Origin of the sequence: Kineococcus gurbantunggutensis (assembly GCF_050871925.1) — a bacterium.
Taxonomy (GTDB): domain Bacteria; phylum Actinomycetota; class Actinomycetes; order Actinomycetales; family Kineococcaceae; genus Kineococcus.
Genome location: NZ_JBJLSG010000012.1, coordinates 1 through 57,114, shown reverse-complemented (window position 1 = coordinate 57,114; position 57,114 = coordinate 1). Strand labels below are relative to the sequence as shown.

Here is a 57,114-nt window from a genome sequence, read left to right as displayed (position 1 = left end):
CGCGCTGGCCGGCTACGCCGCCTCCCCCGAGGACCCCAGAGAGGTGTCGACGCACCGACCGCACCGGCGGCGCCGGGCGTGCGGCAACCGTCAGCCGGTCCGGCACAGCGCTCCCAGCGCTCCCAGCGCGCCGAACCGTCCAGGTACCCGCAGCGGTCACGGTCCCACCCGTCAGCCGTGAGCGCGGCAGCCCGCTCGAACCCGCTCTCGATGCGCCGGTGACCGGCTCCCCCTGCCCCGTCGACCAGAGGACGTGCCGTGGACCCTGCAGCGACCGCCGACCCACCCGGCGCCGCGCAGCCGTCGCCGTGGGCTCCACTGCGCGCGCGGGCCTTCCGCACCTTGTGGATCGCCTCTGGTGGCGCAGCAGCGCCTGGGGATGGGCGCGGCCGGCTACGGCGTCCTGCTGGGGGCTGCGGGGACGGGGTGGTCGCCGGCGCGGTGCTCATGCCCCGTCTGGCTCGCGCGCTCTCGCCCACCGCACGCCTGACGTGGGCGGGTGCGGTCTTCGGTGCCGGCATGCTGGCACTGGCCGGCGCGCGTTCTCCCGCGCCGGCGGCCATCTCCCTGCTGCCCGTGGGGGCAGCGTGGATCGTCGTCATCGCAGGGCTCAACGCCGCGGTGCAGTCCTTCCTGCCGCCGTGGGTGCGTGCCCGGGCCCTGTCGGTCTACCAGGTGGTGTTCTTCAGCGCCACGGCCGTCAGCGCCGCCGCGCGGGGGCTCATCGCTGACCACCTGGGTCTGTCGCGGGCCTTCGTCCTCGCCGGTGCGCTGCTGGTGGCCGGTGCCTTCAGCGGGCGCTGGTGGAGCCTGCGCGAGGTCGCGGCGGCCTCGCGGCAACCGGTGGACTTCTGGCCGGATCCGGCTGAGGGGGCTGCGGCGGGGCAGGGGGGTGAGCTGTCCGCTCCGGTGCCCCCGGGAGCGGTCCTGGTGCAGGTCCGCTACGAGGTGCCCGAGCAGGCTCTCGAGGAGTTCGTGCGCGTGGCGGCGCGCGTCGAGCGCTCGCGGCGGCGCACCGGTGCCTCGCGGTGGAACCTGTACCGCTCGCTGGAGGAGCCGGGTTCCCTGGTCGAGCAGTTCACCGTGGCCGATCGGGCCGATCACCTGGCCCAGCACCACGAGCGCTTGACCAGCGCCGACCAGAGCGCTCAGGAGCGGCTGCGGTCCCTGGCCACGCAGGTGCACGCCGCCAGGCACCTGGTGCGGGTTCCCGCGGTGCGCGCGCTGGGCGTTGCGGAGTGATCGACGCAGCAGCTCCACGGGTGCGCTCCGCCGGGCGCGCACCCGCGGTGCCACCTCCCCCACCGGACGACACCCGCGCGGCACGCGCGAGCTGACCCTGGCTTACCGCGCCGCTGACGTGCGGGGGCGGCCGGGAGGCAGCGTTCGGCTGGTGCGGCTCAGGCGGCCGGCGTGCTGATCGGACTCTCAGCGCCGCAGCGGCCCGGGTCGCCGTCGAGGCCCGGGCGTGCACGCCGCTCCACGGTGACGACGACGGCGATCACCGCCAACGCCGTGGTGATCAGCGGTCGGGGCAGCGCGGCGGAAGCGGCGGCGATCAGCGCGCAGACCACGACGAGCAGGTTGCGGGCACCGCTCAGCTCGTGCCGCAGCACCAGCCACCACGTCGCGAGCAGGAACAGCGCCACGGGGACGGTGACCGTGGCCGCTGCGGCCCGGGCGGACACGGCGCCGTGGCCGCTCTCGTGGTCGATGAGGACCTCGACGCCGGCGGAGAAGGCGCCCGCGGCGGCGAAGACGAGGTAGTGCGCGTAGCCGTACACCAGCCCCTCGCGGCGGCTGCCCAGCCGACGGTGGTGCTCACCGGAGAAGTACACCCACCACATGCCCGCAGCCAGCGCCAGGGCGCAGCCGGCCAGCAGCAGCAGCTGCGCCAGGTGCCCGCTCTGCTCGAGCGCGTCGATGAGGGCGTTGGCGGAGGCGAGGACGGACTCACCCAGCAGGATGAGGGTGAACAACCCGTAGCGCTCGGCGACGTGGTGCGGGTGCCACGGGGTGGCCCGGGCGCGCTCGGCCCACACGGGGACGGCCAGCTCGGCCAGCGCCAGCAGCACGAAGCTCCACGTACCACCCTGCTCGGGCAGGGCCAGCCGCGCCAGCCACGCCAGCTGCACGAGCGTGATGCCGACGGCGTAGCGCCGTGTCGTGCGGCGCAGCGAGGCATCGCTGCGCGAGGCGCGCAGCCACTGCACCACCAGGGCCAGGCGCATCACGACGTACCCGGCGGTGACGACCGTCAGGTCCTCCTCCACGACGGCGTCGTGCACGCCGGCGGCCAGGACGAGGACCCCGGCCATCTGCACCAGGGTCAGCACCCGGTACAGCCAGTCGTCGGTGTCGAAGGCGGAGGCGAACCAGGTGAAGTTCATCCACGCCCACCACACGGCGAAGAAGATGGTGCAGTACCCCACCAGCCCGTCCGCGAAGTGCCCCTCGCTCAGAGCGTGGTGCAGCTCCACCGAGGCCAGGGAGACCGCCACGACGAAGACCAGGTCGAAGAAGAGCTCCAGCGGGCTGGCCGCGCGGTGGGGTTCGCTCCGGTCGCGCGGACGCATCGGGCGCAGGCCCGTGCGCCGCGCTGCCCCCGGTGGATCGCCGGCCGAGCCGTGTGCCCGGTGCTGCACGCTCATCGTCGTCCTCCTCCATCCTGTGCTCGTGGTCCTCCGCCTGCACGGTTCGCGCCCCACCGCCTGCAGCACCAGCGCGGTGCTCGCTCACCCGCCGAACAGCAGGTGCGGGCTCGGGTCGGGTCGTTCGAGGAGGTGCCGGCACCAGCGACGGCCCGCGAGTTCTGCGGGCGTCATCGAGGGCGGAGCCGTCGAGCGCTTGCGGGCGCGCGGTGGCTGACCGGCGGAAGTGCTCGGCGGCGCCGGCGACGGCTCGTGCGCGCTGGCGATCTGCGGCGCGCGATCGCCGGTGACCCTCGCACGCCCCTCCTTCCCGGCGGGGGCAGTTCCGCCGTGGTGGGCATCGGGAGGACCCTAGTCCGGCGAGCGGCACCGCATCCTGGCCCTGCCGAGGTCAGGGTCGGCCCACGAGCCTGCCAGGGCCTGGACGGGGCGAGCGGGCCGACTCAGCGTGCGCCGGGTGAACGCCGGTCCGCGGGAACCGTGGGGTCGTGGACCAGCGCCGTCTCGGCGGTGGTGGGCGTCGTGCTGCTGATCGCCCGGCTCCTCGTGAGCGCACCGGCTCGAGCGATCGTGGGCGGGAAGGTCAGCACCACCGGCTCGTGGAGCGTGCGGGTCTACGAGGACGGCGAGCCGAACCGCCGCCTACGCCGACGTCCACCTGCTGCGCACGTGGATCAGCTCCACGATCCGCAACCGCCCACCCCCGCGTTGAGCGGGTGGCCGCGCAGTGCGCAGCGCCGGTCTCCGGACCGCGGGGCCCGACGCCGCGGCGCAGCCGCCCAGGGGCGTGCCGCTCCCGCACCACCGCACGGATCGCCCCTCACAGACCTCCGGTCGCAGGCCGCTCGTCACACAGCGGGCGCGAAGGCGACGTCCACGCCGAGGGCGGCGAGCACGGAGGTGGCCACGGCGTCGGGGTGGGAGACGCCGACGGCGTGGGAGGCGCCGGGCACGACGGTGACCTGGCGCGCACCGGCGCGCTCGGCCATGAACGCCTGCGCGGCGGCGGGGATGTTGAGGTCGCCGTCGCCGTACACCGACCACGAGGGCAGCCGCCTCCACGCCGGCTCCACCGCCAGCTCCTCGGCGAGGGCGGCCTCGGTGATCGGGCGCTGGGTGGTGGCCATGGTGCGGGCCAGCGCCGGGTCGACGTCGGCGGCGAACTGGGCGGTGAAGCGGGCGGGGTCGATGCGGAACTCCTGGCCGCCGCTGGAGACGGGGTAGGCCAGCAGGGTCTCGCCGAGGGTGCTGCCCGGGTAGCGCCCGGACAGCTCCAGCGCGCTCTCCCCGCGCTCGGGAACGAAGGCGGCCACGTAGACCAGCGCCTTGACCTGCTCGCCGAGCGCGTCGGCGGCTGCGGTGATGACCATCCCGCCGTAGGAGTGCCCCACGAGCACGACGGGACGGCCCAGGGCGCGCACGACGTCGGTGAGGTAGGCGGCGTCGGCGGCCACCGAGCGCAGCGGGTTCGCGGCCGCGACGACGTCGACACCGCGCTCGCGCAGGGTCTCGGCGACCTCGGCCCAGCTGGCCGACTCGGCGAAGGCACCGTGGACCAGGACGACGGTGGGGTGGGTGGGGATGCTCTCAGACACGGGATGCTCCTTGCCGTGGGTGATCGGTGGACGACGAGGTCGGGTGGAGCACCGGCACGGGGTGCTGTCGGCCGCCGGCGGAGCCGCTGCGGCAGAGGGGTCTCGAGCGGGTTCGGGGGCCGCGCTCCGAGAGGTGGCTAGGTGAGGGTCGTCGAGCCGACGGTGCGCAGGCGTTCCAGGCGGGCCGCGGACACGGCGTCCACGGCCCGCCACAGCACCAGCACCGAGCCGTCCGTCTCACCGCAGGCCTGCAGCTCCTGGTACGCCATGGCCATCTGGCCGACCACGGGGTGCTCCCAGCCCAGGCCGCCGGAGCCGGGCCGCTCCGGGCGCGGTCCCGCCCACGCCCGGTTGAAGTCCTGGCTCTGGGCGGCCAGCTCCCCCACCAGAGCGCGGAACCCGGAGTCCTCGAGGTTCGTCTCCAGCGAGGTCCGCAGGGATGCCGCGACCAGGTGGGCCACTCGGCTCCAGTCGGTGGTGAGGGTCGGCACGACGGGGTTGAGGAAGGTGTAGCGCGCCAGGTTCACCCCTGGCTCGAACGCGGCGCTGAGCCGCCGTGCCAGCTCGTTGGAGGCCAGCACGTCCAGGTGGCGGTTGCGCAGGACCGCCGGGACCTCCTGCAGCGAGTCGACCACCTGCCGCAGGTGCTCCGGAGCTGCACCGGCTTCTGCCACGTCGTCCCCTCCCCCCGGCACGAGGCCGACCCTAAGCGGCCGCCGGCGCCGCAGCCAGGTCCTGGCAGGGACACCGTTGGAGGCGCCCGGAGGGCCCGACGCCCAGCACAATGGTCGCCGAGACCGAGCTGCCGGGCGGGCGGAACGTGCCACCCAGCGCAGCGGTTCAGGCGGCACCAGCCACCGGCTGCACGCGGTGCGTGAGCTTCCGTGGCGCAGCCGCATCCGGCACGTCACCCACCGAAGAGGAGTCCTTGATGTCTGGCAACCCCCAGGGGATTTCGCTGGAACCGGCCGCCCAGGCGTTCGTGGACGCCACCAGCGAGCCGCCGTTCCTGTACCAGCTGGACCCCGAGGAGGGCCGCAAGGCCGTCGACGGCGTCCAGGACGAGCCGATCGACAAGCCCGAGGTCGACGAGGAGTGGGTCACCGTGAGCGGCGGGCCCACCGGCAGCGTCCCGGTGCGCATCGTCAAGCCCCTGGGCGCCACCGGGCCGCTGCCCGTCGTGCTCTACACCCACGGCGCCGGCTGGGTGTTCGGCGACGCGCACACCCACGACCGCCTCGTGCGCGACCTGGCCGTGGGCACCGGCGCGGCGGTGGTGTTCCCCGAGTACTCCCGCTCGCCCGAGGTGCGCTACCCGGTGGCCAACGAGCAGTCCTGGGCGGCGCTGCAGTGGGTGGTGCGCGAGGGGGCCGCGCACGGGCTGGACGCCGGGCGCGTGGCGCTGGCCGGGGACTCCGTGGGGGGGAACATGGCCATCGCCCTGACCCTGATGGCCAAGGAGCGCGGCGGGGTGGACCTGCGCGCCCAGGTGCTCTTCTACCCCGTCACCGACGCGGCCTTCGACACCCCCTCGTACCACGAGTTCGCCACGGGGTACTTCCTGGCCCGCGAGGGCATGCAGTGGTTCTGGGACCAGTACACGACCAGCGAGGACGATCGCGCGCAGATCACCGCCTCGCCGCTGCGGGCGAGCACCGAGCAGCTGGCCGGCCTGCCGCCGGCACTGGTGATCACCGCGCAGGCCGACGTGCTGCGCGACGAGGGCGAGGCGTACGCGGTCAAGCTGCGCGAGGCGGGGGTGCCGGTCACCCAGGTGCGCTACCAGGGCATCGTGCACGACTTCGTCATGGTGAACTCCCTGCACGGCACGAACGCCGCCACGGCGGCGGTGGCGCAGGCGGTGGACTTCCTGCGCGGGGCGCTGCAGGGCTGAACCACCCGCCCCGCCGGCCCCGTGAGGGGCCGGTGGCCGGCGGGGCGGTCGGCGAGAGCGCTCGAGCGCAGTGGGACGTGCCGGAGGGGAACGCCCGACTGCGCGAGGACCGCTGCCGGGCAGCGAGGGGGAGGCGCCGGACCGAGCGAGCACCGCGTCCACGGCATCCCCCCGGAAGGCGGCCACCAGCGCTGCCCGACGCGCACGAGCCGTGCTGCGGTGCGCCGCAGCACGGCACGACGGGGAGCACGCGGGAACCGCGACGCGAGAGCACGGTGCACCGCCGCGCTCGTCACGCACGGCACTGCTGCTCAGCGCCTGCGTGCCGGCAGTCCGCACGCGAGCTCGGACGCCACGGCGACGGCGGTACCGCCGATCACGCTCGCCGTGACCGCAGACGTGCACTTCGAGGGCGCAGCGCGGCAGCTCAGGGGCCGGCCAGGAGCCGGGAACAGGTGGCGAGGGGGGTGCGTTAGAGTGGCCGCCAGTTGATTGAAGGTTCAACCACATGGATCGGGAGCACACCATGCAGTTCGGGGTCTTCAGCGTCGGGGACGTCACCCTCGACCCCACCACGGGGCGCACGCCCACCGAGAACGAGCGCATCAAGGCGCAGGTGGCCATCGCCCGCAAGGTCGAGGAGGTCGGCCTGGACGTCTACGCCACCGGCGAGCACCACAACCCGCCGTTCATGCCGTCCTCGCCGACGACCCTGCTCGGCCACATCGCCGCCCTCACCGAGCGCATCGTCCTGTCCACCGCCACCACGCTGATCACGACCAACGACCCGGTCAAGATCGCCGAGGACTACGCCGTGCTGCAGCACCTGGCCGACGGGCGCGTGGACCTGATGATGGGCCGCGGCAACACCGGCCCGGTCTACCCCTGGTTCGGCAAGGACATCCGCGACGGCATCGCCCTGGCGGTGGAGAACTACGACCTGCTGCGCCGGCTGTGGCGCGAGGACACCGTGGACTGGCAGGGCAAGTTCCGCACCCCCCTGCAGTCCTTCACCGCCACCCCCCGCCCCCTGGACGGCGTCGCACCGTTCGTGTGGCACGGCTCCATCCGCACCCCCGAGATCGCCGAGCAGGCCGCCTACTACGGCGACGGCTTCTTCCACAACAACATCTTCTGGCCCCTCAGCCACACCGAGCAGATGGTGCAGCTGTACCGCCGGCGCTTCGAGCACTACGGCCACGGCCCCGCCGACACCGCCGTCGTCGGACTGGGCGGCCAGTTCTTCGCCCGCAAGAACTCCCAGGACGCCGTCGCCGAGTTCCGCCCCTACTTCGACGTCGCCCCCGTCTACGGCCACGGCCCCTCGCTGGAGGAGTTCACCGCAGCCACCCCGCTGACCGTGGGCAGCCCGCAGCAGGTCATCGAGCGCTACGCCGCCATGCGCGAGCACGTCGGGGACTACCAGCGCCAGCTGTTCCTGATCGACCACGCCGGGCTTCCGCTGAGCACGGTGCTGGAGCAGATCGAGATCCTCGGTGGCGAGATCGTCCCCGCCTTGCGCGAGGAGCTGGCGCTCGGGCGTCCCGCCCACGTGCCCGACGCCCCCACCCACGCCTCCCTGGTCGCCGCCGCCGGCGGTGGGCACGACGGCACCGTCCACGCCGTGGACGACGTGACCGGCCGGCGCGCCGAGGAGGTGCACGCGTGAGCGCTGCGGCACGCCCGAGCGCCGCGTCACGCGGGAGCACCGCGATGGAGGGCAGGACCCCGACCGGGAAGGACACCCCCACCGGGGACGACGAGCACGAGCGCCGACGCCTGACGGTCGTCTCCGCCGGCCTGCGCGAACCCTCCAGCACCCGCCTGCTGGCCGACCGCCTCAGCGAGGCGACCGTGGCGGCGCTGGCGCAGCGGGGCGTCAGCGCCGAGGTCACCGTCGTGGAGGTGCGCGAGCACGCCCACGACCTCACCAACGCCCTGAGCACCGGATTCGCCTCCCCCGCCCTGCAGGCGGCCCTGGACGCGGTCATCGGCGCCGACGGCCTCATCGCCGTCACACCGATCTTCTCCGGGTCCTACAGCGGGCTGTTCAAGACCTTCTTCGACGTGATCGAGGACGGAGCGCTGGCGGGCATGCCGGTGCTGCTCGGAGCCACCGCCGGCACGGCACGGCACTCGCTGGCCCTCGAGCACGCGATCCGCCCGCTGTTCGCCTACCTGCGCACCCTGACCGCGCCGACCGGTGTCTTCGGCGCGACCGAGGACTTCGGGGCCGCACAGCCGGCCGCGCCAGCACCCGAGCCTGGATCGACGGTGCGAGCCGCCGCCACCGGTTCCGCCCTGGCGGCGCGGGTGCACCGGGCCGCGGGGGAACTGGCGCCGCTGGTGCTCACCCGTCCCGCGCGCGTCGGCCTGCAGCCCCCGACGGCGCTGGCCGCTCCCACGTCCTTCGAGCAGCTGCTCACCGGCCGCCGGTAGACCCCGGCCACCGGCACGTCCCGCACCTCGAGCGCAACGGCGAACCAGCTGCGCGCCCCACCCCGCCACGGGTCTGCGGGCGGCGGATCCGGGTTCTCTGGTGGGTGCTGGTGGTGAGCAGCGCGGCCGCGGACCGAGCTGGCTCAGGAGCGCACCCCGAGGGCGCACGAGGGTTCCCGGGAACCGGTGCGGGTACCGCCGCGCGACTCCCGCACCACGCTGCGCGCAACAGGTGCCCGCTTCTCGCTCGACGGGCTTCAGCGCGTCGTGAACCCGCTGGTTCGAGGCCCCGTCATCGACCCGCATCGACGCGGGTTCCACGTCCTGCACCTCCTCCAGCGGCGGCGCTGTGCCCGGCGTTTCCGGGAGCCTTCTCGCAGCGGCCGGCCCGGGCATGAACTGGATCACCACCCTGTTACGAGCAAGCGACGGAGCCGGGTGCGCAGACAGCGCAGTTCGAACCTCCGCCCTGTTCCCGAAGGGGCACGCACCACCATGAACACCAAGCGCCTCGCCGCCACCCTGCTCGCCACCGCCGCCCTCGTCGGCGGCAGCGTCAGCGCGGCCACCGCCTCCAACCCGGTCACCGGCACCGGCACCGGGTCCGGAGCGAACGGCATCCCCGCCCAGAGCGTCATCCACTTCGCCAAGGGCGCCACCTCCGCCAGCGTGTCGGGCGAGGTCGGCCCCGGCGAGGACGACCGCTACGTCTTCGACGCCAAGGCCGGGCAGAGGGCCACCTTCCACCTCGCGCGCTCCACCAGCGCCCAGACCTGGACCCTGGTGGGCCCCTCCGGTCCGGCCGTGCACGACGCCCGGAGCCCGCGCCAGAGCGACTTCAGCTACCGCCTGCCCGAGTCGGGGCGCTACTACATCGACATCGTCTCCACCCGCCCCTCCAGCTACCGCATGAGCGTGTCCATCCCGGCCACCAACGCCGGCGGCACCGGCAAGCCGGGCAGCACCACGGGCAGCAACGGCGGCGGCGTGCACGGAGACCTGCCGGTGGTCGCCGAGGCCACGAAGATCACCTTCCCCGCCGGGCGCACCAGCGCCAGCGTCGACGCCCACGTCGGCCCGCAGCAGCGCGCCGCCTACACCTTCGACGCCAAGGCCGGCCAGCGCGCCCGCGTCCAGCTGGAGGGTTCCTCCACCGGGGCGTTCACGCTCACCGCCCCCGACGGCACCCCGCTGCACACCACCAGGACCCGCAACCAGTCCGACGTCACGCTCACCCTGCCGGCCACGGGTCTGTACCGCATCGCCCTCAGCGACGACGTCCACGACGGCTCCCAGCAGCTCACCCTCACCGTCCGACGCTGAAACCCTGCACCGGCTGAGCTCTCGCACCGCTGGGCAGCGCCGCCGCCGAGCCACCGGTCCGGCGGCGGCGCTGGTGCGAGCGACAGCCGACCGCGCTGGACACCACCGGGCCCGGACGTGCAGAACGTCCGGGCCGGGTGAGGGCGCGGGCCAGTCGTTGCAGCACGGGTGCGCGCACCACGAGGCCGAGCGCCCGGGCGGTGCTGGTGACGCCGAGAGCGATCGATCGCACGGGAGCACTCGTCTCGGGCACCGGTGGATCGGCGAGCAGGCGCCGGAGGCGGAGCGAGCGGCGAAGGCAACCCGCGGCCGGCGCCTCAGCGCACCGCTGAGCCCAGCGGTCCCTCGCGACGGCCCGGGCACCGCCTCAGGAGCCGGTGCTGGTGACGCCTGGGACGGCGGCGACCGATCGCGCCCACTGCGCGAAGCTCGTCCAGCGCGGGAGGACACCCTCGGCGTGCAACGCCGCCACGTCGACGGCGTACCCGTGCCCGCGCAGGAAGCGCCACATCGCCGGCATGTCCCCGGTGGCGTCCTCGTCGAACGGGAGTTCGCCGGCGACGACGCGCCGCCCCAGCGCCTCGCTGAAGGCGTCGGCCATCTGCGCCGGCGTGGGCGCGTCCGAAGCCAGCTCGATGCGTCGGCCGGTGAAGCGGGAGGGCTCGGCCAGCACGGCGGTCACGAACCGTCCCAGATCGGCGCGGGCCAGCTGCTGCAGCGGCTGATCGACGGGCATCGGCAGGAGCAGGCGTCCTCGCGCCAGGTCCTGCACTGCGCCGAGGGCGTTGTCCATGAAGTAGGTGGGCGCGACGATGGTGTGCGCCACGCCGGACTGCCCCAGCGCCGCCTCGATGACGGCCTTGGTCTCGAAGTGCGGCACCCCCGTGCCCGCAGTCGCCGAGGCCACCGAGGAGAAGACGAGGTGGGGCACACCGGCCCGCTGCGCTGCCGCCACGATGGCCGTGCCCTGCTCGATCTCGGCCGCGGGGCCGCTCTCGAACGGTGTGGTGAGCGCGAAGACGCTCTCCACACCGCGCATCGCCGACGCCAACGCGTCCACGTCCCGCAGGTCCCCCGCTACCGTCTGCACACCGCGCGCCGCCAGGAGCGTCGCGCGCCGCGATCGCGGGTCGCGGAGCATCGCGCGCACCGACCGCCCGGCCGCCAAGAGCTCGTCGGTGACCGCGCTCCCCTGTCCTCCGGTGGCCCCCAGGACCAGGACGCTCATCGTCGCACCGGGGCGCACGCCTGCAGCGGTGCCCGACCCCGCGGTGTCGGCGCGGCTCCAGCGGCGCGCGCGCTGGCCGTGCGCCGGGCGCGGGCCACCGCGTCACCCCTCGGCACGGGCCGCAGAGCTACCGAGCGGGCGCGCACACGATCGCCACGGCGGGGTGCGACCGATCGGCACCCGCTCGTGGTCGGGATCTCGGCTCTCACGCTTCAGGACCCTAGCCAGGCACCGCTCGACCCGTCCTGTCCCTGGCAGGGTCGGGGTCGGCGCACGACGGTGCGACCGCACGAGCCGATCCGCCGTGCTCGGCGCGCTACGTTGCTGCCGGTGCCGGATCGGCGGCGCCGCTCCCTCGGGCCTTCCTCGGGCCGGCGGCTCGCGCACCGGGTCCGACAGCACGCCCCGGGTGGCCACCGGTGGTGCCGCGAATGCCGATCGGGCAGGTCCCGCTCGCCCGCGGTGCACGTCGACCACCAGCCGGAAGGAGGAGCGATCAGCGTGCGACGGCGCGCAGCACGTGAGGTGCCCGCCATCGCCGCGCCCTCGTCCGAGCCGCCGACCCTCGTCTCGTGTGCGGTGGAGGGCGAGGATCCCGACCTCCACGGTGGTGCGCCGCGTCGTGCGCTCCCTGCTGCACGTGCTCCAGCGCAGCGCGTTCGTGCTCAGCACGTGCACCTGCTGCAGCTCGGCTCCGGTGCGCAGCCCCACCGGGTGTCGTGGCCGTGGCCACGCCCACAGCCGACGCCGGCGCTGCACGGGTGGTGGAGAGGCGACGCCACGACGGCGGCGGGCATGAGAGCGGGCAGTGAGGACTTCACCACCGAGGGACCGGCTCCACACCAGCGCATGCCCACTCGAGGACCACGGCGACCGTAGGGACGCACCATGGACACCACACCACCCGCCACACCACCCAGCGCACCACCGAACACGTCGCCGGCGGCACCGCAGACGACACCACCGGCAGGGGCGAGCTCCACACGCCTCGCCGCCTCGGGTGAGCAGCCGACGCCCTCGCGCTCCCACGCGCGCGGGTTCTGGCTCATCGCCCTCGTCTTCGCCGTGGGCATGGCGTTCTCCACCGTCCCCACGCCGCTGTGGCCGCTGTACCGCACCCGAGACGGGCTCTCGACGACCGCCGTGACCATCGCCTTCGCCGCCTACGCGGTCGGTGTGGCCGTCAGCCTGTACCTGGTCGGGCACGTCTCCGACCGCATCGGCCGACGTCGGGTGCTGATGCCGGCCATCGTGCTGGAGCTGCTGGCCGCCTCGGTGCTGCTGCTCGCCCACGACCTGGCGGTCCTCGTCCTCGCACGCCTGCTCACCGGCCTGGGGGTGGGGGTGCTGACCGCCACCGCCACCGCGCACCTGACCGAACTCCACGCCGCCGCTCGCCCGGGCGCCAGCACCACGCGCGCCTCCGTCGTCGCCACCGCCGCCAACCTCGGCGGGCTGGCCCTCGGACCGCTCGTCGCGGGAGTGCTGGCCAGCGCGGCACCGGCACCGCTGACGACGTCCTACGCGCTCTTCCTCGTCCTGCTGGCCGCGGCGGGTGTCGCGGTGGCGCTCGTCCCCGAGACGGTCCCGCGCACGGACGAGCGCTACCGCTGGCGCCCGCAGCGGGTCGTGGTGCCCGCCGCGGCTCGAGGGCGCTACGCAGCGCTGGGGGCGGTGACGTTCGCCCTGTTCGCGGTGTTCGGGCTCTTCACCTCGCTGGCCCCGGCGTTCTTGGCCACCACCGGAGTCACCGCACCCGTGCTGGCCGGGCTGGCGTCCACGGGCGTGTTCGCAGCTGCCGCCACCAGCCAGGTCCTGCTGGGTCGCCTGCCGGTGCAGCAGCAGCTGACGGCGGGTTTCACGACGCTGGCCGCGGGGGTGCTGGTGCTGGCCGGCGGCGAGCTCCTGGGCTCTGCGGTGGCGTTCGTCGTCGGCGGCCTGGTCGCCGGATCCGGCGCCGGCGTGCTGCTGAAGGGCGTGCTGGCCAGCGCCGCCGCCATGGCTCCCGCTGGGGCGCACGGTGAGGCGGTCGCCGGCGTCTTCCTCATCGCCTACCTGGGGCTCGCCCTTCCGGTGCTGGGCATCGGCGCCGCCAGCGCCGCAGGGATCTCGTTGAGCGTTTCGCTGCTGACCCTGGCGTGCGGGGTGCTGCTGCTGGTGGGGATCGGGTGGCTGGCGCTGCGGCGGACCACCCCGCGATGACCGGGCCCCTCGGTGCCGAGCCTGCGACCTCCACGCTGGAAGGTGCCGCTGCGACGAGGCAGGTGACCAGCGGCCGGTCCTGGCTCCGGACCGGCCGAAGTTGACGGTCCGCTACGTCATCCGGCCCGCCACCGCCGGTAAGCGCTGCCGGGCGGGGAGCACGTCGAGCACCGGGGACCTTCCTGGACCCGCAGGAGGTGCTGTGGTCGGCCAAGGGCGAGGCCTGCACGGCAACAGCCGAGGCGCCCGTCGCGTTCCTCACCTCGATCATCGAGACCGTGCTGGGCACCTCCTCGGGCCGATCAGGCATCGACCTGCTCGCCCGGCCCACCGCGCCGACACGCCTTCACCGACAGGACGCAGGCGGTGGTAGCCGACATACTGAGCGACCTGGTCACGGCCAGCCCACCGCACGACGCCGGCACAGCACCCCCTGACCCGCGGAGGCACCGATGGACCTGATCCAGCAGAACGTGATCGACCCGGTCTCCAACCTGCTGTGGACGTACGTGCTGGTCTACGTGCTGATCGGGGTGGGCCTGTACTTCGGCATCCGCACCCGCTTCGTCCAGGTCCGCCTCTTCGGGCGCATGCTGCGCCAGGTCACCTCCTCGCGCAGCGGCGCAGGAGACGGCATCTCCTCCTTCCAGGCGTTCGCCATCGGCCTGGCCTCGCGGGTGGGCACGGGCAACATCGCCGGCGTGGCGATCGCGCTCACCCTGGGCGGGCCCGGAGCCGTCTTCTGGATGTGGGTGGTCGCCCTGGTCGGCATGGCCACCGCCCTGATCGAGTCCACCCTGGCCCAGGTGTTCAAGGTCCCCGCCCCCGACGGCACCTTCCGCGGTGGTCCCGCCTTCTACATCGAGCGGGGCCTGAAGTCGCGCGCCGGCGGGGTCCTCTTCGCCGTCCTGCTGATCTTCACCTTCGGTTTCTCGTTCAACATGGTGCAGGCCAACACCATCAGCGCCGTGCTCTCCGAGGGCCACGGCGTCTCCACCGGCTGGACCGCGCTGCTGCTGATGGCGCTGACCGCGATCGCCATCTTCGGCGGCGTCCGTCGCATCGCGCGCATCGCCGAGGTCATGGTGCCCTTCATGGCCGCCGCCTACGTCCTGCTGGCCCTGGTGATCGTCGCCATGAACATCACCTCGCTCGGCGGCGTGCTCGGCCAGATCGTCTCCTCCGCCTTCGGCGTCGGTGAGGCCGCGGCCGGCATCACCGGCGGGGTCGCCGCCGCGCTGCTCAACGGCGCCAAGCGCGGTCTGTTCTCCAACGAGGCGGGCATGGGCAGCGCCCCCAACGCCGCCGCGACGGCCACCACCAGCCACCCCGTCAAGCAGGGCCTGGTGCAGTCCCTGGGCGTCTTCGTCGACACCATCGTCATCTGCTCCGCGACCGCCTTCATCATCCTCTCCGCCGGCCCGGGGGTGTACCGGCCCGGCGCCGACGTGGAAGGCGCCTCCCTGACCCAGAGCGCCGTCGCGGACCAGCTCGGCAGCGCCCTGACGCCGGTGATGACCGTGCTGGTCTTCGTCTTCGCCTTCTCCTCGGTGCTGGGCAACTACGCCTACGCCGAGGTGAACATGTCCTTCCTGCGGGCCCGGCCCGCGGTCCTGCTCCTCTTCCGCGCGCTGGTGGTGGCGCTCGTCGGCGCCGGGGCGGTGCTGGAGCTGGCGGCGGTGTGGGCGCTGGCCGACGTCGCGATGGGCACGATGGCGCTGGTGAACCTGGTGGCGATCGTGCTGCTGGGCAAGTGGGCGCTGGGGGCGCTGCGCGACTACGAGCGGCAGGTGCGCGCGGGCCAGGACCCGGTGTTCCGCGCCGTCGGCAACCCGGACCTGCCCGGTGACCTGCGGCAGAGCGTGTGGAGCGGTGAGAGCGCCCAGCGCGAAGTGTCCGCGGAACGCTGAGGCGCCGTCGCGGACCCGGTCGCCACCGCTCGACCACCAGCCGGCACGGTGATCGCCACGACCACCGGCCCGACGCTGGACCGGCCAGGGTCAGCGGGGAGCCGGCCGCTCACCGCCGTGCCGGGAGCGCCACCGGCGGTTGTGCCGAGCGACCAGGAGGACCGAGGGCGCCAGGACACCCGCGCCCAGCAGCGCCGTCCACCACCAGGCCACCCCGTTGCCAGCCGCCGTGGAAGCGGCCAGGTGCGAGCAGGAGAAGCAGGCGGTCATCCACCACCACGCCCGCCCCCGCACTACCACCTCGGGTGCTCGACCGACCAGCACCAGCTGCTCGAGGTCGGCGAGCGTCGGCTCAGCAAGGCGCGATCGCCCCCACGCTCGCCCCGCAACCCGCCGAGCACTCAGGGCACGCGCCGCCCGGCGCGCTCGGCGAAGCCCTCCATCGCCACCAGCACCTCCGGCGCCTGCCACACCCGGTCCCGCCGGCCGTTGCCGATCTGCTCCAGCACACCGGCGTCCACCAGCCGGTCGATGGCCACCTGCGCGTTCACCGGCGAAACCTCCAACCGCTCAGCGACCAGCTTGGCGTCCACCACCGGACGCGTCGTCAGCAGATCCGCCAGCCGCAGCGCCGCCGCGTCCCGGCGCGCGCGCACCACCCCGGCCCAGCGCGCCCGCGCGGCGCGCACCCAGGCGATCAGGGCCCGGGCGTTGCCCAGCGCCGGGAAGACCGCGTCGCACACCCGCTGCACGACGGGCTCGACGTCACCGGCGCGGTAGGCACCCAGCGCCTGGAAGTAGCGCTCGGTGTCGGCCAGCAACCCCGCCGAGATCGGCACCAGCGCGTGCCGCGCCAGCCCGCCGATGCGCAGCGGCGCGCCGCCGTGACGCCGGCGCGCGGGCGAAGGCGCCACCGCCGTGGTCCGCGGCACGGTCCCTTGTGCGCACGCGCGACGCTGCGCTGCCATCGCCGCCGGTGAACGCACCTGCGTGGCTGACCCCCCTCGCCCCGTGCCTGCACCCTCTGCGCCCCCGGCAACCCCTGCAGCCCCGCTCACGGGCAGCTCGCGAACTGCCCGTGAGGAGCGTTCGAGCGCTGATGTCGCCGCCTGGTGCGATGTTCCCGATCCGGAGGACCTGCTCCTCGCACGCTCATGCGTCATCGACATGGGACTCACCACCGCTGTCTTGGCCGGCATCGCCGGACGACGTGAAGCTGTCCCCATGAGACGTCACCTCAGCGCCGCCGCCCTCGCTCTCGCCCTCACCCTCGCCGGCTGCGGCTCCGCCGCAGAGAGCAGCACCGAGGCCGACACCACCGCCTCCTCCTCCACCAACAGCACCGCCTCCACCACGGGCACCCCACCCGCCACGAGCAGCACAGGCGCCGACGTCTCCGGCGCCGCGAGCGGTGAGTTCGCGCAGCTGGAGCAGCGCTTCGACGCCCGGCTGGGCCTGTTCGCCCTCGACACCGGATCCGGGCGGACCATCACCCACCGCGCCGACGAACGCTTCGCCTTCGCCTCCACCTACAAGGCCCTCGCGGCCGCCGCCGTGCTGGAGCGCACCACCGACGCCGAACTGGACGCCGTGGTGAGGTGGGACGCCGGTGACCTCGTCGACCACTCCCCCGTCACCGAGGACCACGTGGACGGCGGCCTGCCGCTGCGCGCGCTGGCCGGTGCAGCGATCACCGTCAGCGACAACACCGCCGCCAACCTGCTGCTGGAGCGCCTCGGCGGCCCGCAGGCCCTGGAGCAGGACCTGCGCGCCCTCGGCGACAGCGCCACCGAGGTCGACAGCGACGAGCCGGAGGTCAACGACCACACCCCCGGCGAGGTGAAGGACACCAGCACCCCGCGAGCCATGGCCACCGCGTTGCAGGCGTACGCCGTCGGTGATGCCCTCGAAGGCGGTGACCGCGAGCAGCTGGTGCAGTGGTTGCAGGCCAACACCACGGGCGACGAGCAGATCCGCGCCGGCGTGCCGGTCGACTGGACCGTCGGCGACAAGACCGGGCACGCCGGCGTCTACGGCAACCAGAACGACATCGCGGTCATCTGGCCCGCCGGCGACCGCGCACCGTGGGTGCTGGCCATCCTCACCGACCGCGCCGGCGTGGACGACGAGTCCGACAACGCCCTGCTGGCAGAGGCGACGAAGGTCGTCGTTCAGCACCTCGGCTGAGCCACGGCGTCGGGGCTCCTGAGCCCGGCCGCGGTGCCGGGCCCGCGCCGGCGATCACCGCCTCCAGCGCCCGGCGCTGCTCGTCCCTCCGCTGCTGGTGGCGGCGTTCCTCCAGCACCACCAGGTCGGGCTCCTGCAGCGGCGCCAGGGTCAGCGGCGCGATCTGCCGGCTCACCGCCTGGACCTCCCCCGGCTCCAGGCGGGCGCTGATCGCGCTGCCGGCGTCGCGGAAGAGCACGATGCGCTCACCGGCGGCGTCGAAGGCCTCCAGGTGCCGGCACCAGCCGGCGTAGACCAGCAGCGCCAGCCACTGCGCCTGCGGATCCGCCAGCAGCTTCAGGGTGTCGTTGCTGTGCCGCACCCCGCGCCCCGGCGCCAGGCGCAGCTGCACCAGCGCCTCCACCACCACCGCACCCAGCTCCTCGCGGCGATCGGGGCGCAGGTCGAGGTGGACCCGTTCGATCCGGAAGCGGACCTGCTGCAGCAGCACCGCGCACACCTGCTGCGCGATCACCGGATCGCTCAGCTCCTGCACCAGCACGCACGACACCTGCAGCACCCTGGTCACCAGCCCATGCTGCCCCGCCTCACCCGCACCTTCGAGGCAGCACCCGCCCCCTGCACCTGGCCCGCTCCCGCTCCGCCGGGCTGGACGCGCTCAGCGGTGCTGGCGTGCAGGTCCTGCGCCGGCGACTGCCACCCACCCGAACGAGCACGTGAAGAACACGAGCACGCCGCGCTGCAAGCACGGTCGCCGCCCGAGGAACGCCCGCTCTCGAGACGATCGGCCCGGCTAGCGGTCACGTCGAAAGGCGGGTGCGGCCCAGTGCGCGGTGCCGCTGCCAGGCTCACGCGATGGACGGTGACGAGGGCCTGCCGCTGTCTTTCGGGTCGCAGCGAACCCGCGAGGTGCCGCGCGCTCCTCAGCCCAGCGCCCGGCGCCTCACCGCACCCGGCGCCCGTCCCGGGCCAGGAAGTACCCCACCGCCGCGGCCACGAGCCCTTGCCCCACGGCCAAGCTGAGCGCCGAGGCCGTCGAGCGCTCCCCGGTGTAGAGCAGCAACCCCACCACGAAACCGATCGCTGCGCCGCTCAGGGCGTACGTGCGCTGCTTGCTGGTCATGATCGCTCCTGGCGGTGGCGGGGCGGTGGCTGGCCGAGCTGGTGCACAGCGTGGCAGCGGTGATCACCGTGCGCGACCCGACGCGCCCCGGGAAACCCCGCCGGTCCGCGCACCGCGCACACCGCGCGACGGGACGCCCACTCGTGCCGGCGGTCTCCAGCGATCACCACCCCGGCACCCCTGCCAGGGCTGGCGCCTCCACCTCCTCACGAGTGGCAGCAACCCGCGGGCCAGGCCCACCAGGTCCACCTCCGCCGCCACGTCCCCGCCGTCGGCCAGGAGCAGCAACCGCGCCAGCTGATCCACTTCACCGTCCCCCAGCGCCGCCGGGTCCTCCAGCGCCCCCAGCCGTCCCACAGCAGCAGCTCGTCGGCCGCAGCGGTGCGCCACCTCGTACAGCACCTCATCGCGCACGAAACCCGCCCCGCACCACGGCGAGCCGGGCGCCACCCCGTACCTGAACGCATCCCTCTCACCGGCGCGCCAGCCCCGCCAGGCCTGCGCGGCCGTGTCGATGTCCGACTTGTCACCGTTGCGGCACGATGCGCCCATGCCGGGCATGGAGCACCGCCTCGAGGACTTCCTGCGGGCCCCGGTGGCCGCCGCCTTCTTCGTCCTGGCCCAGCGCAACGACCTCAGCGCCGACGACCTGGCCGATCCGGCCACCGCCTGCACCGCGGCCAGCACCGCCCTGCGCGAGCTGAACCCCTGGAGCGGCACCGCGCCCGCCGCCCGCACCGCCGCCGTGGACGCCGCCCAGTGCCTGCGGCCCCTGGTGCGCTCGGTCCTGGCCGACGAGCGCAATGCCTGGTGGCAGGCGCCGCTGCGCCGCGAGGCGCAGCTGCTGCTCACCGGGCACGAGGACCAGCAGCCCGCCCCCGAGGCGGTGCCGGTGCCCACCGGTGCCATCGCCGCGTGGGAGACGTACGCCCAGAAACCGCTGCGCTCCCTGATCACCTCCAGCGAGCTGAGCGTGCCGCCTGGGGAGCCGATCCGCTCCAGCGCCCACGCCGAGCTGGCCTGCGGCGCCGGCGACTGGCACCCGCACTACCCCGTGGGCCAGCAGCGCCTGCACGTCGGCGAGGGAGCCCGGGTGGCCGAGGTGCACTGCGCCGCCGACTGGCACGAGCTGGTCGCGCGCTACGGCGACCCGTCCACCCACCCCGGCTCCGACGACAGCCTGGAGCGCAGCGCCGACCTCGACAACGGCCCAGCGCCCACCTGGAGCGCGGTGGCCGAGGACTTCGACGGTGTGCACCTCAGCTTCGCCGGCCTGCTCAGCGCGCTGTACGTGCCCCACACCGGCACCGGCACCGGCACCAGAGCTGGCATCGGCACGACGACGTCGTGGGCCTGGGACTGGGAACGCACGCACTGGATCCGCCCGGTCGTCACCGCAACCACCGAACTGCCAGAGCTGCCCGAGTCCCCGCAGGCGGCGAGCTACTGGCTGTCGCTGCAGTGAGCGGTGGGGGCGCCGTGGAGCACTGCTCGCACGCTCGCTCACGGCGCTGTCGTGGCTGTCAACTCACGCCGGGGCCCGAGCAGCCGCTGCCCGACCCACACCGCGAAGGGTCAGCCGGAGCCGCGCACGAAGCGACGTTCCACGCACCTCGCGGACCCGCGCACCTCGAGGTCGCCCGTGCCCACCCAGCCGGCGCGCTCGTGCACCCCGATCGCCCGCGCGTCGTCGGCGATGACCCACGACTCACCGCGGAGCAACGGCGCCGACCACCCGCACCACGTCGATGTCCGTCTCGCGCCCGGGCTGCGCGGGTGCCCGCGCCTCAGCAGTGCTCGCAGCGAGCCGGCTCAGCCCGCGGTGTTCGCACGGGCGAGGAGGCCCTGCACCAGCCGGGTCAGCAGCCCCGCCCGCGCCTGCTCGGGCCAGGCCGGCGCCACCGCCCCGGCACCGGCGAGGGCGCTCAGCACCGCGACGCGCACCCGCTCGGCGTCCACGTCCACCGCGGCCAGCAACCGGTGCGCCCGGGTGCCCGGTTCCAGCACCGCCAGCCACAGCACCGCAGAGGTCACCTTGCGCCGGCGCGGCAGCGCGCCGGACTCGTGCAGCCGGCTCAGCTTCACCGACGCCGAGTTCAGCGCCTGCTGCCACTCGGGGGTGTGCCGGTTGCGCGGGGGCCGGCGCGCCCGGGAGGGCGCCCGCCCCTCGCCCACACCTGCAGCGGCTTCGCTCGCCGGTGCCAGGAGCCGCTCGGTATCGATGCCCAGGCGCTGCAGGTGCACGGCGTCGTCGGCGCTGCGCTCGACCGCGGAGCGCACCACCTGCACCTCCAGCCCCGGCTCGACACGCACCACCTGCTCGGTCAGCGGCCCGGCCGCGGTCAGCAGGCCCAGCAGCACGTGCTCGGAGCCGTAGGCATCGGCGCCCAGCCGCGTGGCCTGCTCCTGGCTGGCGGCCATGACCGCCGCGAAGGAGTCGTCGTACACCAGCACCCGCGTCACCTCTCCTCGTCCCGTTCCGCACCCGGGCCGGCGTCCGGTGCGGTGTCCCAGCGCCCCGGTCCGCGCGCGCGGCCGTGCTTCTTGTGGACGGTCTGGCGCGTCACCTGCAGCTCGCCGGCGATCTGCGCCCACGACATGCCCTGCTCGCGCGCCCGGGCCACGTGGAGCGCCTCCAGGCGATCGGCCAGCCGGCGCAGCGCCAGTGCCGTGCGCAGCCCGTCGCGGGGATCGGTGGTACCGGCTGCGGCTTCCACCCGGTCCAGGTCCACGATGTCAGCTTCGGCTGACAGCTGCCCACCTGTCAACCTGATCTGACACGCAGCGAGCAGCCGGTCTCGGTCCTGGCCAGGACGTCCCGCGACCGACCTCACCCACCGAGAAGCGGAGGATCACGAACCGCCTTCCTTCACGGCCTCGCACGCCGTTGCCCGCTTTGCGCTCATCGTTGCGCTCACGCAACATGGCAGGGACGAGCAGCGAAGTTGCTGCGTCTGCAGCCGGCAGGCAGCTGTACGCCCCAGCCGCGCCCCGCCCCACCAGTTCCCCCACGACTCCCTCCACGACAGGAGCGAACGCGTGAGCACCTCCCGGACCAGCACCGGCCTGCACCGAGGAGGCGCACGCGACCCGCAACGCCGCCCAGAGCGGCGCGCGCGGCGGCGCGCCGACAAGACCCTGGACCTGCAGCGCCAACGCCGAGAGCCGCTGCCCCGCTGGCTGGCCACGCGCACCAGCCGCCGCGCGCTAGCGTTGCTGCCGGTGCTCACCCTGACCCTGGGTGTGCTCGCCGCCGTGGCCGGCGGCGGCGCGCTGACCGCCCTGCTCATCGGCACCACCTCCGTGGTGGGGAGCTGCGCGATCGCGACGCTGCGCCGGGTGAGCGGGATGCTCGACGCGGCCCCCGAGGAGCTGCTCGACGAGCACGAACTCGGTGAGCGCGACCGGGCCTACCGGCGCGGGTTCCGCCTCACGCTGGTGCTGCTGGGCGTGCTCGCGCTGCTCGCCGTGGTCGACGGCGCCCTGGTGCAGGAAAGCGGGACGCACCTGATCGGCAGCGTCGGCTGGATGGCCCTGACCTTCGCGGCCTTCTGGACAGCCGGCATGCTGCCCGCCGCCGCCCTGGCCTGGCACTGGCACACCCCCGCGGACGAGACCGAGGGGGTCGACGACCTGGTCGACTGAACACCGGTCCGAGGGAGCACCGACCAGCTGCGCCGCGCCCGACGAGGGAGCACGGCCGGTGAACTCCCAGTCCGCCCGGCGCACTCGTCACGCAACCGCAATGAAGATGACCGGGGAACCGCAACACCGGTCCGCGAGGCTGGGCAGCGCTGGACCGAGCACCAGTGAGCCGAGCACTCTCGACGAGCCCGATGACCACACCCGGAGGAGGCACCATGATCACCGCCCCCGTCTTCACCGCCGAGCTGAGCGCCCAGGTCGACCGTGCCCGGGCCGAGCAGCAGGCCGCGCTGCAGCGCGGCGATGCCGAGGCCGCTGAGCTGGCGAGCGCGCGCATCGCGGACCTGCACGAGCTGCACGCGCGCGCGGGATCGCCCACCTCCTGAAAGCTCCTCCCCACCGGCCCTGCAGGCGCGGTGGGGAGGTTCCGGCCGGGGCAGGGGGCCGGGAGCGCCGGGTGGGGGCGGGTCGACGGAGCCCCGCCCCTGCACCGGTGAGCACGCGGGTGAGCGCACCCGTGACCACAGCGAGCGTCGCACCGCGACGGCGGTGCACGACCACCACGGCAGGCGCGCTCGCAGCACGACAGCGGATCCCACCGGTTCGCCCCGCACCTGGTGCCAGCGGCGATGACCGGTTCGAGCACGGCATCACCCGGGTGACCCGGAGACCGCTCACCACCACCGCTCCTCACTCGGCCCGCCGGCCTGCCGTGGCGCTCAGCCTCCTGTGCGCGCTCGACGGAGCTTGACCCGGTTTCCCGGACGGGTTGATCACGACCCAGTTGACTGGACAGCGATCTGAGGAGCCGGTGACTGCTGCAGGGCGTTGTCCTCGAACTCCACGGGACCGAGTTCTCGAACTCCACGGGACGGAGCCAGTCCGAGGCGGAGTGTCGTGGCCGTCGGTCGTGGAACCCTTCGATGTTCCCCCGCTGCGCGGAAGGTGCCCCCATCGAACATCGCGCTGGCGAGCTCGAGGCGGCTGTCTCAGCGTCGACGGTTGACCAGTTCGATCCGCAGCCGTTCCCAGGACGACTCGGCCACTGCGTTGCCGTACGGATCGCCGACACTGCCCAGTAAGGACTGGGGGCACCTCTCACGCGGTGGGGGACGGACCGGCGTGACGAGCGCACTGGGTGAAGGACCACGAGGTGAACTGCCTGGTTTCAATCGGTCGATGCAACACCCACCGCGCTCACGCCGCGATCCGTGGTGCAGCGGCAGCCTGTTGGAGACGTTCACGTGCAGCAGGTAGCGCCCGTCGTCGAAAGCCGTCTTCGCCACCGGCGCCCGGTCCACAGGAAGACCCTGCTCACGGCAGCGCTGTCGCAGCAGGTGCAGCTGCTCGTTGAACGCCTCGGCCACCGCCCGTTCCAGCACCGCCGCTCCTCGCGCCGATCCCTGCGGCGGTGATCGCGTGACGCACACGGCGCTGCCCGCTACGGTGACTCCGGTGATCGCGGTGACGTGCACCCGGCCCCCGTGGTGGACCGGCTCCGGAGCCCGGCACATCCTTCACCGATGCATCCCGCCCAGCAGAGGTGCACGGGTCCCCCCGCCGACGCGCCCGCGCTGACCCCACGGCCGACTCCGAGGAGGTACCCACGGTGGCTCAGTTCAAGGTCTACGGCCGCGAGCACGTCCTGCGCCCGCTGCGCACCCGGTTGTCCGACACCCTGCACGCCGCCGCCGTCGACGTCCTGGGTCTGCCCGCCACCAAGCGCTTCCACCGCTTCTTCCCCATGACCGCGGAGGACTTCCCCACCCCCGAGGGGCGCAGCGAGCAGTACACGATCCTCGAGGTCCTCATGTTCACCGGGCGCACCGTGGCGACGAAGAAGGCGTTCTACCAGCGCCTGTACCGCGACTTCGAGGCGCACCTGGGCATCGGGGCCACCGACCTAGAGATCACCGTCGTGGAGACACCCCGGCACGACTGGGGCATCCGCGGGCGGGCCGGGGACGAGCTGACCCTGTCCTACCGCATCGAGCACTGAGGCCCGTCCGGTGCCGGTTCAGTCCAGCCGGCGCAGCGCGGACGGCTCGTCGAGGTCGACCAGCCACACCCCGGGTCGCGCGTCGGCGGTGACCGCCTCGCCCGTGGAACACCACACCCCGCTGCCTCCTGCCCCGACCCACCCGCCGGTGGGCCCGGCGTGGTTGGCCAGGACCACGGGAACCCCGTGACGGCGGGCCACCTGCGCGGCGCGCTCGGCGTCGGCACCGTACCCGCCCGGGGACAGCAGCACCCCCAGCAGCCAGGCGTCGGCGCCGCCCGCCTCGGCGGCCTGGACGTCGCTGCCGAGGTCGGCGCACACGCCCAGCGCCAGGCGCCGACCGTCCACCTCGAGGACCCGGGCGTCCCGCCCGGGGCTGAAGACGGTGATCTCGTGCTCGAAGAGGGTCCGCTTGTCGTACACCGAGACCCCACCACCCTCGTCCAGGACCAGGGCGGAGAGCCGGCGGCGCCCGGCGCGGGTGGTGGGAGCGCCCAGCACCGCGGTGATCGAGCGCTGCCGGCACTGCTGGCGCAGTCCCAGCAGCCGGGGGTCGTCGACCTCCAGGGTCAGCGCACCGTCCCGGGCGATGTCCCCGGGGACGTACCCCGTCAGCGACAGCTCGGGGAAGAGCACCAACCGGGCTCCGGCGGCCGCGGCGGCGCTGACCGCGCGCACGTGCTGCTCGACGTTGGCCGGCACGTCACCGTCCACGGCAGCGCTCTGGGCCAGGGCGATCAGCACCGCCCCATGCTGACACGAGCCACGGGCACGTCGAAGGCTCGGCGACCGAACGTCGAGGCGCACCGCTGCGCTCGCTCACCACAGGCGCGGTGCTGGAGCCGCAGCGGTCGCGGCCTGCTCGCTCACGAACACCCCCTCGAGCGCTCGTCGTCCCGACCGCTTCTCGCGCGTTCGACCGCGACAGCGAGGACACCCGCCACCCCGGCCGCCACGAGCACCAGCCCGCTGACGACACCCGAGACCCGCTCGAGCCGAGGAAGGTGCTGAGGCACCGTGAACACGCCCAGCACGAACGGCTCCAGCACCGCCCCCACCGGCACGGTCAGACGAGCCAGCAACCCCCAAGGGCCCCTGCGCCGGGCGATGGCCCCCACCGCGCCCAGCGGTCCACCCGTCAGGGCGGCGATCGCGAACCACCCGGCGTTCTGCCCCCAGATGCTCGAGGCGAAGACGCCGAGCATCTGACCGGCCCCGTAGTGCACCACCAGGGCCGTCAGCGAGGCCACCACTCCCGCCAGGACACCGTGCGCCGGACGGCGCACCAGCCAGCCGGACAGGACGGGCAACCCGGCCCAGAGCACGCCGGCGTTGAGCACCTCGCTGACGACCCGACCAGCCGTCAGCAACCCTTGCGCCTCGGCCGCCAGCCGGCTCGCGCCGGCCACGATCGAGGCCAGCGAGAGCAGCGCCAGGACCACAGCGGCGGCCAGGACCAGCCACCACCTCCTGCCCGCCGCGAGCGCAGCGCGGGTGCGGGCGCACCCCCCGTCGGGGAACTCGACTGCCCTTGCCGCACGCACCGGGCGCTCGGTCGGCTTCGGGGTCTCGCGCGGCCGCTCGCTCACGAGAGCTCCTCGACCGCGAGGCGCCGACGGTGCCGACGGTGCCGACGGTGCCGTCGACAGTGGTGTCGAGGCTGAGGGAGCACGGCGTTCAGCAGGACGGCGAGCAGGGCGCTCCGCAGCCCGGCGGGGCCGCAGGTCGCCGCCAGCGCCGGACCCGGGGCCCCGCCGGGAACAGCCCACCACCGGGTCGGCACCGCCGGCGCGAGGGACCACAGCGCGAGGAGCGGCACGGCCGTCAGCGCGCACACGCGAGGCGGCGTGCCGGCACTGTGAGCACGGGCGTGGCCCGGTGCTCCTGCGTCTCCTCCACGTCCTTCACCCTGCCGCAGGGCGGCACCGCCCGGCGGTGCCACCACGCGAACAGGCACCAGCGGTGCACGACCTCTTCACCGACACCCCGCGCCGCGTGGCGTCACCGGCCTGCCCCTGCCCCACCACGACCTCGCCCGTCCACGCCCACGTCACCGCTCGCGCCGTCGCGCCCCGGCCGGAGTCCGGGCTTGACCTTGATGCTGCATCAACCCCGCACTCTGGTGCCAGGAGCCCCCGCGCAGGGTGGGACCGGCTCCCCGAGCAGGAGGCGGACGATGTCGGCTCTCATCGAGAAGGTCGTCGGCGGCATCGGCGACAAGAAGCGCTGGCGGCAGTACGAGGCGCGGGTGCAGGCGCTCTCGTCGAACCATGAGGCGGCGGTGGAGGCGCTGGAGCGGTACCTGAGGCACCGCGCGCTGATCACCAAGGGCGACGTCCTGGTGGACCTGCACGTGGAGCTCGTGGAGGCCTTCGAGCGGGCCGCCGCGCAGGGCACGCCGATCCGCGAGGTCGTGGGCGGCGATCCCGTGCGCTTCGCCGAGGCGCTGCTGAGCAAGCACGCCGCAGGCGGGTGGATCGAGCAGGAGCGGCAGCGGCTGGTCGCCGCGATCGCCGGCGCCGAGGCGCAGAACGGCACTGTCTCGTGAGCACCGCACCCACCGCCGCTCCCGCGATCCAGGTGCAGGGCCTGCGGAAGGCCTACGGCGAGCTCAGCGTGTTGCGCGGGGTGGACCTGCGGGTGGCGCGCGGGAGCATCGTCGCGCTCCTGGGACCGAACGGGGCGGGCAAGACCACCGCCGTGCGCATCCTGTCCACACTGCTCGAGGCCGACGCCGGGACGGTGAGCGTGAACGGCTACGACCTCGCCACCCGACCGGGGCGGGTGCGCGAGTCGATCAGCCTGACCGGGCAGTTCGCCGCGGTGGACGCCGTACTCACCGGTCGCGAGAACCTCGTGCTGGTCGCCAGGCTGCGCCACCTGAAGGACCCGGGGAGGATCGCCGACGAACTGCTCGCCCGGTTCTCCCTCAGCGAGGCGGGCAACCGCAAGGCGTCGACGTACTCCGGGGGGATGCGACGCCGGCTGGACATCGCGATGAGCCTGATCGGGGACCCGCCGATCATCTTCCTGGACGAGCCGACCACGGGGCTGGACCCGCAGGCGCGCATCGAAGTGTGGCGAACCGTGCGGGAGCTGGCCCAGCGCGGCACGAGCGTGCTGCTGACGACGCAGCACCTCGAGGAGGCCGAGGAGCTGGCGGACCGGATCGCGATCCTGCACCGGGGGCGCATCGTCGTCGAGGGCACCCTGGAGGAGCTGAAGGAGCTCCTGCCGCCCGCGAAGGTCGAGCACGTCGAGAAGCAGCCGTCCCTGGAGGAGGTCTTCCTCGCCCTCGTCGGCGAGGACAGGGCGGACCACACCGACGACGGGACGAACAGCACCAGGACCAACGGCACCAGGACCAACGGCGGCGGTGGCGAACGCGCTGCGGACCACGGGAAGAGGTAGGGACGACCATGGCAACGCACACCCTCGCGGACACCGCCAGCCTGACCGGTCGGTCGATGAAGCACATCACGCGCAGCCCCGACACGATCATCACGACCGCGGTCATGCCGATCACGATCATGCTGCTGTTCGTCTACGTCTTCGGCGGCGCGATCGACACCGGAGCGCAGGCGGCGTCGGGCTCGTACATCGAGTACGTGCTGCCCGGCGTGCTGCTCATCACCGTCGCGATGGGCGTCTCCTACACCGCGTTCCGGCTGTTCACCGACGTGCAGGGCGGCATCTTCGACCGCTTGCACTCCATGCCCATCGCCCGCTCGTCGCCGTTGTGGGCCCACGTGCTGACCTCGCTGGCGGCCAACCTCATCTCGCTCGTGCTCGTGGTGGCCGTCGCGCTGCTGATGGGCTTTCGCAGCGGGGCGAGCGTGCTGGGCTGGCTCGCGGTCGCCGGCATCCTGGTCCTGTTCACCCTCGCCCTGACCTGGGTGGCGGTGGTCGCCGGGCTGTCGGCGACGTCCGTGGAGGGCGCGAGCGTGTTCTCCTACCCGCTCGTCCTCCTGCCCTTCGTCAGTTCCGCGTTCGTCCCGACCGCCTCCATGGCCGGACCGGTGAGCTGGTTCGCCGAGAACCAGCCGGTGACCTCGATCGTGAACACCCTGCGCGCACTGCTCGCCGGGCAACGCCCGGAGGCGGGCGCCTGGGTGGCGCTGGCCTGGTGCGTCGGCACCCTCGTGCTCGCCCACGCGCTCGCGATGGCCACCTACCGGCGCAGGAGCGCCTGAGGCACGATGATCTCGTGCTCACCATCAGCCAGCTCGCCGCCCACGCCGGGGTGACCGTGGCGGCGGTGCGTCACTACCACAGGATCGGGCTGCTGCCCGAGCCGGACCGCGACCCCTCGGGGTACCGCAGCTACGACGCGGCGGCGGTGGTGCGACTGATCCGCATCCACGTCCTGGCCGGCGCCGGGGTGCCGCTGGCGCAGGTGGAGGACCTCCTGCACGCCGACGCGCAGGAGTTCGCCGAGGGCGTGCGGGAGATCGACGCGCGGCTGCGCGCCGAGGTCCGCAGGCTGCAGAGCACTCGCAAGCGGCTGGCCCAGCTCGCCGCCGGTGAGCAGCTGGCGCTGCCGGCGAGCGTGGTCGGCTACCTGCAGCGGCTGCGGGACCTGGGGGTGCAGGAACGCTACATCGAGAAGGAGCGCGACGCCTGGATCGTGCTCGCGGCCCGGATGCCCGACCGGATCGACGCCATCATCGCCAAGAAGCACGAGGACCTGGACGATCCCGACCTGCTGCGGCTCTACGGCCTGCTCAGCGGCGCCCTGGACTGGAGCGCCGACGACCCGCGCGTGGTGGAGGTCGCCGACGTGCTGGACCGCATCACCACGCGGGCGTTCGACTCCGGCGACGTCGGCGGTGAAGACCTCGACGACCAGGTGGTGGCCCTGCTGGACGCTGCGGCGGCCCGGACCTCCTCCGCCGCTGAGCGGCTGATGGTCCTGCTGGCGGAGCGGGGCTGGAAGGGCATCACGCGCGTGGAGCGGATCGCCGCCAGGACACCGGGCACGTAGCCCGGCCACCGGCCGGCACCACGGACCAGCAGCACCACCGCCGCGGCGGTGGAGGACCAGCCCGCGACCACCTCGGGCGTGGTGCACACCGTCGCGGAGGTCGCCACCGGCAACCTCGGCCCCGGTCGGAGCACACCCCGCTCGCCGAGCGGTCCACCGGCGGTGTCGTGGTCACGGGGCTGCGGTGACGACCCGGTGGGTGCCCGCTGCCAGTTCCCGGTCGTCCTGGCCGGGCAGGCGCAGCACGGCCGTCGTCCCGGCGGGCACCTCGACCTCGGTGACCAGGGAGGCGGCGTCCTGCTCCCAGCGCACCGCCAACCTGCCGTGGGGGGTCTCCAGGGCGGCCCGGGACCAGCTCAGCCCACCGCCGGGCCGGGGAGCGATCAGGGCTCGCCGGTAGCCCGGCTCCAGCGGAGCCACACCACCGACGGTGCGGTGCATCCAGTCGGCCACCGCGCCCAGCGCGTAGTGGTTGAAGGAGGTCATCTCCCCGGGGTTGACGGTGCCGTCGGGCAGCATGGAGTCCCAGCGCTCCCAGATCGTGGTGGCGCCCATCGTGACCGGGTACAGCCACGAGGGACACCCGCGCTCGGTGAGCAGGCGGTAGGCGTCCTCCAGGTGCCCGGTGCGGGTGAGGGCGTCGGTGACGTACGGGGTTCCGGCGAAACCGGTGGAGATGCGGTAGCCGGCCTCCTGCACGACCTCCGCCAGGCGCTGCCCGGCCCGGGCCCGCTGCTCGCCCTGCAGCAGCCCGAACTCGATGGCCAGAGCGTACACGGTGGCGCAGTCCGAGCGGACCAGACCCTGCTCGTCGACGTAGTGCTCGCCGAAGGCCGCGCGCACCCGCTCGGCCAGCGCGCTGAAGCGCTGCGCGTCCTGCTCGTGGCCCAGCACGCCGGCTGCCTCGGCGACGGTGCGCGCCGAGCGGTAGGCGCAGGCGGTGGCCACCACCGCCTTGTCGGCCTTGGCGGCGGCGGGGTCGTGCGGCGGGGCGTCGGGGTCCAGCCAGTCGCCGAACTGGAAGCCGGTGTCCCACAACCCGGTGGGCGAGAGCAGGGACTCCACGCGCTCGACGTGAGCGGTCATCGCCGGGTACTGCTCGGCCAGCACCTCGCGCTCGCCGTAGGCCTGCCACAGCGCCCACGGCAGCCAGACGGCCACGTCGGACCACACGGCGGTGCTGTCGGGGTCGGGGAAGTCCTCGATGGGCGGCAGGTACTTGAGCACGTCGGGCACGACGAAGGCCACCAGGCCCTCACGGGCGCGCTGCTCGGCGGCCAGGTCGCGCATCCAGTCGCGCAGGAAGTCCTCCACGTCGTACAGGTACGCGGCGGTGGGGGCGAAGACGGCCAGGTCACCGGTCCAGCCCAGCCGCTCGTCGCGCTGGGGGCAGTCGGTGGGCACGTCGACGAAGTTGCCCCTGGTGCTGCGCACGACGTTGCGGTGCAGCTGGTTCAGCAGCTCGTCGGAGCACTCGAACTCCCCGGTGCGGCGCAGCTGCGAGTGCACCACGACCGCCTCCAGCGCCGGCGCGAGGTCGGCGGGGATCCCGGTGCCGTCGTCGCCGGGCCAGCCGTCGACCTGCGCGTAGCGGAAGCCGTGGAAGGTGAACGTCGGCTCGAAGGCGTCCCGGCCCCCGGAGAGGGTGAAGCGGTCGGTGGCCTCGGCGCTGCGCAGGGGTCGGGTGCCCAGCTCGCCGTGCTCGAGGACCTCCGCGTGCCGGATCGTGATGGTCCGCCCGCGCTCACCGCTGACGGTGAAGCGCAGCCAGCCCACGAGGTTCTGGCCGAAGTCGACCAGCAGCCGTCCCGAGGGTGAGCGGAACACCCGCTGGGCGGTGAGCACCTCCTGCCGGCGCACCGGGGGGCCGACGTGCTCGGTGAGGGTCGTGGTGTCGAAGTCCACCGCGCGCACCCCGCTCCAGCCGTCCTCGGTGCCGGAGGTGGTCGACCAGGCGGGGTCCAGCAGGCGGGCGTCGGTGCTCTGCCCGTCGTAGAGGTCGTCCGCCGTGACCGCCGAGGCGCACGAGCGCCAGGTCTCGTCGGTGACGACGTGCTGGATGTGGCCGTCGGCGAACGCGATCTCCAGCTGCGCGAAGCCGGCCAGGGTGTCGCCGTAGTAGGCGCGCCCGCCCCGCCAGCCCAGCCGGCCGCGGAACCAGCCGTTGCCCAGAGCCAGGCCGAGCACGTGCTCACCGGCCTGCGCGTCGTCCCAGCGATCCGCGTCCTCACCCTCCGGTGCACCGGCTGCGGCGAGGGCGTCGGTGACGTCGTGGGTGCGGTAGCGCAGACGCCACTCGTAGCTGCTCCACCCCGGGCTGAGGACGTCCTCGCTGACGGCACGGCCGTCCAGGTACGTCTCGACGACACCCTGGGCGCTGACGTGCAGGACGGCGTGGACCACCTGCCCGTGCCCGCGCTCGAGGGCGAAGCGGCGGCGCAGCAGCGGGGCGCCGGCGCCGCTGCCACCGGTGGGGTCAGCGGCGATCATCGTGGCGTGCCAGGTGGGCATGGGTCCTCCGTGCTGGGTGCGGGCGGGTTCGAACTGCTGCGGGCGGGGCGGGGGCGGGTCGCGGCGCGCTTCAGGCGGGCTGCGGCTGATCGGCGGGAACGGCGGCGACCTCGAAGCGGTGCCGGCCGGCGCCGACCTCGCTGAGCGGGCGGCCGGGCAGGTCGATCGTGGCGCTCACCCCCAGCGGCACCTCGACGTCGACCACCAGGCCCCCCACGCCCCCGCCGGCGCCACCGGTGCGGCGCCAGCTGACCGCGGCGGTCCCGTAGGGCGTCTCGTGGCGCGCCGAGGCCCGGTGCAGGTCGACGCCGGGGCGCGGGCGCACCAGCAGGCGCCGGTAGCCGGGTGCCGCCGGGGCCAGCCCGGCGATCGTGCGGTGCACCCAGTCGGCGATCGAGCCCAGCGCGTAGTGGTTGAAGGAGGTCATGTGGCCGGGGTTGACGGTGCCGTCGGGCAGCATGGAGTCCCAGCGCTCCCAGGTGGTGGTGGCTCCCATGCCCACCTGGTACAGCCAGGACGGGCAGCCGGTCTGCGTCAGCAGCGCGTGGGCGACGTCGTCGTGGCCGGTCAGGGTCAGGGCGTCGGTGACGAGGTTGACCCCGGCGAACCCGGTGGCCACCCGGTACCCGTCGGTGCGCACCAGCTCGGCCAGGCGCTGCCCGGCCGCGGCGCGCCGGTCGTCGCCCGGGTCGGCCGGCAGCAGGTCGAAGACGACGGCCAGGGCGTAGGCGGTCTGCGCGTCGCTGCTCAGGCGCCCGAGCGGGCGGGCGTGCTCGCGCACGAAGGCGTCGCGGACCTCCTGGGCCAGCGCGGCGTAGCGGGTGGCGTCCTGCTGCTCGTCCAAGACTTCCGCGGTGCGAGCCAGGGTGCGCGCGGAGTGCGCGAAGTAGGCGGTGGCCACCAAGTACCTGTCGGTGCGCGCGGCCGCGGGTTCCTCCGGCGGGGCGGCCGGGTCCAGCCAGTCGCCCAGCTGCAGCCCGGTGTTCCACAGCCGGCTCGGCCCGGCCAAGCGCTCGATAAGGTCCACCCACGCCTTGGCGCTGTCGTACTGCGTGCGCAGCACCCCGATGTCGCCGTAGCGCTGGTGCAGCACGTGCGGGGTGAGCACCGCCACGTCGCCCCACACCGCGCCCGGTCGCGGCGGGTCCCAGAAGGCCGCGGGGATCATCGGCACGTACCAGGGCACGGTGCCGTCGGGCAGCTGCTCGGCGGCGACGTCCTTCAGCCAGCTGCTCAGGAAACCGGCGCAGTCGTACAGGAAGGTCGCCGTGGGGGCGAAGACCTGGATGTCGCCGGTCCAGCCCAGGCGCTCGTCGCGCTGGGGGCAGTCGGTGGGGATGTCCACGAAGTTGCTGCGCATGCTCCACACGACGTTCTCGTGCAACTGCTCCAGCCGGGCGTCGGAGCAGGTGAACCAGCCGGTGCGCGCCATGTCGGAGTGGTGCACGCGCGCGATCACGTCGCCCTCGCTCAGCCGCCCGGGCCAGCCGGTGACCTCCACGTAGCGGAAGCCGTGCACCGTGAAGCGCGGCTCCCACTCCTCGCCCTCGGGCGAGCCGGCCAGGACGTAGCTGTCGGTGGCCGCCGCCGTCTGCAGGGGTCGGGTGTACAGCTCCCCCTCTTGCAGGACCTCGGCGTGGCGCAGCTGCACGCGCTGGCCGGCGGCCCCGCGCACGCGCAGGCGCACCCGCCCGGCGAGGTTCTGCCCGAAGTCCAGGATCGTGGCTCCGGACGGGCTGGTCAGCACCGCCACCGGCAGCAGCTCCTGGGTGCAGCGCACCGGCGGCCCCTCGGCGGCCACCAGCGTGGCCGGCTCGCGCGAGTAGGTGCGCACCCCCACCCAGCCGGCGTCGTCGAAGCCAGGGCGGGAGAAACCCCCCGTGCCCCTGGCCGTGCCCGTGCCCGGTGCGGCCAGGCGGGCGTCGTGGTGCTCACCGTCGTAGAGGCTGCTCGCGGTGATCGGCGAGGGCGCGGCGCGCCAGCCGGCACCCCCGCCCGCCGCACCCTCGCCCGCCGCACCCTCGCCCGCCGCGCCGCCGGCCGGGTTCGGGCCGGTGGCGATGACGAGGCGGCGCCCGTCGACCAGGTCCACCTCCAGCTGCGCGATCAGTGCGGTGCGCTGCCCGTACAGCTCGCGGTTGCCGCCGTGGGTGCCGTAGCGGCCGCGGTACCAGCCGTCGGCCAGCCAGGCGCCCAGGGCGTTCTCGCCCTCGTGCAGCAGGGCGGTGACGTCGTGGCTGCGGTAGCGCAGGCGGTGGTGGTAGCTGGTCCAGCCCGGGGCGAGGACCTCCTCGCCGACGCGCTGACCGTTGACCTCGACCTCGACCAGGCCGTGGGCGCTGAGGTGCAGGCGGGCCCGGGCGAGGGGTGCGGGCAGGGCGAAGCCGCGGCGCAGCAGCGCGGGGCGGTGGTCGGCGCCGGGGTCCTCGTCCCAGTCCGGGCCGACGGGCACAGCCACCCAGTCGGACGGTTCCAGCAACCCGGCCTCGATCTCCAGCGGGGTGCTGAAGGCGGTGGGCTCCGGCCGGTCGGCGCTCCACAGGCGCACCTGCACCGCCACCCGCTGGCGCGAGCGCAGCGGGGCGCCCGGCCAGGGCACCAGCACGCTCTCGCCGGACTCGACCCGCCCGCTGGACCACCCCGGCGTCCCGGTGCCCGGCGGGATCACCGGCAACGTTCTGATGAGCACCTCGTGGGCGACCTGCCGCCACCCCTGAGGCACCGCGCCCGCCGGGCGCGCGATCCAGCTCAGGCGCGGGCGGGCTGTTCCCAATCCCAGCAGGGGCCGGCCGTGCTCGGCGCGCAGGTCGGTGACGACGACGTCGGTGCGGGCGTCGGTGCGGGCGTCAGTGCGAGCGTCGGTGCGAGCGTCGGTGCGGTGGGGCATGCGGTTCCGTTCACGAGAGCGGGGCGGTCGTCGCCGACCGGCCAGGGGGTGCGGGAGGACGAGCGCGCCGGCGGGTGCGGTTCAGCCCTTCACCGCGCCGGAGGTCATGCCGGCGACGATCTGGCGGTTGAAGAACAGGTACAGCACCAGCGGCGGGATCGTGATGAGCAGGACGTCCATGAACAGCAGGTTGTAGCTGGAGACGTTCTGGCTCTGGAAGTTGAACAGCGTCAGCTGCACCGTGGCCCCGGCGTCACCGGGCAGGAAGTACAGCGGGGTCTGGAAGTCGTTGAAGACCGTCACCGACTGCACCAGCACGACGGTGACCAGCACCGGGCGCAGCAGCGGCAGGATCACGCGGAAGAACAGCCGCAGCGGACCGGCCCCATCCAGCACGGCCGCCTCGTCCAGCTCGCGCGGAATGGTGGAGATGAAGGCGCGGAAGAGCAGGATCGTGAAGGAGAGCCCGAAGGCGACCTCCACCAGGATCAGCCCGGGCATGGTGCCGAACAGCCCCAGGCGCTGCAGCACCCAGATGGTCGGCACGATCGCCGGCGGCATGATCAACCCGGCCAGCACGAGGAAGTTGACCGGAGCGGTCCAGCGGGTCTTCCTGCGCTGCAGGACGAAGGCGACCATCGAGCCGAGCACCACCATGAAGGTCACCGAGGCCACAGTGAGCACGATGGAGTTGATGAAAGCGATGATCAGCAGGTAGTCGCGGGTCTGGACGACGTCGACGAGGTTCTGCCAGCCCTGGAAGGTGCGCGGCAGCGCGAAGCGGAACTCCCCGGCCTGGCGGGCGTCCATGAGCGCGGTCAGCACGATGAAGGCGAAGGGGACGATGAAGACGACGACGCTGAGCACGATCGCCAGCCCTCCCACGCCGTAGCGGTACAGCGCCGCCCGGGGCCCGCCGACCCGTCCGCCACCGGGGCTGGACCCCTCGGCGGTGGAGGGACGGCTGAGCGCGCCGGTGGGTCCGGCAGGACTGGAGGCGGGGGTGGTGGTGGAGCTCACAGCTCGACCTCCTTGCGAGCCAGGAACCGCGTCAGCGGGAACACGATGGCAATCACGGCCAGGAAGAGGATGACGTTGCCGGCGGTGGACAGGCCGTAGAAGCCGGCCTGGTACTGCTTGTAGATCACGCTGGCGATGACGTCGGAGGTGAAGCCGGGTCCGCCGCGGGTCATCGCCCAGATCAGGTCGAAGGAGCGCAGGCCCCCGATCAGGGACAGGGTGATGACGGTGGAGGTCGCCGGCCAGGACAGCGGGAAGATCACGTTGCGGAACAGCGTCCAGGAGCCGGCACCGTCGACCCTGGCGGCCTCGTAGTACTCCTTGGGGATGGAGACGATGCCGGCCATGTAGATCAGGGTGGCCAGCCCCACGCCCTTCCACACGTCGACCATGGCCACGGAGAACAGCGCCAGGTCGGGGTTGGTCAGCCAGCCGGGACCGTCGATGCCGATGACGGCCAGGGCGGCGTTGATGGCGCCCTTGGTGGGGTTCATCAGCACCTGGAAGGTGATGCCGACGCCGACGGAGGAGACCAGGACGGGGAAGAAGACGACCGCGCGCAGGTAGCCGCGCCCGAGGATCCGGCTGGTGAGCAGCATGCCCAGCCCCAGGCCCAGGACGACCTTGGCGGTGGAGGTGATCACCGCGTAGACGAAGGTGTTGACGAAGCCGCGGGTCAGGGCCGGTTCGGAGAAGAACTGGGTAAAGTTCTCCAAGCCGATGAACTGCGAGTCGAAGATCGTCCAGCGGGTCAGGGCGAAGTAGAAGGAGAGCAGGGTGGGGACGATGAACAGCGCGCCGTAGACGATCGCGGCGGGCAGGTAGAACCACCCCGGGTAGGGGCTGTGGCGCCGGCTCGCACCGTGCGGGGCGGAGGCGCTGCGCCTCGCACGGGACGTCGCAGGGGTCGTCGCGGCCACGCGCATCACCTCTCGTCGATCCTCTCCCACCGGCCGCCGCCGGGCGGCAGGACAGCGGTGGACCTGCTCACCAGCCCTCCAGACCCAGCTGCTGGGCCTGCTTCTGCACGTCCTGGTCGTACAGGGCCGCACCGTCAGCGGCGGTGCGGATGCCCGAGCCGACCTCGACGAGGATCTGCTCCAGCGCCGGGCCCTTGATCGGCGAGAGGTACTCCAGCGCCGGGGACTGCTTGCCGGTCTCGAAGTAGGCGCTGACGTCCCGGGTGATCTGCGGCACGTCGGCGGGCAGTTCACACCCCTCGACCAGGTAGGGACCGGTGGGCACGCTCTGCTCGGACTGGATGTCGCAGGAGGCCGGCGTGGTCAGGTAGTCCAAGAACGCCTTGGCGGCCTCCAGCTGCTCGCCCTCGGTGCTCTTGGGCACGTAGACCCCGCCGGGGAACCAGGCGGTCAGCCCGTTGGTCGCCGGGTCGTCACCGGGCAGGGCGAAGAAGCCGATGTCACCGATCCTCTCCGGCGCCACGCTGAGGATGGTGGCCACGTTCGTCGACAGCAACGGGTACTGCGCCCCGGTGCCCTCGGCGAGCATCCGGATGCCGTCCTCGACCTTGGCCGAGGCGAAGTCCTCGTTCACCAGCGCCTTGTCGTGGACCTCCTGGGTGTGCTCGAAACCCTTCAGGGCCACGGGGTCGGTGGCGTACTCGGCTCGCCCGGCGGTGTAGTCCTGCGCGAAGGAGGGGTTCGCGGCGGCGACGTTGTGGAAGTCGCCGAGCACCAGCAGCTGCGAGGTCCAGGTCTCGGCGTAGGTCTGCACGACGGGGGCGATCCCGGCGGCCCGGATCTTCTCGCTGTTGGCGATGAAGTCCGCCCAGGTCGTGGGCACCTGCAGGCCCAGCCGCTCGTAGACCTCGCGGTTGTACAGCACCCCGCCGCCGAAGGCGGTGCCCATCGGCACGCCGTACACGTCCTGGCCGGCGCTGACCTGCGGCTCGAAGCTGTCGTCGACCCGGTCGAGGAAGGCCTCGCCCGTGACGGGCGTCAGGGTCGTCTGCGGGGCCAGCTGCTGGAAGAGGGAGCCGGCGTTGTAGGCGAAGACGTCGCTCATGCTGCCCGTCTGCAGGCGCGTCTTGAGCAGGTTGTCGCCCTCGGCGCCCTGCGGGCGGGTCTCCACCTCGACGCGGACCTCGGACTGCGAGGCGTTGAAGTCCTCGGCCAGGGCTTCGGCGGTGGACACGGTCTGCGGGGCGTTGTCGACCAGGAAGGTGATCGAGGTGCCCGAGCCGTCGTCGCCGGACGAGCCTAGGCTGCCGGCGCTGCAGGAGGTCAGCACGGCGGGAGCCAGGGCGAAGGCGGCCAGGCCGGTGAGGGCGCGAGAGCGACGGGTGCGAAGTGCCACAGGAGTCTCCTCATCGAGACGGTCCTCCGGCGGCGGACGCCGCCGGATTGAGTGAGACGTTTCATTTACGACGCGCCCTCACCGTACGAGGCACTCGTGGACCCGTCAAGGGCTGACGCCGATCCCGCGCGCCGACGCGCACAGCGCCGCGTCTCAGCGCGCGTCACGTGCGCGCGTCACGGCGCGCGTCACGTGCGCGCGTCACGGGCGCGCGTCACGGGCAAGACCGGAAGGCACGCACGAGGAACCGCGCGGGGAAGCGTGCGAGGAACCGGCGGAGGGAACGACGGAGAAACCGCCTGGAGCGAGCGCGTCGGGGAGAACGCGTCGGAGGGGGCGGGGACGCGTCAGGCGCTCTCGCGGTCCGGGTGCGCCACGTCCTCCGCCATCGAGGTCGGCGGGCGCGCCGAGCCCGCCGCGCTCACCGCGCCCGGGGGGACCGGCCGCCCGGCGCTGCTCTCACGCACCAGCAGCGAGGGCTGGACCACGACCGTGCGGTGGGTGTGCTCACCCGCCTCGGCGACCTCCGCGGCCAGCAGCCTCACCGCCGCCGCGCCCATCTGCTCGCCCTCCATGCGCACGGTGGTCAACGGGACCGCCCCGCCCCAGGCGCGCGCGTCGTGGTCGCAGCCCATGACGGCGACGTCACCGGGCACCGCGACCCCGGCCGCCTGCAGCTCCTCGACGACGGCCGCTGCCAGCAGGTCGGTCACGGCCACGACGGCGTCGGGACGGCGGCGGGCGGGCAGCGCCAGGATCTGCTCCACCGCGTGCCGGGCGTGGGAGCCGTGCACGTGCTGGGTGTCGACCTCGGTGAGGCTGACACCGCGGCCCGCCTCGCGCAGGGCCCGGCGCACCCCCACCGAGCGGTGCTGGACCGGTTGCAGGTCGCCCAGCTCGCTGACCCAGGCCAGGCGACGGCGGCCCAGGTCGATCATGTGCCGGGCGGCGAGGTAGCCCACCTGCTCGTTGTCGACCAGCACCGTGCAGCAGTCGCGGCGGCCGCTGTCGTAGTTCAGCACCACCACCGGGGTGCCGTGCCGGCGCACCCGCTGCACCCCGGCGTCCGGGTCGCTCAGCGGGGCCAGCAGCACCCCGCGCACCCGGGCGCTCTCGAACAGGTCCAGGTGCGCGTCCTGCTGGGCGTCGTCGCGGTCGCTGTTGGTGACCAGCAGGCTCATGCGCTGAGCGGCGGCCTCGCGCTGAGCGCCGCGGGCGATGTCGACGAACAGGGTGTTCTGCAGGTCGACCACGACCAGGCCGATCGTGCGGTTGTCCGCACCGGCCAACGAGCGCGCGTTGGCGTTGGGGGTGAAACCCAGTTCCTCGATGACGGCGCGGACCTTCTCCAGGGTCGCCGGGCGCACCTGCTGAGGGTGGTTGAGCACGTTGGAGACCGTGCCCACCGAGACACCGGCCCGAGCGGCCACCTCCACCATGCTCGGGTTCGTCCTGGCCGGGGTCGAGGTGGCGCCGTCGCGGTGACCCAGCTCCTGGATGGCTGCACGGACCTTCTCGATTGTGACCGGACGCACCTTGTGCGGGTGGTTGAGCACGTTGGAGACCGTGCCCACCGAGACACCGGCCCGAGCGGCGACCTCGACCATGCTCACGGCGGTGCGCCCAGGCCCTGCCCTCTTGACCGGTTCCACTTCGCCGATCCTAGGGGCGCCACCTCGGCGCCGGGGTGGCGACGCGCACGCCGGTCCGCCAGCGCCCGACGGGGCCTGCCGTGCACCGCGCGAGGCGGCACGCAGCAAGCCCCCACGGTGTGCGGCTCAGGCGTGCTGCTCAGGCGCGCGCCACCGCCACCGCCACCAGCACCACCGCCAGGAGCACCAGGGCCACCAGCCCCACCACCGCCGGAACACCCGCGGCGAACAGCGCCGCGAACACCCCGTAGAGCACCAGGTTCGCCGCCAGCACCACCTGGTTCGCCCACGACCACAACGACAGCACCGGCACCGCGGCCCGCTCGGCCGCCACCGCCATGTCCGCGCGCAGCGCGCCGGTGGCCGCCGCCGAGCCGAACCCGGCCAGCGCGAACCCCGCGCACGAGAGCACCAGCGAGGCGTCCAGCGCCCACAGCACCAGCCCCGCCGCCAGCAGCGCGGCAGCGGCCACCAGCGGCACCCGCACCCGGTCGCTGAACGCGGACAGGGCGAAGACGGCCACGCCCCCGGCGCCGAAGGACGCCAGCACCACGCCGAAGTCGGCCTCGGAGAAGGCGAAGAGCGTGAAGGACGCCGGGGTCTGCACCGCGTTGAGCACCGCCCCCAGCGCGATGAGGACCACCCACCCCAGCAGCGCCGGGTGCGCCCGCGAACCGCCGGGCACCGGCGACTGGAAGGCGCCCAGCACGTTCACCACGCGCACCCGACCCGGCCCGGACGCGCCCGAGCCAGACGACCCGGCCGGGGCCGCTCCCGCAGCCGCCGGGGTGCCGCTGACCCCCGCCGCCGCGGCGAAGAGCACCACCGCCAGCAGGTACGTCAGCGCATCGAGCGCCAGCACCACCACCATCCCGGAACCGGCCAGCACCGCACCGCCTGCCGCCGGGGAGATGACCAGCGCGAAGGAACCGGCCGCCCCCACCGCCGTCAGCGTCGCCCGCCGCCGGTCCTCGTCGCGCTCCTGGCCCAGCACGGCGTAGAAGAGCGGGTTGGCCACCGCCCGCAGCAGCATCGTGAGAGCCACGAAGACCAGCAGCGCCCCGCGGCCGTCGTGCAGCGGGATCAGCGCCACGTTCAGCGCGGCCAGCGCCACCTGCGCACCGATCCACACCTGTCGGGTGCGGTGGGCGGGCACGCGCTGGCTGATGCTGCGCGCGGCCAGCAGCGCCGGCACGCTCTGCGCCAGCAGCACCAGCGCGGAGAAGGACGAGCCGTGCTGCACCTGCGCCTGCACGACGACGGCGGTGAAGGTGAGGAAGTTGCCGATCTGGTTCACCCACGCCGAGGCGATCAGCAGCGCCTTGGCGCGGGCCGGGTCGCGGTGCCCGGCCCCCACCCCGGCCCCTGATCCGGTGCCCGCGCCCGTCCCCGCGCTGGGGCCGGGACTCGTGCCGGCGCTCACCTCAGCACCCCCTGGTCCTGCGCCGTGCGCACCGCTCCACCCGTGACCACGCTCCCGTCCAGCGCCCCGACCTGCCGCGACGACCGTGACGACCGCGACGACGACTAGGTACCTCAGGCCACGGACGGTGCCTGCCGCCCCGCTGCGCCGTCAACCCCCCGCCAGGCGCTCACCCCGCCCCGCACGAGCACCGGCACCGGCACCGGCACCGGCACCGGCACCGGCACCGGCACCGGCACCGGCACCGGCACCGGCGACGATCGCCCGCCCGCCGCGAGGGCCGCGCCGCGGCGGTGGGAGGTTGAGGAGGTGATCGCCGCCCTCGACCTGCCCGCCACCTTGCGCACCACGACCCAGGACGTCCTGCTGCGGCGGGCGGTCGTGGAGGACTTCAGCGCGCTGATGCTGCTGCTGCGCGACGACCCCATCAGCGCACGCCGCGAAGAGCGCGCCGCCGACACCGACGAGGCGGTCTACCGAGCCGCCCTCGTCGAGGTGATCACCGATCCCTCCAACGACCTCATCGTGGTGGTCGACGCCTCGGGCGAGGTGGTGGGCACGATGCAGCTGACCCGCATCCCCGGGATGGCGCGCCGGGGATCGGCGCGGCTGCAGATCGAGGCGGTGCGGGTGCGCAGCACCCGACGCTCCAGCGGCATCGGCAGCGCCATGGTGCGCTGGGTCACCGACACCGCCGCCCCCGCGGCAGGCGCCTCGCTGGTCCAGCTGACCTCGGACCGGGCCCGGACGGACGCCCACCGCTTCTACGAGCGGCTGGGGTTCACCGCCTCGCACCGCGGGTTCAAGTTCACCCCGGGAGGCAGGCCGTGACCCGGCGGGTGGGTGCTCGCTCGTGGCGCCGGCCGCGCGCCCGCGCCGAAGGCGGGTGACCACACCGGGTCCACGCAGGAACCAGGCGGGACCCGGGCGGGCTCGACCAGGCACCGCTCGTCGCCCTCCGGGTCCAGCAGCACCTGGGAGGAGCCGGCCGGGTCCCGTTGCACCGCAACCACCCGCCGCGCACCCGGCGCCTGCACCGTGGCCGCCTCGACGTCCTGAGCCCGCACGTCCAGAGGAGCTGCGCTCGGAACCCCGCCGGCACGCCCGGTCGCGCGCGGTCGACGACGCCCGCGTCGGTGCTCCCGATCACGCACCGGAACCCGGCCGTGCCGCCCAGCGCCACAGCCGCTCCAGCGCTCACCAGTGCGCGCTCGAGCGGCCGGTGCACCACCCCGGCACCCCCGCCACCCGGAACCGCAGGCGTCACGCACCACGTGCGCGGCCGCGCGTGCTCCCGCTCGGGCGGTGCGCGCCGCGCCCGCCCGCGCCCTCGGGCACCGCCGGTGGGGCGACGGGGGACGCCCCGTCCGGGCGGGCGCGTTCGGGTGCGTCCGCACGGCCGATCGCCGCGCCGCCGGCGCTGTCGCGGCTTGACACCGTTCGCCCTGGCGGCCAACACTCTTCACTAGACGGTAGCTATTACCACTGTGTGAGAAACGCTGCGAAGGAGCAGACATGCGCGCGACCGTTCTGGGCCTCGGCGAGGCCGGCACCCTGTACGCCAGCGGACTGGCCGCCCACGGCTGGCAGGTCACCGGTTACGACCCGGCCGACACCACCACGCCCGAGGGCGTGCACCGGGCGGGCACGCCCGAGGAGGCGGTGCGCGAGGCCGAGGCGGTCCTGAGCCTGGTGGGCGGCAAGGTCGCCCAGCGCGCCGCGTCCTCGGTGGCCGAGCACCTGCCGGAGGGCGCGGTCTACGTGGACATGAACGCCGGGGACCCCGCGGTGAAGGTGGCCATCGCCGACCTGGTCGGCGCGCACCGCTTCGCCGACGTCTCCGTCGTCGGCTCGGTTCCCGCGCACGGCACGGCCACCGCCGTGGTCGTCAGCGGTGCGGCCTCGGCGCGCGCCGCTCGCCTCTTCGCCGACCTGCAGGCCCCCGTGGAGGACATCGGCGGCGCCCCCGGGGAGGCCTCGGCGCGCAAGCTGCTGCGCAGTTGCTTCATGAAGGGCCTGGGCGCGCTGATCACCGAGTCGGTGGCCGCCGGGCGCGCCGGCGGCGCCGAGCAGTGGGTGCGCGAGCAGATCGCCGCCGAGCTGGCCGGCGGGCACGGCGCCCTGGAGCGCCTGCACACCGGCACCGCCAAGCACGCCGCCCGCCGCGCCGGCGAGACGCAGGCGGCCGCAGAACTGCTGGACTCCCTGGGGGTGGCACCGAGCATGACGCGGGCGGCCGCGCAGGTGCACCGGCATCTGGCCGACGCCGCGCTGGTGCCCGGCGAGGAACTGCTGGCGCAGTACGCCGGTGTGGCGGTGGCCAACATCGGCGATGCCCGCGAGCGCATGGGCCTGCTCGACGGCGGCATCCACGCCCTGTGGCGCGGGGCGCACGTGGTCGGGCGAGCGCGCACCGTGTGGGTGCGCAGCGGCGACAACCAGGGCGTCCACCGCGCCCTGGCCACGGCCCGCCCCGGTGACGTCCTCGTCGTCAACGGCCAGGGCGACGTCACCCGCGCCCTGATCGGTGAGCTGATCGCCGAACGCGCCCGCGCCAAGGGCGTGCTGGGCATGGTCATCGACGGCGCCGCCCGCGACGTGGTGGAGCTGGAGCGCATCGGCTTCGGGGTGTGGGCGCGCGGGGTGTGCCCGGCGGGGCCGTACAAGCACGGGCCCGGTCGCGTCGACGTGCCGGTGGCCGTGGGCGGGGTGGTGGTCGCACCCGGGGACCTCATCGTCGCCGACGACGACGGCGTCGTCGTCGTGCCCGCCGCCGAGGCCGGCGCCAGCCTGCTGGGTGCCCGCGCGGTGCAGGCCGACGAGGCCGAGCGCCGGGCCGCGATCCTGGCCGGGACCGCCTGATGGGCGCGGTGTGGGCGCTGCTGAGCTTCGTCGGCGTCATCGTGCTCTGGAACGCCGTCGTCAAGCGCAACATCGGCGAGGCGATGGTCCTCGGCTTCGCCGCGGTGTGCGCCTTCGCCCTGATCGGCGGGCTGCCCGGCGGGGAACCGGCCGGCACCGCCATCAAGGAGGCGGTGCTGGACTCGCTGCAGGAGGAGGTCACCTTCGCCGGCCTGGCCTTCGTCTTCATGAGCTACGTGCTGACCAGGACCCCGATCCTGGACCGGCTGATCGACCTGCTGAACTCCGTGCTGGGACGCCTGCCCGGCGGGCCGATCTACACCGCCACCGTGGCCGGGGGCATCTTCGGCGCCATCGCCCACGTCGGCGCCGCCGTCACCGCAGCCGTGGGTTCGGTGACGGTGCCGTGGATGAAGCGCTCCGGCGTCGAACCGCACCTGGCCGCCACCATCGTGGCCGGCGGCGCCGGCATGGGCGTGTCCTTCCCGTTCTCCGCGACGATGTTCATCCTCGTCGGCGGCCTGGCGGCCCAGGGCGTCATGCAGCCCGACGAGATCGTCAAGCCGCTGGCCGTGGCGGGCCTGTGGTGCCTGGGCTACCGGCTGCTGCTGTCGTACTACCTGGTGCGCCGCAACGGCATCGCCCCCGTCGCGCCCGAGCACCGCCTGCCGCTGGTGCGCAGCCTGCGCTCGGGCTGGACCTCCCTGCTGCTCTTCGCCCCCATCGTCGTGCCGCTGCTGCTGACCCGCGGGCCGCTGGCGAGCGCGCTGGGTCGGCACAGCGACGTCGGCGGTGAGCTGAAGGCCCCCGTCCAGCTGGCCGACGGCACCACGCTGGCGCCGGCCCCCTACGCCATGCCCGACGTCATCAGCCTGATCACCTGGATCCCGGTGCTGATGATCGCCCTGGTGCTCGTCCTGGGCCGCAAGCACCTGCCGCGCACCGCCTCCGGCTGGGCCGGCACCATCGCCAAGGCCGCCCCGTCCTTCGGCGTCATCGGCATCACCATCGTGGCGGCCTTCTCCGCCTCCAACCTGCTGCGCGAGCTCGGCCTGGCCGATCAGCTGGAGGGGGTGCTGACCGGGCTGGACGCCCCGGCGTGGGTCATGGCCATCGCCATCGGCGCGATCGTCGTGGCCATCGCCATCCCGCTGACCGCCAGCGCCACCATGGCCGCCGTGGGGCCCGTGGCCGTCGTGGCGCTGACCGGCACCGGCATCGCCGCGCCCGTCGCGGCCGCCGCCGTGCTGATCTTCGCCTCCACCGAGGGCGCCTCCCCGCCCAGCGGAGCCCCGATCTACGTCGCTTCCGGCATCGCGCGCGTGGACCCGGTCAAGACCTTCATGCCGCTGCTGCGGTACTACTGCCTGCCCATCCTGGCCATCGGCGTGCTCATCGCCGTCGGGCTGCTGCCGGTGTGAGGAACCGGGGGTCACCGGCGGCTCGGCGAATCACCGCCGGTGACCCCCGCCGACCTCGCGACACCGCACCGGACCTCCAGCGCAGCGAACCCCCACCGCACCGCAGCCCCGTCGCACCGGGGTCCGGCCGTCCCGGCCCCCACCGCTCCCCCGCCACGGATCCCGCCCACCTCGTACCCGGACCCCAGGAGACGACGATGTCCCACCAGCACGATCCCGCCCGCCGCAGCGCGCTGCGCACGCTCACCACCGCCGCTTTCGTGCTCTCGGTGGTCTTCTTCCTGCTGGCCGGCCTGGTCACCGTCGTCGGCCAGTCGGTCACGCTGGTGGCCGGGGACGCCAGCGCCGCGCGCGAGTGGGCCGATCACCTGGCTCCCTACGCCTTCGGCGGCGCCTCGGCCGCCGGACTGCTCTCCTTCGCCCTGTCCTACGGCTCGCACCAGGCGGCCGACGGGGACGGAGCCGACGAGGACCCGGCCGACGAGGACCCGGCCGACGAGGACCCGGCCGACGGGGACCCGGCCGACGGGGGCGGGGTCCAGGACGGCGGGGCCGACGGGGGCCAGGAGGGCGATCCGCAGGACGCGGGCGCTCACGGCGCCGGCGCGCCGGTCGTCAGCGGCACCGGCCGCGCCGAGCAGGGGCACGGCCGTGGCTGAGGCGAGCACCGCGCCGGGAACCCCACCCGCAACCGCCACGAGAAACGCCACCGGGAACTCCACCGCGCTCCCCTCGCACGTGCCCAGCTACGCGGACCTGGCGCAGCGCACGCCGCCCGGTTCCAGCTGGGGGGTGTTCACCAGCGCCTCCGAGCGCGGCATGGCCAACTTCGCCACCGCTGAGCACGTGCGCACCGCCGCCGCCTCGGTGCAGCGGGGAGCGGTCTTCAGCCTCGACCACGCGCTGGACGCCTTCGACCCGCCGATGGCCCGGGCCCGGCGCGCGCCGGTGCACGAGATCCTCTCCAGCCACCCGCAGTCCCGCGACGACGTGCTACGCGAGTTCTACCTGCAGGCCAGCTCCCAGGTCGACGGGCTGCGCCACCGCCGCGCCTCCGGGTACGGCTTCTACGACGGCGTGCCCGACGAGCAGGTGCGCGCCGGCTCCCCCGTGCTGGGCGTGCAGCGCTGGGCCGAGCAGCCGATCGTCGGGCGCGGTCTGCTGCTGGACCTGGAGGGCCTGCTCGCCGCGCGGGGCCGGCCGCTGGACCACCTGCAGGGCCCGGCTCTGGCGACCCGCCTGCTCGACGAGGCGGCACGGGCGCAAGGGGTGCGGGTGCGCGAGGGGGACCTGGTGCTGGTGCACACCGGCTGGGCGCACTGGTTCCTGCAGGCCGACGACGCCACCCGCGCGCAGGTGCGCCGGGCTCGCCGGGCCACCGGCTTCGCGCAGAGCCTGGAGCTGCCGGCCTGGTGCTGGGACCACCGCGTGGCGCTGCTGGCCACCGACACCTTCGCCGTGGAGGTCCTGCCCGTCGTGGCCGACAGCCCCTTCGCCGCCAGCGCCCCCGAGGACGCCGGGATGATGCACCAGGAGCTGATCGCCAAGCTCGGCCTGCCGCTGGGCGAGCTGTGGAACCTGACCGCGCTGGTGCAGGACTCCCGCCGCAGCGGCCGCTGGGACTGCCTGCTGAGCGTCAAGCCGCTGCACCTGACCGGCGGGGTGGGTTCACCGCCCAACGCCACCGCGCTGCGCTGACACCACCGCACCCGCGAGGAGCACGCACGAGGACGCGCACCGGTGAACCCGTTCACCGTGTGGGAAGATCGGTGCGATGTCGACGCACACCCGGGGGAAGCCGTGAGCGCGCAGGAGCTGCCGCAGGGTGCCGACGGCACCGGCGCCGGCCGCGGCGAGACCAGGTCCGCCACCAGCATGCGCTCGCTGGAGCGGGCCATCGACGTGCTGGAGGTCCTGGACGGCTCGCGCGAGCCGCTGCGGCTGAGCGACGTCGCCCGGCGCGCCGGGCTGCCGGTGGCCACCACCCAGCGCATCCTCAACGTCCTGGAAGCCCGGGGGCGCGTCGAGCGCGACGCGCGCGGCTACCGCCCCGGCATCGGCCTGATCTTCGGGGCCCACGCGTACCTGACCAGCAGCCCGCTGCTGCTGGCCGCGCGCCCGGTGCTGCAGGACCTGGCCGCCTCCACCGGTTTGACCGCCTCGCTGTTCAAGCGGCTGGGAACCTCGCGCATCGTGCTCGCCCGCGTCGACGGTCTGCGCCCGCTGCGCTACGAGCTGCCCATCGGCGAGCGCCTGCCGCTGCACCTGGGCGCGGGCAAGGTGCTGCTGGCGCACATGGACCCCCAGGAGCGCGAACACTTCCTGTCACACCTGCACGAGCACCCGCGCGCCGACGGGCGCCCCATCGACGCGCAGCGGTTCCGCGGTGAACTGCAAGCGATCCGCGACGCCGGCTACTCGCAGGCGCGAGGCGAGCGCGAGCCGGGCATGGCCTCGGTGGCCGCTGCCGTGCTCGAGCCCGACGGCACCGCCAGCGCGGCCGTGCAGGTGGCCGCCCGCCAGGAGGACCTGCCCCTCGACCAGGTGGAGCACCTCGGCGTGGAGGTCCAACGCGCGGCCTTCGCCATCGCCCGCCGCACCGCGTGAGACGCTCGGGACCTGGTGGACGTGGTGGCCTCTCCAGCACGTCGTCAGTCAGCCCGTCGACCGGCTGGTGACGTCGTGCCGGCACCGGCCGGCTCGCTGCAGCCGCGTGCCCGCAGAGCCCCGCACGGCTGACGGGTGCGCTGCACGATCGAGCGGCACCGTCCCGTCACCGCGCAGGTGCGCTGCACGAGCAGCTGACAGCCGCACCACGCCGTCGAAGTCGACCGAGGGATCGGCGTGGTGATCCGCGGAACCCCGGCACCGACCCGCGGCAGGGCTCCGGGCGCACGGTGCACTGGCGCGCACCGCGGTGGCGGCGACCGAGGTGATTCCGGCGCTCGGCTGCTGCACCAGCAGCACGGGCGATCCGGCCGGCGGCCCCAGCAGCGGACCCGGAACCGCTCAGCGCCCGGCCGAGTCCGCTCCAGCGGCGCGTTCCACCAGCCGCACCGCATCGGCCAGGCCCACCGCCCGCTCACCCTGCACGCAACGACCGGCACCGAAACCGGCGAAGAGGCCCCCTGCCACCACTCCGGCCCACCGGACCAGCGCCGGCGTCGTCGACGGGGAAGGGCACCGGCTCACCGGCTGCACGTCGAGCCACGACCGCGACGTCAGCCCGAGCGTCAACGGTTCACGCCCGGCGCGAGCCCCACCTACCGCACGACGGCCCACCGCTTCACCTCGCCCTGCGGCCGCGAGGCCGACCGGTGCCGGAGCCGCGCATCGGTTCAGAGCCCTGACGTCGTGCACAGCGCCCCGCCGGCCGGGTGCGCCTTCGGGCTGCAGCGGTCCACAGCGGGCTACAGACCGCCGCGGGCGCGGGCCACCAGGAGTTCCAGGGTGGCCAGGTAGGAATCGAAGGCGGTGCGCCCGGCCGCGGTCAGGCGCACGGAGGTCTGCCGGCGCAGCGCCTGCACGCTGCGCTCCTTGCGGACCTCGACGTAACCGGCCTGCTCCAGGGCGGCGACCTGCTTGGACAGGGCGGAGTCGCTGGTGCCGATGGCGTCGCGCAGGAAGGAGAAGGCGACCCAGTCCGCCGGGGCCAGCAGGGAGCAGATGTTCAACCGGGCGGGGGTGTGCAGGAACTCGTCGATCGCGCTGGTGCTCGCACGACCGCCGGAGTCGGACTGAGCGTCGGGCTGAGCATCGGGCCGGGCCTCGGGCGCGGTGCTCACGGGCGCAGGCTCGCAGCCATCCGGGCCTGCACCGCGCGGGTCAGGGTGATGATGACCAGGCAGGCGCCGAGCATGCCGATCGTGTTGGGCAGCGGCCAGTGCAGGCCCCGCGCGACGGCCTGGAAGAGCACGTTCAGGGCGAGGGCGGGCACGAAGGTGGCGATCAGGGCGGCCTGCCAGCGCACCGAGGCGCGGGTGGGCCTCAGGGCCACCCCGCGCTGCCAGGCGACACCGACGCCGGTGAGCATCAAGACCACCCACAGCCAGATCATGCCCGCGTCGGTGAGCACGCCCAGGGCCAGCGCGCACGAGCACAGGCTCCACACCTGCGACCTGCTCCAGGGGGTGGTGCCGGCGGTGATGGTCTGCTGGCGGCGCTGGGCGGCCAGGCTCAGGGCCTGCTGTGCTTCGCGAGCGTCCACGGTGGGGGTCCTTCCCTGTTCGGGTGCTTGCTTGCCTGATGGGAAAGCTACCCGTCACTTGCCCGTCAGGCAAGACTTGAGCGCCAGGAAAGTGAGGGGGCTGGACGGGTGTTCCCGCACCTGCTGCGCACGGCGCAGCGCAGCTCCACCCGCCAGGCCACCGGCGACCTGGACCTGAACCTGGGCCTGGACCTGGAGCGCCCGACCTCGGCCTCGGCCGCGGCGAGCTGGTCGAGGACGCGCCGGGCGTGCCGCACGAGCACCTCGCCGGCCGGGGCGGGCACGACGATCCCCGAGCTGGAGCTGCTGCGGCGCGATGCGCGGATCGCCCCGCAGCTGAACGAGATGGAGCTGCACCCGTGCTTCCAGCAACCGGAGCTGTTCCGCTACTGCCTGGACCACGGCATCCAGCCGGTGGGCTACTCCCCGCTGGGCTCCCCCTCGCGACCCGAGCGTGACCGCACCCCCGAGGACGTCGTCGACACCGAGCACCCCGTCGTGCGGGCCGTCGCCGAGGCTCACGGGGTGCACCCGGCGCTGGTGTGCTTGAAGTGGGCCGTGGCGCGCGGGCAGGTGCCGATCCCCTTCTCCGTCAAGCCGGCGCAGTTCACCGCGAACCTGCGAGCGGTGGCCGAGGACCCGTTGACGCCCGCCGAGATGGAGGCGATGCGCTCCGTGGAGCGCAACAGCCGCCTCATCAAGGGACAGGTCCTGCTGTGGCCGGGGGCGTCCTCCTGGCTGGACCTGTGGGACGTGGACGGCACGATCCCCGGCCTCCACGACTGCCGGAGCCGAGCACCGCGATGCTGAACTACCGGCTGCTGCACCCGCCGCTGCTGGCCGCCCTGGCCCGGGCCGGGCACGGCGATCGCATCGTGCTGGCCGATGCGAACTTCCCGCTGCGCGCGGCTCCTCCCCCTGTCCGGGGTCGCGCAGGCGTGCGCCCCGGACGAGAGGGGACACCGCGCGGGTCCGGTGATTGACGATGCGTGCGGTGCTCCGTAGGGTCGGGGTTCGCGTGACGTTTCGCGGCAGATCGGGCAGCCAGTCGATGCGGGTGCGGCGCCACGCAGACGTGAGCGAGCCGACTGCCTGCCGGCGACCCGGGGAGGAGCCGTGGACGGCGGGTTCCTGCCCGCGCACACCCGCCGCAGCCGGCGGAGCCGGAGCCCTCCGAAACCGCTGACGACCCCCTCACCGCGCACGAGCCGGCCCGGCTCGACACCGCCCCGCTCCCGACGCACCAGGAGTCGCCCGATGCCCGAGTCCCCGCCGCGCCTGGACGCCGAGCACCTGCCGCCAGCCGTCGACGTGTCCGACAACACGGCTGCGCTGGCCGAGGTCCGCGCTGTCATCGACGCCGGTCCCTACACCGACGCGTGGAGCTCGCTGCGCCACTACTGCGCGCCGCAGTGGTACGAGGACGCCAAGTTCGGCATCTTCATCCACTGGGGCCTGTACTCAGTCCCGGCCTTCCGCAACGAGTGGTACTCGCGCAACATGTACCGAGCCGGCAGGCCGGAGTTCGAGCACCACGTGCGGACCTACGGACCCCAGTCCGACTTCGGGTACAAGGACTTCATCCCCTCCTTCACCATGGACGGCTTCGAGCCGAGCGAGTGGGCGCGCCTGTTCCGCAGGGCCGGCGCGCAGTTCGTCGTGCCCGTCGCCGAGCACCACGACGGCTTCGCGATGTACGACACGGCCCGCTCGCGCTGGAGCGCGGCCGCGATGGGGCCGCAGCGCGACGTCTTCGGCGACCTGCTCGCCGCGGTGGACGACGCCTGGATGCTGCGCGGCGCCTCCTCGCACCGCGCCGAGCACTGGTTCTTCATGAACGGCGGCACGCACTTCGACTCCGACGTCCGCGATCCCCGGTGGCAGGACTTCTACGGCCCCGCGCAGCGCGACGAGACCGCACCCAGCGAGCGGTTCCTGGAGGACTGGCTCCTGCGCTGCGTCGAGGTGGTCGACCGCTACCGCCCGCAGGTCTTCTGGTTCGACTGGTGGATCGAGCACCCCGCCTTCGAGCCGTACCTGCGCCGGTTCGCCGCCTACTACTACAACCGGGCGGCGCAGTGGGGCCGGGAGGTGGTCATCAACCACAAGTGGGACGCCTTCCCCCCCGGCACCGCCGTGTACGACGTGGAGCGGGGGACCCTCGGAGCCACCCGTGAGACGGTCTGGCAGAACGACACGTCGGTGTCCAGGACGTCGTGGTGCTGGGTCGACTCGCACGACTACAAGACGGCGCACGACCTCGTCGCGGAACTGGCCGACGTCGTCGCCAAGAACGGCGTGCTCCTGCTCAACATCGGCCCCAAACCCGACGGGACCATCGCCGTCGAGGAGCAGGCCCTGCTCGAGGGGGTCGGCGACTGGCTCCTGCGCAACGGCGAGGCCGTCTACGGCACCAGGCCCTGGCGCATCCCCGGCGAGGGGCCCACCAAGACCGTCGCGGGCTCCTTCGTGGACGACGTCGCCCCCCAGCACACCAGCGCCGACATGCGCTTCACACAGCGCAAGGACACGGTCGGTGAGTACGTCTACGCGATCCTGCTCGCCGCACCGGACGACGGCACCGCCCGCATCAGAGCCTTCGGCGCCGGCTCACCACTGCTCGAACGGGAGATCCGGGAGGTCAAGGTGCTGGGCAGCGATGAGCCGCTGGAGTGGACCAGGACGCAGGACGAGCTGAGGGTCCGGCTGCCGCCGCGAGACCACCACCCGGACCTGCCCGTGGTCAAGTTGTTCTTCCAGCCCGGGAGCACCTCCGAGCGCTGGGACCCCTTGCACGGACCCTCGCCCGCGTAGGCCGCACGCCCACCGCCACCGGAGGCGCCTCACCGGCGCCCCGGGCCGGCCTCGCGCCAGGCGCTGGTGCGCGGTGCCGCGAAGCGCCCCTGCGCGTGCAGCACGAGGACCGCGATCATGACGAGGCCGGCGGCCACGGCCGCGCCCTCGGCCGCGCGCGGGACGCCGAGCGCGCCCGCCACGAGGCCGGCCGCACCGATCGCGGTCACGGCACCACCGAGGTGGGAGAACACCCGCTCGCGGAACGCCCACGCGAAGGGGATGAAGTGGGCTCCGACCACCGCGGCGATCAGCGCCGGCCGCAGCTCACCGTGGTGCACCGCGGCCAGGGCCCGGGAACCGAGGGCGATGAGGACCAGCTCACCCGCCACGCACCCGGCGTAGGTCGCCAGCGCCCGCGGGCCCGGGCGGACCAGCGGCCCCAGCGCCACGGGGCGCACGTAGTGGCGGAAGAGGGCTGCGGCGACCCCGGCCAGCCCGGCCACCCAGGCGATCGTGGAGGCGGCAGCGCCCAGCGCGGACGAGTAGCTGGCGATGAACACCGTGCCGCCGGCCAGACCGACGAGGCTGCCCCACCGCCCGGGGTCGAGCAGGAGCGGTGGCTCGCCCACGGCGGGACCGTGACCTCGCGTCGTGCTCACCCGGACATCCTGCCCCGCTCACCGACCCCCCGGACACCGCCGGCGGGTCCACCCCGTGCGGGGACGCGGTCGTGGCGCCGAGTGGTCCAGCACCCCGGCACGCGTCGGCGCGCGGTGGAGGGCCCGCGCTTGCACCTCCCGCAGCGTCACGTGCTCCAGTGGACCCACGACCCGCCCCACGCAGGAAGGCCGCACTCATGTTCTCGCCCTTCGTCCCGCCGCGCCAGGTCAAGATCGGTGACGCGGCGGCGTTCGTCGGCACCACAGCACGGGCGATCCGGCACTACCACGAGATCGGCCTGCTCCCCGAGCCCCCGCGGGGCGGTGACGACCGCCGCCGCTACGGCTACGACGAGGTGGTCCAGCTGCTGTGGATCCGCAAGATGGCCGACGCCGGGATCGCCCTGGACGACATCCGGGACGCCTTCGCCGGCGCGGTTGGTGCCGGCGCCGACGACGACCACGACGTCGCACGCGTCCTGCGACGGCTGGAGGAGACCCTCACCGCCCGGGAAGCGGAACTGCGGCGGCAGCGCAGCGCCGTGCAGCGCATGCGCACCCGGGGCACCAGGACGGGTCTGCTGTGCGACGTCGTCGGCAGCCGCCTGCAGGACCTGCCCGAGGGCTGCCTGCGCCATGCGGACCTGGACACCCTGCTGGTCACCGAACGGGTCCTCGGCCCGCTCGCAGCAGCCGTCCAAGCCACCCGCTTCACCGCCCTGGCCACCCACCCGGACCTGCGGGAGGAGTCCGACCGCGTCGAGGCCGCCGAAGCGGCCCTGGACGACACGGTCGCAGTCGACGACCCCCGCGTGGCGCAGGTGGCCGCGCGACGGCACGCCTTCGAGACGGCGCTGCACGCCGTCATCGAGGACTCCGGCCTGGCGCAGGACGACGAGGCGCTCCTGGACTCCTGGGACGCCCTGCACCCCACCACCGCCGACGGCGCCGACCCGCACGGAGGTGGCGCGGAGGGAGGTGACGCGGAGGGAGGTGACGCGGAGGGAGGTGACGCGGAGGGAGGTGACCCGGAGCGGGGCGGGGGCCGGGCCGGCCGGCGCCCCGGCCGGGGGCGGGAGCCCGTGAGCGCGCTGGAAGCTGCTGGGAAGGTGCCCTACGACTTCTCCCCGGCCCGCTTGCGGTGCGTGGAACTGGCCGAGGAGCTCGCCGCCCGCGGGTGAGAGGACGGCTGCACCCGGCTGGTGGGGACTCGGCACCCCGGGGCAGCCTGAACCGGTGCCCCTCTCCCCCGGAGCCGAGCTCGCCCGCCGCTACCACCACGACGTCGTCGCACCCCTGCTGCGCGCGGCGCTGCCCGCCCTGCCCCACGCCGCCGCCCGCCTGGGCAGCGGCTCGGACGTCCTGGGCCTGGACGACGCCACCTCCACCGACCACGACTTCGGCCTGCGCCTGACCCTGCTCGTCGACGCCGACCGGGCGGCGCAGGTGGACGCGCTGCTGGAGCGCGAGCTGCCCCAGCACTTCGCCGGGCACCCGGTGCGCTTCGCCACCACCTGGGACCCGCACGTGCGCCACCGCGTGGAGGTCGCCACCGTGGAGGACTTCGCCGCCTCGCGCCTGGGCCTGGAGGTCACCCGCCACTGGGAACCGGAGGACTGGCTGGCGCTGAGCGGCCAGGCGGTGCTCGAGGTCCTCGCCGGCCCCGTCTTCACCGACACCGATCACCGCCTGGGCGCCCTGCGCGACCGGCTGCGCTGGTACCCGCACGACCTCTGGCGCCACCTGGTGGCCTGCTGCTGGCGCCGGCTGGGCCAGGAACTGCCCTTCGTGGGCCGCACCGGCCAGCGCGGGGACGAGCTGGGCTCGCGGGTGATCACCGCACGGCTGGTGGACGCCGCGGTGGACCTGGGCTTCCTGCTGGACCGCACCTGGCCGCCCTACCCCAAGTGGCGCGGCACCGTCTTCGCCACCCTGCCCTGCGCGGTCGCGGCCCCCGCGCTGCAGGCGGCGCTGGCCGCCGGCGACTGGCGCGCGCGCCAGGAGCACCTGTGCACCGCGCTGGAGCTGCTGCTGCACCACCAGGCCGGCGTGGGGCTGCCCGCGGTGGGGCCGGCCAGCGAGCCCTTCCACGCCCGCCCCTTCCGCGGCGTGCCCCAAGCGGTCCTCGACGCGCTGACCGGGACGGTCACCGACGAGCGGGTGCGCGCCCTGCCCGCCGGCATCGGCTCGGTGGAGCAGTGGGTCGACAACGTCGACGTCCTCGTCGACGGACCGCGCCGCCGGCGCGCCGTCCACGCCGTGCAGCACTGACCCGGCGACCGCGGTCGGGGCGCCGGCGTGGACGTCGGGAACCTCACGGACGCTTCGTCGAACCGGCTGCGGAGCCGTCCGCCGGCCCCGTCGCGGGGGCGAGGAACCGGCCCAGGACCAGGACGAGCAGGCCCGCCAGCACCACGCTGAGCAGCGCCACTCGCAGGCTGGTGGCGTCGGCGACGAACCCGACGACGGCGGGAGAGACCAGGAACCCCACGCGCAGCAGCCAGCTGACGACGGTCAGACCGACGCCGGCCGGGAGCCCGGGCAGTTCGTCCGCGGTGTGCATGACGGCCGGGACGAGGGTGGCCACGCCCAGCCCGGCCAGCGCGAACCCGGCCAGGGTGCTGGGGATCGAGGGCCAGGCCAGGGCGGCACCGGTGCCGGCGGCGGTCAGGAGACCCCCGGTGAGCGCGACCCGGCGCTGGCCGAAGCGGTCCACGACGCGGTCGCCGGTGAGCCGGCCGACGGTCTGGGCCCCCTGCAGGGCGACGAAGGCGAGCCCGCCCACGGCGGCGCCCGCGCCCAGTTCCCCGCGCAGGTACAACGCCCCCCAGGACGACCCGGCGTCCTCGACGAAGGCCCCGCCGGCGGCCAGCGCCCCCAGCACGGCGAGCAGCGCCGCGGTGCGCACCCCGGCGCGGCGCCGGTGCCGGCCTGAGCGGTCCGCGGGCAGGGCGCGCTCCGCGTCACCCGCGTCCGTGCTCCCGACTCCTGCGGGGCCCACCCGCGGGGTCCCGGCACGTTCGGAGTCCTCCGGGCCGGGCAGCAGGAACCGGTGGGCGGTGAGCGCGACGAGGCCGAACACGACGGCCGAGACGGTCAGGTGCGCTCCCAGGGGCAGGCCCGCTCCCGCAGCGGCCGAACCGAGGAGGCCACCGACGACGGCGCCGACGCTCCACAGGCCGTGGAAGGCGTTGACGATGGAGCGTCCGTACAGGCGCTGGACCCGGAAGCCGTGCGCGTTCTGGGCCACGTCGACGACGGCGTCCAGGGCACCGACCAGGAGCATCACGGCGGCGAAGGCGATCCACGCGTTCGCCAGCGGGACGGTGGCCACCGCTGCGGCGGCCAGCACCAGTCCCAGGGCGCCGACCTTGGCCGATCCCAGGCGCTGGATGCAGACCGGGGCCAGCAGCCCGGCCAGCAGCGCCCCCAGGGGCATCGCGGCGATGGCGGTGCCCAGCGCGGCGTTGGACAGCTCCAGCCGGTCCTTCACCTCCGGCAGGCGCGGCACCAGGTTGGCGTACAGGACGGCGTTGACGAAGAACAGCGCGGACACCCCCGCGCGGGCGCGGGAGGCCCGGGTGGGGGTCGGGGACGTGGTGAGGGCCATCGGTGGTGCAGCACCTTTCGGAGTCGTGGGGGTTCGGGCTGCCGAGCGGGTGCGCCACCACGACGGCGATCGCCGGAGCCGGTGGTGAGCGGCGAGTCGTGGCCGGCGGTGGGCGATCGGGCCGCCCGGCATCTTCGATCACGTTACATGACCATTCGGTCGTTCATCAGCTAATCTACGCTCATGAACGTTGAACGCCGCCACAAGGAGATCCTCGAAGCGCTGCACCGCTCCGGGCGCGTGGAGGTCCCCGAGCTCGCCGAACGGCTCGAGACCTCCACGATCACCGTCCGCCGCGACCTGGACCACCTCGCCTCCGTCGGGGCGCTGCGCCGGGTCCGCGGCGGAGCCGTCAGCGCCGCCCTGAGGGGCGAGGGCCTGCCCTTCGACGTGCGCGCAGCCGACGACGCCCCCCTGAAGGCGCGCCTGGCCGCGAGCGCCGCCGCCCTCATCGCCGAGGGCGAGGCGGTGGTCATCGACTCCGGCACCACCGGGGCCGGGGGGGGGGGGGGGGGGGGGGGGGGGGGGGGGGGGGGGGGGGGGGGGGGGGGGGGGGGGGGGGGGGGGGGG

52 protein-coding genes and 1 pseudogene (1 of these 53 only partly in view) are annotated in these 57,114 nt (G+C 74.1%); 29 read left to right on the top strand and 24 right to left on the bottom strand.

The window, feature by feature from the left end; translation table 11 throughout:
- Positions 1-181: the 3' portion of a hypothetical protein gene (locus ACRYR7_RS03825; RefSeq protein ID WP_432570736.1), read on the top strand. 149 nt of this gene lie to the left of the window's left edge; only the last 181 of its 330 coding nucleotides appear in the window; the start codon falls outside the window, past its left edge; its stop codon occupies positions 179-181.
- A 77-nt stretch (positions 182-258) separates the two neighbouring features.
- Positions 259-1,242 carry an MFS transporter gene (locus ACRYR7_RS03820; protein ID WP_432570735.1) on the top strand — a complete coding sequence of 328 codons (984 nt, stop codon included), beginning with the start codon at positions 259-261 and terminating at the stop codon, positions 1,240-1,242.
- A gap of 158 nt (positions 1,243-1,400) precedes the next feature.
- On the opposite strand, the gene ACRYR7_RS03815 is transcribed toward ACRYR7_RS03820, so the two are convergent.
- The 3 genes from ACRYR7_RS03815 to ACRYR7_RS03805 form a co-directional block, all read right to left on the bottom strand.
- Positions 1,401-2,651: a low temperature requirement protein A gene (locus ACRYR7_RS03815; protein WP_432570734.1), complete on the bottom strand. Its 1,251-nt coding sequence runs from the start codon at positions 2,649-2,651 to the stop codon at positions 1,401-1,403.
- An 848-nt stretch (positions 2,652-3,499) separates the two neighbouring features.
- The gene (locus ACRYR7_RS03810; RefSeq protein WP_432570733.1) at positions 3,500-4,246 is read right to left on the bottom strand and encodes an alpha/beta fold hydrolase; all 747 of its coding nucleotides are present in this window, start codon (positions 4,244-4,246) and stop codon (positions 3,500-3,502) included.
- A gap of 137 nt (positions 4,247-4,383) precedes the next feature.
- On the bottom strand, positions 4,384-4,941 hold the full coding sequence (locus tag ACRYR7_RS03805; protein ID WP_432570732.1) for an MmyB family transcriptional regulator: 558 nt from the start codon (positions 4,939-4,941) through the stop codon (positions 4,384-4,386).
- Between the two features lie 236 nt (positions 4,942-5,177).
- Here ACRYR7_RS03805 and ACRYR7_RS03800 point away from each other — a divergent pair, with 236 nt between their 5' ends.
- The 4 genes from ACRYR7_RS03800 (at position 5,178) to ACRYR7_RS03785 (ending at position 9,902) form a co-directional block, all read left to right on the top strand.
- The gene (locus tag ACRYR7_RS03800; RefSeq protein WP_432570731.1) at positions 5,178-6,140 is read left to right on the top strand and encodes an alpha/beta hydrolase; all 963 of its coding nucleotides are present in this window, start codon (positions 5,178-5,180) and stop codon (positions 6,138-6,140) included.
- Between the two features lie 526 nt (positions 6,141-6,666).
- Positions 6,667-7,809: an LLM class flavin-dependent oxidoreductase gene (locus ACRYR7_RS03795; protein WP_432570742.1), complete on the top strand. Its 1,143-nt coding sequence runs from the start codon at positions 6,667-6,669 to the stop codon at positions 7,807-7,809.
- 44 nt (positions 7,810-7,853) lie between these two features.
- Positions 7,854-8,579: an FMN reductase gene (locus ACRYR7_RS03790; RefSeq protein ID WP_432570730.1), complete on the top strand. Its 726-nt coding sequence runs from the start codon at positions 7,854-7,856 to the stop codon at positions 8,577-8,579.
- 495 nt (positions 8,580-9,074) lie between these two features.
- Positions 9,075-9,902, top strand: a complete 828-nt coding sequence (locus tag ACRYR7_RS03785) for a peptidase (protein ID WP_432570729.1) — start codon at positions 9,075-9,077, stop codon at positions 9,900-9,902.
- Positions 9,903-10,269: 367 nt separating this feature from the next.
- Here ACRYR7_RS03785 and ACRYR7_RS03780 read toward each other — a convergent pair whose 3' ends face one another.
- Positions 10,270-11,130: an NmrA/HSCARG family protein gene (locus ACRYR7_RS03780; protein ID WP_432570728.1), complete on the bottom strand. Its 861-nt coding sequence runs from the start codon at positions 11,128-11,130 to the stop codon at positions 10,270-10,272.
- A gap of 888 nt (positions 11,131-12,018) precedes the next feature.
- Between ACRYR7_RS03780 and ACRYR7_RS03775 the strand changes: the two genes are divergently transcribed.
- Entirely contained in the window at positions 12,019-13,332 is a 1,314-nt protein-coding gene (locus ACRYR7_RS03775; RefSeq protein ID WP_432570727.1) for an MFS transporter, read from the top strand.
- 452 nt (positions 13,333-13,784) lie between these two features.
- Positions 13,785-15,242, top strand: a complete 1,458-nt coding sequence (locus tag ACRYR7_RS03770; protein WP_432570726.1) for an alanine/glycine:cation symporter family protein — start codon at positions 13,785-13,787, stop codon at positions 15,240-15,242.
- 401 nt (positions 15,243-15,643) lie between these two features.
- On the opposite strand, the gene ACRYR7_RS03765 is transcribed toward ACRYR7_RS03770, so the two are convergent.
- Complete coding sequence (locus ACRYR7_RS03765; RefSeq protein ID WP_432570725.1) at positions 15,644-16,156, bottom strand: Fic family protein; 513 nt, start codon at positions 16,154-16,156, stop codon at positions 15,644-15,646.
- Positions 16,157-16,466: 310 nt separating this feature from the next.
- On the opposite strand from ACRYR7_RS03765, the gene bla reads away from it, so the two are divergent.
- Positions 16,467-17,429, top strand: coding sequence for a class A beta-lactamase (gene bla, locus ACRYR7_RS03760; RefSeq protein ID WP_432570724.1), 963 nt, complete (start codon positions 16,467-16,469; stop codon positions 17,427-17,429).
- On the opposite strand, the gene ACRYR7_RS03755 is transcribed toward bla, so the two are convergent.
- Both ACRYR7_RS03755 and ACRYR7_RS03750 read right to left on the bottom strand, forming a co-directional pair.
- Positions 17,344-17,997 (bottom strand): hypothetical protein, encoded by a 654-nt coding sequence (locus tag ACRYR7_RS03755; RefSeq protein WP_432570723.1) that lies wholly within the window; start codon positions 17,995-17,997, stop codon positions 17,344-17,346. The two genes, bla and ACRYR7_RS03755, sit on opposite strands and share 86 nt — an antisense overlap.
- A gap of 375 nt (positions 17,998-18,372) precedes the next feature.
- Positions 18,373-18,552 (bottom strand): hypothetical protein, encoded by a 180-nt coding sequence (locus tag ACRYR7_RS03750; RefSeq protein ID WP_432570722.1) that lies wholly within the window; start codon positions 18,550-18,552, stop codon positions 18,373-18,375.
- 550 nt (positions 18,553-19,102) lie between these two features.
- Here ACRYR7_RS03750 and ACRYR7_RS03745 point away from each other — a divergent pair.
- Positions 19,103-20,017 carry a hypothetical protein gene (locus ACRYR7_RS03745; RefSeq protein ID WP_432570721.1) on the top strand — a complete coding sequence of 305 codons (915 nt, stop codon included), beginning with the start codon at positions 19,103-19,105 and terminating at the stop codon, positions 20,015-20,017.
- Between the two features lie 110 nt (positions 20,018-20,127).
- Here ACRYR7_RS03745 and ACRYR7_RS03740 read toward each other — a convergent pair whose 3' ends face one another.
- The 3 genes from ACRYR7_RS03740 to ACRYR7_RS03730 form a co-directional block, all read right to left on the bottom strand.
- Positions 20,128-20,274 (bottom strand): hypothetical protein, encoded by a 147-nt coding sequence (locus ACRYR7_RS03740; protein ID WP_432570720.1) that lies wholly within the window; start codon positions 20,272-20,274, stop codon positions 20,128-20,130.
- A gap of 90 nt (positions 20,275-20,364) precedes the next feature.
- A complete protein-coding gene (locus ACRYR7_RS03735; protein WP_432570719.1) occupies positions 20,365-21,015 on the bottom strand; it encodes a Clp protease N-terminal domain-containing protein in 651 nt (216 codons plus the stop codon).
- A complete protein-coding gene (locus ACRYR7_RS03730) occupies positions 21,012-21,284 on the bottom strand; it encodes a helix-turn-helix domain-containing protein (RefSeq protein ID WP_432570718.1) in 273 nt (90 codons plus the stop codon). The genes ACRYR7_RS03735 and ACRYR7_RS03730 overlap by 4 nt, the downstream gene beginning before the upstream one ends.
- A 307-nt stretch (positions 21,285-21,591) precedes the next feature.
- Here ACRYR7_RS03730 and ACRYR7_RS03725 point away from each other — a divergent pair, with 307 nt between their 5' ends.
- Both ACRYR7_RS03725 and ACRYR7_RS03720 read left to right on the top strand, forming a co-directional pair.
- On the top strand, positions 21,592-22,197 hold the full coding sequence (locus ACRYR7_RS03725) for a hypothetical protein (protein WP_432570717.1): 606 nt from the start codon (positions 21,592-21,594) through the stop codon (positions 22,195-22,197).
- A gap of 215 nt (positions 22,198-22,412) precedes the next feature.
- Positions 22,413-22,583, top strand: a complete 171-nt coding sequence (locus tag ACRYR7_RS03720) for a hypothetical protein (protein ID WP_432570716.1) — start codon at positions 22,413-22,415, stop codon at positions 22,581-22,583.
- 603 nt (positions 22,584-23,186) lie between these two features.
- Here the strand turns inward: ACRYR7_RS03720 and ACRYR7_RS03715 are convergent.
- Positions 23,187-23,579, bottom strand: coding sequence for a hypothetical protein (locus ACRYR7_RS03715; protein WP_432570715.1), 393 nt, complete (start codon positions 23,577-23,579; stop codon positions 23,187-23,189).
- A 227-nt stretch (positions 23,580-23,806) separates the two neighbouring features.
- On the opposite strand from ACRYR7_RS03715, the gene ACRYR7_RS03710 reads away from it, so the two are divergent.
- Positions 23,807-24,196, top strand: coding sequence for a tautomerase family protein (locus ACRYR7_RS03710; protein ID WP_432570714.1), 390 nt, complete (start codon positions 23,807-23,809; stop codon positions 24,194-24,196).
- 18 nt (positions 24,197-24,214) lie between these two features.
- On the opposite strand, the gene ACRYR7_RS03705 is transcribed toward ACRYR7_RS03710, so the two are convergent.
- Both ACRYR7_RS03705 and ACRYR7_RS03700 read right to left on the bottom strand, forming a co-directional pair.
- A complete protein-coding gene (locus ACRYR7_RS03705) occupies positions 24,215-24,940 on the bottom strand; it encodes a carbon-nitrogen hydrolase family protein (RefSeq protein ID WP_432570713.1) in 726 nt (241 codons plus the stop codon).
- Between the two features lie 122 nt (positions 24,941-25,062).
- Entirely contained in the window at positions 25,063-25,785 is a 723-nt protein-coding gene (locus ACRYR7_RS03700; RefSeq protein ID WP_432570712.1) for a hypothetical protein, read from the bottom strand.
- A gap of 587 nt (positions 25,786-26,372) precedes the next feature.
- On the opposite strand from ACRYR7_RS03700, the gene ACRYR7_RS03695 reads away from it, so the two are divergent.
- The 4 genes from ACRYR7_RS03695 to ACRYR7_RS03680 are packed head-to-tail and all read left to right on the top strand — an operon-like array spanning position 26,373 to position 29,180.
- Entirely contained in the window at positions 26,373-26,744 is a 372-nt protein-coding gene (locus tag ACRYR7_RS03695; protein ID WP_432570711.1) for a DUF1048 domain-containing protein, read from the top strand.
- Positions 26,741-27,607 (top strand): ABC transporter ATP-binding protein, encoded by an 867-nt coding sequence (locus tag ACRYR7_RS03690; RefSeq protein WP_432570710.1) that lies wholly within the window; start codon positions 26,741-26,743, stop codon positions 27,605-27,607. The genes ACRYR7_RS03695 and ACRYR7_RS03690 overlap by 4 nt, the downstream gene beginning before the upstream one ends.
- A gap of 8 nt (positions 27,608-27,615) precedes the next feature.
- A complete protein-coding gene (locus tag ACRYR7_RS03685) occupies positions 27,616-28,389 on the top strand; it encodes an ABC transporter permease (RefSeq protein ID WP_432570709.1) in 774 nt (257 codons plus the stop codon).
- 14 nt (positions 28,390-28,403) lie between these two features.
- A complete protein-coding gene (locus ACRYR7_RS03680) occupies positions 28,404-29,180 on the top strand; it encodes a MerR family transcriptional regulator (protein WP_432570708.1) in 777 nt (258 codons plus the stop codon).
- 171 nt (positions 29,181-29,351) lie between these two features.
- On the opposite strand, the gene ACRYR7_RS03675 is transcribed toward ACRYR7_RS03680, so the two are convergent.
- The 7 genes from ACRYR7_RS03675 to ACRYR7_RS03645 form a co-directional block, all read right to left on the bottom strand.
- The gene (locus ACRYR7_RS03675) at positions 29,352-31,691 is read right to left on the bottom strand and encodes an alpha-L-rhamnosidase (RefSeq protein WP_432570707.1); all 2,340 of its coding nucleotides are present in this window, start codon (positions 31,689-31,691) and stop codon (positions 29,352-29,354) included.
- Between the two features lie 70 nt (positions 31,692-31,761).
- Positions 31,762-34,578, bottom strand: coding sequence for a family 78 glycoside hydrolase catalytic domain (locus ACRYR7_RS03670; protein WP_432570706.1), 2,817 nt, complete (start codon positions 34,576-34,578; stop codon positions 31,762-31,764).
- A gap of 81 nt (positions 34,579-34,659) precedes the next feature.
- Positions 34,660-35,478: a carbohydrate ABC transporter permease gene (locus tag ACRYR7_RS03665; protein ID WP_432570741.1), complete on the bottom strand. Its 819-nt coding sequence runs from the start codon at positions 35,476-35,478 to the stop codon at positions 34,660-34,662.
- 116 nt (positions 35,479-35,594) lie between these two features.
- Complete coding sequence (locus ACRYR7_RS03660; protein WP_432570705.1) at positions 35,595-36,524, bottom strand: carbohydrate ABC transporter permease; 930 nt, start codon at positions 36,522-36,524, stop codon at positions 35,595-35,597.
- 61 nt (positions 36,525-36,585) lie between these two features.
- Positions 36,586-37,914: an ABC transporter substrate-binding protein gene (locus ACRYR7_RS03655; protein WP_432570704.1), complete on the bottom strand. Its 1,329-nt coding sequence runs from the start codon at positions 37,912-37,914 to the stop codon at positions 36,586-36,588.
- 347 nt (positions 37,915-38,261) lie between these two features.
- Positions 38,262-39,566: a LacI family DNA-binding transcriptional regulator gene (locus ACRYR7_RS03650; RefSeq protein ID WP_432570703.1), complete on the bottom strand. Its 1,305-nt coding sequence runs from the start codon at positions 39,564-39,566 to the stop codon at positions 38,262-38,264.
- A 139-nt stretch (positions 39,567-39,705) separates the two neighbouring features.
- A complete protein-coding gene (locus ACRYR7_RS03645; protein WP_432570702.1) occupies positions 39,706-40,923 on the bottom strand; it encodes an MFS transporter in 1,218 nt (405 codons plus the stop codon).
- 375 nt (positions 40,924-41,298) lie between these two features.
- Between ACRYR7_RS03645 and ACRYR7_RS03640 the strand changes: the two genes are divergently transcribed.
- The 6 genes from ACRYR7_RS03640 (at position 41,299) to ACRYR7_RS03615 (ending at position 47,879) form a co-directional block, all read left to right on the top strand.
- Positions 41,299-41,820, top strand: a complete 522-nt coding sequence (locus ACRYR7_RS03640) for a GNAT family N-acetyltransferase (protein ID WP_432570701.1) — start codon at positions 41,299-41,301, stop codon at positions 41,818-41,820.
- 684 nt (positions 41,821-42,504) lie between these two features.
- Positions 42,505-43,851: an RraA family protein gene (locus ACRYR7_RS03635; RefSeq protein WP_432570700.1), complete on the top strand. Its 1,347-nt coding sequence runs from the start codon at positions 42,505-42,507 to the stop codon at positions 43,849-43,851.
- Positions 43,851-45,272: a TRAP transporter large permease subunit gene (locus tag ACRYR7_RS03630; RefSeq protein WP_432570699.1), complete on the top strand. Its 1,422-nt coding sequence runs from the start codon at positions 43,851-43,853 to the stop codon at positions 45,270-45,272. Before ACRYR7_RS03635 ends, ACRYR7_RS03630 begins: the two co-directional genes overlap by 1 nt.
- Before the next feature lie 197 nt (positions 45,273-45,469).
- On the top strand, positions 45,470-45,931 hold the full coding sequence (locus ACRYR7_RS03625) for a hypothetical protein (RefSeq protein ID WP_432570698.1): 462 nt from the start codon (positions 45,470-45,472) through the stop codon (positions 45,929-45,931).
- 79 nt (positions 45,932-46,010) lie between these two features.
- Positions 46,011-46,970 (top strand): cyclase family protein, encoded by a 960-nt coding sequence (locus ACRYR7_RS03620; RefSeq protein WP_432570697.1) that lies wholly within the window; start codon positions 46,011-46,013, stop codon positions 46,968-46,970.
- Positions 46,971-47,072: 102 nt separating this feature from the next.
- Entirely contained in the window at positions 47,073-47,879 is an 807-nt protein-coding gene (locus ACRYR7_RS03615) for an IclR family transcriptional regulator (protein WP_432570696.1), read from the top strand.
- 803 nt (positions 47,880-48,682) lie between these two features.
- Here ACRYR7_RS03615 and ACRYR7_RS03610 read toward each other — a convergent pair.
- Both ACRYR7_RS03610 and ACRYR7_RS03605 read right to left on the bottom strand, forming a co-directional pair.
- Positions 48,683-49,057 (bottom strand): transcriptional regulator, encoded by a 375-nt coding sequence (locus tag ACRYR7_RS03610; RefSeq protein WP_432570695.1) that lies wholly within the window; start codon positions 49,055-49,057, stop codon positions 48,683-48,685.
- Entirely contained in the window at positions 49,054-49,479 is a 426-nt protein-coding gene (locus ACRYR7_RS03605) for a hypothetical protein (RefSeq protein ID WP_432570694.1), read from the bottom strand. Before ACRYR7_RS03605 ends, ACRYR7_RS03610 begins: the two co-directional genes overlap by 4 nt.
- Before the next feature lie 285 nt (positions 49,480-49,764).
- On the opposite strand from ACRYR7_RS03605, the pseudogene ACRYR7_RS03600 reads away from it, so the two are divergent.
- The 3 genes and pseudogenes from ACRYR7_RS03600 to ACRYR7_RS03590 form a co-directional block, all read left to right on the top strand.
- Positions 49,765-50,289 (top strand): annotated as a pseudogene (locus tag ACRYR7_RS03600) (aldo/keto reductase); the annotation flags it as partial.
- The gene (locus ACRYR7_RS03595; protein ID WP_432570693.1) at positions 50,283-50,462 is read left to right on the top strand and encodes an RbsD/FucU domain-containing protein; all 180 of its coding nucleotides are present in this window, start codon (positions 50,283-50,285) and stop codon (positions 50,460-50,462) included. The pseudogene ACRYR7_RS03600 and the gene ACRYR7_RS03595, both read left to right, overlap by 7 nt.
- A 274-nt stretch (positions 50,463-50,736) precedes the next feature.
- Entirely contained in the window at positions 50,737-52,293 is a 1,557-nt protein-coding gene (locus tag ACRYR7_RS03590) for an alpha-L-fucosidase (protein WP_432570692.1), read from the top strand.
- Positions 52,294-52,322: 29 nt separating this feature from the next.
- Here ACRYR7_RS03590 and ACRYR7_RS03585 read toward each other — a convergent pair whose 3' ends face one another.
- Positions 52,323-52,904 (bottom strand): DUF7010 family protein, encoded by a 582-nt coding sequence (locus ACRYR7_RS03585; RefSeq protein ID WP_432570691.1) that lies wholly within the window; start codon positions 52,902-52,904, stop codon positions 52,323-52,325.
- 227 nt (positions 52,905-53,131) lie between these two features.
- Between ACRYR7_RS03585 and ACRYR7_RS03580 the strand changes: the two genes are divergently transcribed.
- Together ACRYR7_RS03580 and ACRYR7_RS03575 are read left to right on the top strand one after the other, a co-directional pair.
- The gene (locus ACRYR7_RS03580; protein WP_432570690.1) at positions 53,132-54,115 is read left to right on the top strand and encodes a MerR family transcriptional regulator; all 984 of its coding nucleotides are present in this window, start codon (positions 53,132-53,134) and stop codon (positions 54,113-54,115) included.
- Positions 54,116-54,170: 55 nt separating this feature from the next.
- Positions 54,171-55,205, top strand: a complete 1,035-nt coding sequence (locus ACRYR7_RS03575; RefSeq protein ID WP_432570689.1) for a DUF4037 domain-containing protein — start codon at positions 54,171-54,173, stop codon at positions 55,203-55,205.
- Between the two features lie 43 nt (positions 55,206-55,248).
- Here the strand turns inward: ACRYR7_RS03575 and ACRYR7_RS03570 are convergent, their stop codons facing one another.
- On the bottom strand, positions 55,249-56,544 hold the full coding sequence (locus ACRYR7_RS03570) for an MFS transporter (RefSeq protein WP_432570688.1): 1,296 nt from the start codon (positions 56,542-56,544) through the stop codon (positions 55,249-55,251).
- Between the two features lie 183 nt (positions 56,545-56,727).
- Here ACRYR7_RS03570 and ACRYR7_RS03565 point away from each other — a divergent pair.
- The coding region (locus ACRYR7_RS03565) for a DeoR family transcriptional regulator (RefSeq protein WP_432570687.1) at positions 56,728-57,114 on the top strand (387 nt) is incomplete at its 3' end.

Coding starts and splice junctions, on each gene's coding strand:
- ACRYR7_RS03800 (WP_432570731.1), top strand. CDS start 5,178: ATGTCTGGCAACCCCCAGGGGATTTCGCTGGAACCGGCCGCCCAGGCG.
- ACRYR7_RS03770 (WP_432570726.1), top strand. CDS start 13,785: ATGGACCTGATCCAGCAGAACGTGATCGACCCGGTCTCCAACCTGCTG.
- ACRYR7_RS03780 (WP_432570728.1), bottom strand. CDS start 11,130: ATGAGCGTCCTGGTCCTGGGGGCCACCGGAGGACAGGGGAGCGCGGTC.
- ACRYR7_RS03570 (WP_432570688.1), bottom strand. CDS start 56,544: ATGGCCCTCACCACGTCCCCGACCCCCACCCGGGCCTCCCGCGCCCGC.
- ACRYR7_RS03685 (WP_432570709.1), top strand. CDS start 27,616: ATGGCAACGCACACCCTCGCGGACACCGCCAGCCTGACCGGTCGGTCG.
- ACRYR7_RS03675 (WP_432570707.1), bottom strand. CDS start 31,691: ATGCCCACCTGGCACGCCACGATGATCGCCGCTGACCCCACCGGTGGC.
- ACRYR7_RS03790 (WP_432570730.1), top strand. CDS start 7,854: ATGGAGGGCAGGACCCCGACCGGGAAGGACACCCCCACCGGGGACGAC.
- ACRYR7_RS03745 (WP_432570721.1), top strand. CDS start 19,103: ATGCCGGGCATGGAGCACCGCCTCGAGGACTTCCTGCGGGCCCCGGTG.
- ACRYR7_RS03635 (WP_432570700.1), top strand. CDS start 42,505: ATGCGCGCGACCGTTCTGGGCCTCGGCGAGGCCGGCACCCTGTACGCC.
- bla (WP_432570724.1), top strand. CDS start 16,467: ATGAGACGTCACCTCAGCGCCGCCGCCCTCGCTCTCGCCCTCACCCTC.
- ACRYR7_RS03670 (WP_432570706.1), bottom strand. CDS start 34,578: ATGCCCCACCGCACCGACGCTCGCACCGACGCTCGCACTGACGCCCGC.
- ACRYR7_RS03785 (WP_432570729.1), top strand. CDS start 9,075: ATGAACACCAAGCGCCTCGCCGCCACCCTGCTCGCCACCGCCGCCCTC.
- ACRYR7_RS03660 (WP_432570705.1), bottom strand. CDS start 36,524: ATGCGCGTGGCCGCGACGACCCCTGCGACGTCCCGTGCGAGGCGCAGC.
- ACRYR7_RS03595 (WP_432570693.1), top strand. CDS start 50,283: ATGCTGAACTACCGGCTGCTGCACCCGCCGCTGCTGGCCGCCCTGGCC.
- ACRYR7_RS03630 (WP_432570699.1), top strand. CDS start 43,851: ATGGGCGCGGTGTGGGCGCTGCTGAGCTTCGTCGGCGTCATCGTGCTC.
- ACRYR7_RS03590 (WP_432570692.1), top strand. CDS start 50,737: ATGCCCGAGTCCCCGCCGCGCCTGGACGCCGAGCACCTGCCGCCAGCC.
- ACRYR7_RS03580 (WP_432570690.1), top strand. CDS start 53,132: ATGTTCTCGCCCTTCGTCCCGCCGCGCCAGGTCAAGATCGGTGACGCG.
- ACRYR7_RS03695 (WP_432570711.1), top strand. CDS start 26,373: ATGTCGGCTCTCATCGAGAAGGTCGTCGGCGGCATCGGCGACAAGAAG.
- ACRYR7_RS03775 (WP_432570727.1), top strand. CDS start 12,019: ATGGACACCACACCACCCGCCACACCACCCAGCGCACCACCGAACACG.
- ACRYR7_RS03795 (WP_432570742.1), top strand. CDS start 6,667: ATGCAGTTCGGGGTCTTCAGCGTCGGGGACGTCACCCTCGACCCCACC.
- ACRYR7_RS03815 (WP_432570734.1), bottom strand. CDS start 2,651: ATGAGCGTGCAGCACCGGGCACACGGCTCGGCCGGCGATCCACCGGGG.
- ACRYR7_RS03720 (WP_432570716.1), top strand. CDS start 22,413: ATGATCACCGCCCCCGTCTTCACCGCCGAGCTGAGCGCCCAGGTCGAC.
- ACRYR7_RS03750 (WP_432570722.1), bottom strand. CDS start 18,552: ATGACCAGCAAGCAGCGCACGTACGCCCTGAGCGGCGCAGCGATCGGT.
- ACRYR7_RS03625 (WP_432570698.1), top strand. CDS start 45,470: ATGTCCCACCAGCACGATCCCGCCCGCCGCAGCGCGCTGCGCACGCTC.